This window comes from Fibrivirga algicola (assembly GCF_011742925.1).
Lineage (GTDB): Bacteria > Bacteroidota > Bacteroidia > Cytophagales > Spirosomataceae > Fibrella > Fibrella algicola.
In genome coordinates this window covers 346028-403698 of sequence record NZ_WAEL01000006.1, presented here as the reverse complement: position 1 = coordinate 403698, position 57671 = coordinate 346028, and the positions used below count along the sequence as shown (strand labels likewise).

Below are 57671 nucleotides of genomic sequence, written 5' to 3'. Positions count from 1 at the left end.
TACCTACGTCCACCCGATTTCGATGACGCTTTATGTACCCAGCAAAGACCTGAACAAACCCAATCGGGCTCTGTTCATCAACGCCGGGTACGTTGCCTATGGGGGTACGTTGCAGCGAAACATTTACCAGACCGGCCACAGCGCGCACGTTCGGGTAGGGGTCGAACACACCAATCAATACCTCATTCTAGGCTATAGCGGGCTGCTGTCGGGCTGGTCAGGAGCGGGCTCATTTCTGTTCAACGGACCCACTTTCGGTGATTATCAGGAATCTATCGGTCGGCGGGCGGGGCTGGCAATCGGGGCCGAAGGTCATATCGGCGCCCTGATTCCGCTGAGTAAGCGCCTGTCGCTGCGCCCGGTACTGCGGGGCACCATACTGGCTAAAGCGGGGATGGTCAATAACCTGCGTCCGCCCCACCTGTCGGGTGTCGACTGGCAAACTGAGCGTCAGGCTGGGGTGGCTGCCAGTTTCCAGGTCAACTTCGTGGTTACCCTGTAAGCCAATGCAGAACCGCCTTATCTGCTATTTCTTTTACCTCCTTGCGGGGGGAGCGTGCCTTTGGGCGCTAATAGCCTGCAAAGGGTCGCCCTGCCTGCAAGCCGACCCGGTTATTCAGGTACGTGTTACATCGCCGACCTCACAAACGCTGACCAACCTGACGATCATAGATCTGGTATCGTCTGCCTACACCATCAAGCGCCGCTACACGCTGGAACAGGACAGACAGGCCTTGTTTGTGCTGCCCCTGAATTTAAACGCCCGGCAAACCCGCTACACGTTTACTCTTAATGGTAAGTCAGACACGCTCACCATCAATTATGCCCTGAAACTGACGTATGGCGATCAGGAATGCGGCTATACGGTCGACATTGACCAGCCAAATGGGCGGCCTATAGCCGAGTCGACCATTGGAACGGTGCAGACAGCCCTCCCCACCGAACCAGCGTTTGCCGACACGCTGTACGGCGCCATTGATGCGGGGTATCAGAAAACAGTGGCTAAAATTCGGTTACGCCTGTGAGAAACAGACTAACTACACTCTGCCTGCTGGGTACGTTGCTGAGTAGCGCGCAACAGGGAATGGCTCAGCTCACCGCCGATCCCGGCCCCGAGCGGCGGTTGGTACTGGGTCTCGACCTTAGCAAAACGCTTATTCCCGCACTGAGCGGCAAAGGAGCAAACTTCCCGTTCAAACACAAATCCTTTTTCACAATTGAGCCGTCACTTCGTATCGAAATGGCTAACAAACGCTTTTCATGGGTGCTACAACCCGGCTTCACCCGCTTCACGGACGCTCCGTTCGGGAATGCGTCGCTGTCGATGACGGGCAGTTTCCTGAAAGCCGGCGCTGAATACCGGATTGCGACCGATCATTTTCTGGGGTTACTGCTTACCACGTCGGGCTGGCAAACCGAGGGAACGGTTACTATTCCGAGTCCGGCGTTTAGCCCCTATCAGTCCGCGTTACCAACAAACAGAGGCGTTGCCGGCGGGCTTGAATTCCAGAGTAGTCAGGGTATTCGGTTAGGGCCAACCTCGATGTTCCGCTTTGTGGTCAGAATCAACAGTTTCTGGCGGAGCCGCCTTCGTGACAGTCCCGAAACGCCGTACATTCCGGGTCTGGGTCGCTATGGTGACCTGCGCGGCTCATCGATGAGCGCCACGTTCGGTGCCAGCCTCGAATACCACTACTACGTGCGGGGCCGCTGGTGAAATTGGTCTGCCAGTAACTTTCTCGCTTTTGCCGGCGTTTACGATGGCATGAAAACCATTGCCGCCAACACACTTCCTCAACTCGAATTTTACCGGTACCTGATTGGTGCCGTCGGCCCCCGCCCTATCGCGTTTGCCAGTACCATCAGCAAAGAGGGCCATGTTAACCTAAGCCCCTACAGCTTCTTCAACGTTGTTGGTTCCAACCCACCCATGATCATGCTGTCGCCCAACATCAACCGGCGCGGTGAGAAAAAGCATACCCTGCTGAATATTGAAGAAACGGGCGAGGTCGTGATCAACATCGTGAACTACAGCATGGTTGAGCAAATGTCGCTGGCCAGTGCCGAATATGACCGCCACGTGAACGAGTTTACCAAAGCAGGCTTTACCGAAGTCCCCTCTACGCAGGTACGTCCGCCACGTATAGCCGAAGCTCCTGCTGCGTTTGAGTGCGTGGTGCGCCAGCTTATTCCCACGGGCACCGAGCCGGGCGCAGGTACACTGGTGCTGGCCGAAGTGGTGGTCGGGCATTTCAGCGACGACATTTTTACCGACAATGGCCTGATCGATCCCCGAAAAATCGACCTGATCGGGCGGATGGGGGCCGATTGGTACGTGCGGGCCAATGGCGACGCGCTGTTTGAAGTAGCCCGCCCCAAACAGGGTATTGGCTACGATCAGTTGCCCGCCACGCTCCGAACCAGCCGCATTCTGACGGGAAATGATCTGGGTAAGCTAGCCAGCTTTGAGGCGCTACCTACCGACGACGAGGTACGTAACTACGGCGAAACCGACGCCCTGCGCCAACTGGCCGACGATACCCGGAACGGCTGCCAGTACCTACCCGATGTGCTGCATCACCGGGCCCACCAACTATTGGCACAAAACCAGGTTCGCGAGGCGTGGCTGACGCTGTTGCTGGTCCGGTAGCCTTGCTTAAAGGCCGCGTCAATCGTCTCCCGATCAATAGTCGCCCAAACAACCAGGCTTTTGTGGTGTTCTGACATAGAACAACGTTATGAACAACCATGAAAAATTCAGCAACACGGTCCGGCCTGATTGGCATCAGTACGGTCAGCCTTTTCCTATTGGCGATCAGCCTGTTAGCCTTAATGTCGAGCTGCGCCAAAGACAGTACTGACAAAGTAGACGAGGCCAACAAACAACGCATTGAGAGCCAGTCGGCCGCCATCAGCAAAGACGCCAAGGACGACGCCATTAAGATGGCCGAGAAAATAGCCGATCTGGCGGGCATGAACATTACCGCCCGTAGCCTCAGCGAACTAGCCCTGCAACGGGCTACTAATCCGCAGGTTAAGAATTACGCCCGCAAAGTGCTCGATGGCAATCGGCAGTCAGACAATGAGCTGGTGCAGTTGGCCCGGTCGCTGAGCCTACAGCTTCCCGCTACGCTTACCTCAGAAGGTAAAGACCGCGTGGAAGATTTGAAGAACACGAAAGCAGGCACCGAATTCGACCTGAAATACCTGGACGAACTCGGTAAAGTGTCGAAAAAGTCGGCCAGCGTGGCTGATGACCTCGACGACGACGGCACCACTGAGGCGGTTAAAGCTTATGGCAAAAAGACACGTCAGTCGTTAGATAGCCAGAATGACGCCATTAAGCAGTTGACCAACGTGTTGAACTAGTAGGCTTGCAGCACGGCGATGTGATGCCGGGTGTGAATACCAACGAAATACAACATCTCACGCACGGAGATTAACCCCAGCGCCGGGTGCGGAATCTGGTACCGATCCAGCTCATCCTCTGACCACCCGGTCAATTGACTAGCCAGCCCCAGGTCCGTATCGGTCAGCCGGGCCAGCCTAGTGGCTTTGTCGGCTGGAACATCGTCGGGGCGAGGCGATAGGTTGGCGGGGGCTTTCTGGCCTGCTTCCAGCCGTAGGCGGTACATGGCGGCAACTTCGCTGTATGAGCGCGACTTTTGCACAGCTTCTCCCCATTGCGCAAACACATCGCGCGGGCCGGCTACCAGTCTGAGCACTGGTTTTGATGATAGGTACAAATGTTGGGCGGTGTCAGCCACAGACCAGCGACTACCTGGCCGTTCCGCAAAGGTCGCTTCGCTGAATGGGGTAGCAAACTGGTTAAAAGCAGCGGCCTCAGCGGCCAAAAACGCCTGTACTTCGTCGATCGTCATAGTGCTTACTGGCTGCGCAGGTATGTTGCAAGCAGGTCGGTCACGGTGTCTATTTCGGCGGCTGTGTTGTAATAGTGCGGCGACAGCCGAACCGCCCAGTCGATGCCCTTGCGCTGCCAGTCGATAAGTGCGAAGTTGGTAAAACTCATCGAGAAGTTCACCTGATGCTGCTTCAGGTACGTTTGCAGCCCGTCGGGGGTTTGGCCCGGAACAGTGAACAGCAATAGACTGGCGGTGTGGTCAGGCTTATCGAGCAGGCGCAGACCGGGTACGTTCGCTAGGCCGGTATATAGTTGATTCATTAGGCCCGCATTTCGTTCAGCAATGGCGGGCAACCCGATTTTATTCGCGTAGCGGATTGCCTCGGCCAGACCGAGCGTCAGGGCCGGGGCCGTTTCCCACTGCTCGAAACGCCGCGCCGATGGCTGGGGCAGGTACGTGTCAGGGCCGGTCCAGTCGGCCCCGCGCATATCGATAAATAAGGGCTCAAGTCCGGCATCAAGCACCCGGTCCGACACGTAGAGCATCCCCGTACCGCGTGGGCCCCGCAAGAATTTTCGACCCGTAAAACTCAGAAAATCAGCACTAATTGCTTCAGCGTCGACAACCAGTTGCCCCACCGACTGGCAAGCGTCCACGATGTACCAGGCGCCTATTTCGCGCGCCACCCCGCCAAACGCTTCCACGGGCTGAATCCGGCCCGAATTGGTGGGTACGTGGGTAACGGCAATCACGACCGGACGCAGGCTACGCGCCAGCTCGATCAGGTGGTCGGGGATAACGCCGCCTTCAGGATAGTCGTTGGCCCGAACCACCCGCACGCCCAGTCGCTTTTGCAGCGAGAGAAACGCAAACTGATTCGAGATATAATCGTCGTTCGTCGTCAGAATTACATCAGCTGCCCGAAATGGAATAGCTGACAGGGCCTGGGCATACGCGTTGGTAGCGCTGGACGCCAGGGCAATGTTTCGCGGCTGAGTATGCAGCAGTGTAGCCGCCTCCGGGTAAATGGCCTGCAACGACGCGCTAAACGCCGTGGCCGATTCGTAGCCACCATACTGCGCTTCATGATCGAGATACGATTGAATAGCAGTACTGACCGAGGTGGGCATTAAACCTGCCCCGGCGTTGTTTAGATGAATAAGGTGCCCGGTGGCGGGAGTATCGCGGCGAAGCTGGTCGATGTTCATGCAGTAGGAAGCACGGCGGCGGTGGCTTCCAGTTCGAGTTTCAGGCCATAGTGTAGGGCAGGAACGGGCACTACGGCACGAGCTGGTTTGTGATCGCCAAAAAAGGCGGCATATAGGCGGTTGATGTCGCCCCAGTCGCCGATGTCAGTCACGTAGATACGCACCTGAAGCACCTGGTCGGGGGCGCTGCCTGCGGCCAGCAAAATGGCTCTGAGGTTGTAAAAGACGGTTTCTACCTGCCGGGCAAGGGGGGCTTCTGTTAGTTTTTCGCCGGCGGCTGTTATTGGCAGAATACCCGATACGTACACGAGGCCGTTATGAACAACAGCCGGGGCGTAATGACCAGCAACAGGAGCGGCCTTCGACGAATAAATAAACGTCATCGGAAAGAGGTATGACTAGTTAGGTGGGGGATTTACCCCTAAATATATGAACGTAAATCGATTGTTTTTACTGCTTGCGCTGGGTCTGGCAATTGCCCTTTGGCTATACGGCAGGTACGTTGCCATACCACGGCCACCCCATAAACGCCCGCCGGGTGTGACCTCGCCCGGAAACCGGCGCGTAGAAAAGGCTGACGACGAATGGGAATCGATCCTGACACGGGCGCAGTACGTAGTCATGCGTGGACGGGGTACCGAATGGGCAGGAAGCAGCGACTTATTGCACGAGCACCGCCCAGGTACATTCATTTGTACGGGTTGCCAGAACCCGTTGTTTTCGTCGGCCACTAAGTTTGAGTCGAACACCGGCTGGCCCAGTTTCTACACGCCCATCGTTGCCAACGCCATCTATACCGAACCTGATGGCGGCCGCACTGAGGTATGTTGTGCGGTTTGTGACGCTCATCTGGGGCATGTCTTTTCTGATGGCCCTGCCCCTACCGGACTGCGTTATTGCATGAACGGTGTGGCCATGCAGTTCAGGCAAAATCGATGATCTAAAAATGAGATTAATTTAATAAAACATTAAAGGGAATTAATGCACAAATCCCTTTTCTGAGGTATTTCTAAGCGACTTTTGAGCCTGTTGAGGGGGTTTTTACCCGAAACTTGTACTCATATTTTTGCCTACGCAATGCGCTTAGTACTTATTGCCTTAGTGTTTTTCCTCACGCTGTCGGTTGTCAAAGCACAGGATTCACTCCGACTTACCCGGCGTCAGGCAGATAGTCTGTTCTTACAAAATAATCTGTTGTTACTGGCCGAACGGTTCCGTATCGATGCCAGCCAAGCCCAGCTCATTCAGGCTCGTTTACTGGATAATCCGACGGTATCAGTTGAGTTAAGCTCTTTCAATAACCAGACACGCCGGGTACTCGATGTGGGCCGCGAGGGCGAAAAAATCATCAGCGTTCAGCAGTTGCTTTATACCGCTGGCAAGCGAAACAAACGCATTGCTCTGGCCACCGAAGCTACCCGCCTGACTCAGTACGAATTGCTGGATCTGCTTCGGGGCCTCCGCTTTGAACTACGTAGCCGATTCTATGCCGTTTATTTTCAACAACGAACGTTGGCTCGTTTTGATCAACAGATTACGATTCTGCAGTCGACGGTCGACGCCTACGAGAAAGAGTTTAGTCGCAATAACGTGTCACTCCGGGAACTGGTCCGATTGAAGGCACTGCTCTTTCAGATCGAGAATGACCGGACCGAAATTCTGCTTCAGCTTGCCGATGACCAGCGGACGTTGCGCACTTTGCTGGGGGTTCAGCAACCCGTTCAACCCCGCATTATCGACGAAGCCCTGAGTCGATACAGACTTCCCTCCCTCGCCGATGACACGCTTCGCAGCATGGCGCTCCGTAGCCGGCCCGACCTGCTGGTGGCCCAGTCGCTGAGCAAACAGGCTGAGCTAAACCTGAGCCTGCAACGGGCGCTGGCCCGACCCGACGTACGGGTTGGTGGCACCTACGACCAGGCGGGCAGTTACGTTCCACACTACGTGGGCTTGTCACTAGCGACCGAATTACCGGTGTTCAATCGCAATCAGGGGGCTATTCAGGCGGCCCGTAACCAGGTAGGCTATCAGCAACAACTTCAACGCCAAAAAGCAATTCAGATCAGCAATGAAGTGGCAACAGCTCTCGAGAAAGTACGGGAAGTTGACCGGCGGGTGAAAGCCGTAGAAGGCCGATTTACCGAGCAGTTTGACCAGCTCAACCAGGGTGTGATCGTGAGTTTCCGTAAAGGCAACATCACTCTGCTGGAGTTTGTCGATCTGATCGAGAGTTACAACCAAAGCATTCGGGAGCTTAATCGGCTTAAAGCCGACCGTATAGGCACCTACGAGGAACTCAATTACCTGACAGGTGAAGACCTTTTTAAGTAAATCGATTTATGAAAATTATATACGCGTACAGTGTGCTTGTGGCTGGGTTGGTGCTGGCCGTTTCATGCAAGCCGAAGATCGAGGCAGAAAAGGCGGCGGCTTTTATGCTCTCCGACACCATGATGCACCGCATTCAGATCGATTCGGTGGTGAGCCAACCTATTCGCAGCGAGTTGACCCTGGTGGGCAAAGTGGTAGCTGACGAAAACCGGGTAATCAAGGTATTTCCGCTGGTTGGTGGTAACGTAGAGAATGTCAATGTAGAGTTAGGCGACTTTGTGCGTAAAGGCCAAACGCTCGCCACGATCCGATCGGGCGAAGTAGCTGATTTTGAGCGGCAAAACTCACAAGCACAGGCTGAATTGATGTTGGCGCAGAAGAACCTTCGCCTCGCCCAGGACCTGTTTGAGACCAAACTCAACTCACAGCGCGAAGTGACTATTGCCCAGCAGGAATTAGAAAAAGCGCAGGCCGAAGTGAACCGCATTCGGCAGGTGTACCAGATTTATGGAGTGGGTAAGTCGTCGACGTATACCGTCAAATCCCCCATCGATGGGTACATCATTGAGAAAAACGTAAACCGCGAAATGCAACTCCGCTCCGACAACACCAATAATCTGTTCACTGTGGGGCAGATCAGCCAGGTGTGGGTTTTGGCCAATGTAAATGAGAGCGATATTGGTCGGGTAAAAGAGGGTATGGCGGCAAGCGTACAAACCTTGAGTTACCCCGACGAGCTGTTCAATGGTCACGTAGATAAGCTGTATACGGTGCTTGATCCGGAAACAAAAGCCTTGACTGTTCGCATCCGGCTCGATAACCCTAAGCTGAAACTGAAGCCTGAAATGCACGCTACCGTGACATTGCGCTACGAAGATGGCGGTCAACTGGCTACTGTACCAGCCCAATCGATCATCTTCGACCGGTCGCGGCATTTTGTACTCGTATTCCGGGGGCCCTCCGATATTGAAACACGTGAGGTCAATGTGCTCAAATCACTGGGCGACGTAGCCTACATCCGGTCGGGCCTGAAGCTGGGTGAACGGGTCATTTCGCGCAACCAGCTGTTGGTTTACGACGCGCTCAACGATTAACGAAAGCGAACGCCCCCGCCAACCGGTGGTCTTGGCCCCCTGCTTCTCCCTCTTGCTATGAACCGTTTTATACGAAACGTCGTCGGCTTCTCGCTTCGAAACCGATTCTTCATCTTTTTCCTGACGGCGGCGCTCGTCATTGCCGGGGTGGTCAGCTACCTGAATACCCCGCTCGAAGCGTTTCCAGACGTTACCAACACGCAGATCATTGTCGTTACCGAGTGGAACGGTCGCTCGGCTGAAGAGATCGAGCGGTTTGTGACCATGCCCATTGAAGTGGCTATGAACTCGGTACAGCGCAAAACCAACGTGCGATCGATCACCATGTTCGGGTTATCAATCATCAAGATTATTTTCGAAGATGATGTTGAGGATTTCTTCGCCCGTCAGCAGGTCAACAACCAGTTGCGAACGATCTCGTTACCCGATGGCGTAGAACCCGACGTGCAACCACCCTACGGCCCCACCGGGGAGATTTTCCGATTTACCCTTAAAAGCCCGACCCGCGATAGCCGCGACCTGCTTACGCTGCATAACTGGGTGATTGACCGGCAGCTGCGTTCGGTAGCGGGCGTTGCTGACGTGGTGGCCTTTGGTGGGCGCGAACGGATGGTTGAGATACGGGTAAATCCGACCCAACTGGTCAAATATGATATTACCCCGCTGGAAGTGTACCAGGCCGTTACGCGCAGCAACATTAACGTGGGCGGCGACGTCATTGAGCGAAACGGGCAGGCCTACGTAGTACGGGGCATTGGCCTGCTGACCTCCGTTGCCGACATTGAGAACCTGATCATCGAAGATCTGGACGGCAACCCGGTACTGGTAAAAAACGTGGCCGAGGTAGCCGAATCGCACCTGCCACGGGTCGGTCAGGTTGGGCTGAACGGCGATGACGACGTGGTAGAGGGCATCGTGGTGATGCGCAAGGGTGAGAACCCCAGCGACGTACTGGGCCGCGTGAAAGACAAGATCGACGAGTTGAACACCCGTATTCTACCGTCGGACGTGAAGATGGTTACCTTCTACGACCGCGATAACCTCATCAGTTTTTGTACCCGCACCGTACTGCACAACCTGACCGAAGGTATTATCCTGGTGACGGTGATCGTATTTCTGTTCATGGCCGACTGGCGTACAACTGTCATTGTGTCGATTATTATTCCGCTGGCCCTGCTGTTTGCCTTTATGTGTCTGCGGCTGCGGGGCATGTCGGCCAACCTGCTATCGATGGGGGCTGTCGATTTTGGTATTATCATCGATGGCGCAGTGGTCATGGTGGAAGGTATCTTCGTGTCGCTCGACCACATGGCGCACCGGGTCGGTATGCCTAAATTCAACCGGCTGGCCAAACTGGGCTTAATCAAAAAGACGGGGGGCGATCTGGGCAAAGCCGTTTTCTTCTCGAAACTAATCATCATCACGGCGTTGCTGCCCATTTTCTCGTTCCAGAAAGTAGAAGGCAAGATGTTCTCGCCCCTCGCCTGGACCCTGGGGTTTGCACTTCTTGGAGCGTTACTCTTTACGCTTACCCTGGTGCCGGTGCTCTGCTCGATTCTGCTGAACAAGAACGTCCGGGAAAAGAACAACCCGCTGGTCAATTTCTTCGACCGTATCGTCATGAGCGGATTCGGTTGGTGCTACACCCACCGCAAAATCAGCCTGATCGCCGCCACCGCCTTCATGGTATTGACGTTCGCGTCGGCGTCGATATTGGGGACCGAATTTTTACCCCAGCTCAACGAGGGTGCCCTGTGGGTGGAAGCCAAATTACCCATGAGCAGTTCGCTCAATGAAACGGTGAAAATGGTTCGGATACTTCGGAGTAAGCTGAGCGAGTTTCCGGAGGTAAATGGCGTGCTCTCTCAAACGGGCCGGTCGAACGACGGCACCGACCCGTCGGGCTTTTATTACGTGCAGATGCAGGTGAATCTAAAACCCAAAGACGACTGGCCAGAACGTCGCAGTGGAAAATCGCTGACCACCGACGAGCTTATCGAAGAGATGGACCTTAAACTTAAGCAGTTTCAGGGCATTAACTACAATTATTCACAGCCCATCATCGACAACGTAGCCGAAGCGGTGGCGGGTATGAACGCCAGCAACGCCGTGAAGATATTCGGCGACGATCTGACTACGTTAAACGATCTGGCCAACACCGTAATCGGGGCCATTCACGACGTACCCGGTGTAAAAGACGTGGGTATTCTACGCAACATTGGCCAGCCCGAAATCAGCGTGCTGTTCGACGAACGGCGCATGGCCCTCTACGGGGTAGCGACTGCCGACGCGCAGGCCGTAATTGAAATGGGCATTGGCGGTAAAACGGCCTCGACCCTCTACGAAGGCGAACGCAAGTTTGATATCCGCGTGCGCTACGACGAAGCTCACCGCCGCACCGAAGAAGATATTATGCGGCTGATGGTGCCCACTATGCGCGGCAGTAAAATCCCCCTGCGCGAAATTGCCACGATCCGTAGCCTGACGGGTCCTGCCTTTGTGTACCGCGACAACAACAAACGGTTTATCGGCGTGAAATTCTCGGTACGTGAGCGCGACCTGGGCAGCACCATTGCCGATGCTCAGCAGCGGGTTCAGAAGAAACTGGCCAATCTGCCTAAGGGCTATTCAGTCACCTGGACGGGTGAATTCGAAAATCAGGTACGTGCGACCCAGCGGTTGGGGCAGGTAGTACCGGTATGTCTGGCGGCCATTTTTGTTATCCTGTTCATCTTATTCGGCAATGTCAAGGATGCCGGTCTGGTCCTGATCAACGTACCGTTCGCCCTAATTGGAGGCATCCTGGCGCTGCACATAACGGGTATGAACTTCGGCATCTCGGCGGGCGTAGGGTTCATTGCGCTCTTCGGCATCTGCATTCAGAATGGAGTTATTCTGGTGAGCGTATTTAACCAGAACCGGCGCGACCACATTCCGCTCGACGAGGCCATCCGTGAGGGTGTACGCTCCCGGGTACGTCCCGTGATCATGACGGCACTGATGGCTGCGATTGGGTTGCTACCCGCGGCTATCTCGACCGGTATCGGGTCTGAAACGCAGAAACCGCTGGCTATTGTGGTTATTGGCGGGCTGGTTACTGCTACCGTGCTAACGCTGCTCGTGTTTCCGATTATCTTCCGATTGTTCAATAAACGGGATGCGCATCATACACCCAAAGCGCCCGCTATCGAGCCAGCGTACTGATTTCTAAGGTAATTCTAAGCCCAATTAAGCCGTACTCTATTCTTTATCCAAGAGCTTCGTATGTATATTGGCTTCCTTTCCCGGAAGTAGTGTAACGTACTGTTTGGGTGTCGATAGCTCCTGTCTTGATGAACAGGAGCTATTTTATTGAGTGAGTAGACAAAACCGAGAGGTATTGGCCTGAATAGAACAGCGCTCTGCCAGTGGCTGTGAAGCTTTATGACAGGTAGTTAGTGAAAGAGAGCCCCTATTGCCCTGGCCTCACAATCAACCATGACCTGACCGGCCGGGCCAGGTACGTTTACACAAGGTTACGCGAGGCTTGCCACTATTTTGACCCGTTTGTGGTTTCACAGGCAGACAGGCGCATTAGCAGTTTGTTCCACCTCCTCCATACATCTTATGAAGTTATTATACAGTTACCTGCGGCAATACTGGGGTCTGTTAGCGCTAGCCCTTGTGCTCGCTTCGATCAACCAGATCTTTTCGCTGCTTGATCCTTATATTTTCCGTAAAATCATCGACCAGTTTGTGGTGAAACCCGGCGGAAGTTGGGGTGACATCAATTTCTGGGGTTTCCTGAGTCAGGGGGCGGGCTGGCTTATTTTGCAGGCGCTCGGCGTGGCTATGGTCAGCCGGATTGCCAAGAATTTCCAGGATTACTACGTCAACGTGATCACGCAGCGGCTGGGCGCGCAACTTTATACCGACGGTCTGCGCCATTCCCTCGAACTACCCTACCAGGTATTTGAAGATCAGCGGTCAGGCGAAACGCTGGGCATTTTACAGAAAGTTCGTACCGATGTGGAAAAGCTCATTCAGTCGTTCGTGAACGTACTATTTACTTCGGTCGTGGGCATTGTGTTTGTGATGTGGTACGCCGCCACCGTTTACTGGCCCATTGCCCCCGCCTACTTCCTGACCATTCCGCTGCTGGGTTTCGTAAGTTCACTGCTGAGCAAGAAGATCAAGGTGGTGCAGAAAAATATCGTAGCTGAAACCACCGCCCTCGCCGGATCAACCACCGAAAGCCTCCGCAACATTGAGCTGGTAAAAAGCCTGGGACTGGCCCAACAGGAAACCGAACGGCTGAACGGCACCACCACTAAGATTCTGAAACTAGAACTGAAGAAGGTACGCTACATCCGGTCGCTGTCCTTTATTCAGGGTACATTCGTGAACCTGCTGCGCAACGCCATCATGCTGCTGATGCTGTTTCTGGTAGTGCAGGGCAAAATCACGGTGGGCGAATTCTTCTCGCTGTTCATTTACTCGTTCGCTATTTTCGGGCCGCTGCAAGAACTGGGCAACATCATCAACGTGTACCGCGAAACAGAGGCATCGCTAGCCAATTTCCAGCGCATTCTCGACACACCCCGCGATAAAAAACCGGAACACCCACAGGCCATCCACCGCATCGAAAAACTGGCCTTCGACGAGGTACGCTTCAAACACCTGTCGGCCAGCGTACCGGCGCTGGCAGGCATTTCGTTTGATCTCAAAGTGGGCGAAACTATCGCCTTTGTGGGGCCGTCGGGCTCAGGCAAAACTACACTGGTGAAACTGCTGGTGGGTTTATATCAGCCTATGAGCGGGCAAATTCTGTACAACGGCATTACCGGCGCTAACATCAACCTCGACGAACTACGCGAGCAGATCGGCTTCGTGACGCAGGATACGCAGCTATTTGCCGGCACCATTCGCGAAAACCTGAAATTCGTAGCCCCCAACGCCACCGATGAAGACTGTCTGAAAGCATTGCATCAGGCGGCGGCCGACTCGCTACTGGCCCGCGCTCCGCAGGGCCTCGACACAGTGATCGGCGAAGGTGGTGTGAAGGTATCGGGTGGCGAGAAGCAACGCCTCAGCATTGCCCGCTCATTACTGCGCCAACCCGCGCTGCTCGTATTCGACGAAGCCACCTCGGCCCTCGACTCGCTGACGGAAGAAGAGATTACCAACACCGTTCGTTCGCTCTCGGAATCGAGCCAGCGCATGACAATCCTGATTGCCCACCGCCTCAGTACGATCCTCCACGCCGACCGGATTTTTGTACTCGAAAAAGGCCACATCGTCGAGCAGGGCGGCCACAACGAACTTATCGAACAACGCGGCCTCTATTATGCCATGTGGCGGCAACAAATCGGCGAACGCAAAGAGAACATGGTCACGGCGTAGGTATGTACGTACTGTCTGGCAGCAGGTCGGCACCTGCCGCTAGACAATCGGTGGAGCCGATGGCTCTTTTAAGGAGTTTTCCCCATCAATACGCTACAATCAGGCGGCCCTGCTTTTGTTTCTGGAGAATTTTTTCGGCCTGATTCAGCTCGTAGTCTATTTGCCAGGCATAGACACCGCCGGGGGTAAGGACACCTTTCGTGAAGCCGTCCCACTGAAACGGGGCCGTTTCGGTTCGGAAAATCAGTTCTCCCCAGCGATTGAAGACAGCCAGCGTTTTGATAGTAATATCGCCACAGGCAAAAGGCTGAAAGATATCGTTCATACCATCGGCGTTAGGCGTAAACAAGTCGGGCGTGTAGATCACGCAGCCACATTCGGTATAGTCGATCACGACCGAATCGCGGGCAGTGGCGCAGGCGTTGGTAACCGTGGCGCGGTACACACCCGATCGGCTGACGGTGCGCTTAGACTCAGCGAAGGCATCCTGCCAGGCAAAAGTACCTTCGGCAAACACCGGTTGAATGGTGTACACATCAGCCCCACACAGAGCCTTGTCGGCACCCAGCTCCAGTTGAGGGGGCTTGATAAAGGCCACCCGGATGGTGTCGGCGGCCACACACCCAGCCTGACTGATTTGCAGCGTGTACGTCCCGTTCTGCGTTACCTGAAAGCTGGATCGGCCGGAGCCGTCCTGCCAGCGGTAGTTGGGTGCGTTGGCCGGGCCGTTGAGCAGCAGGGTTTGCGCGTTACAGAGCGTGGTGTCGTTACCGAGGGTAAAATTCAGGGCGTAATCGACCGTAATGGTGTCGCTCAGTACCTTGCAGGGTGTAGTGACCGTAACCCAGTATTTGCCGGGTTTGGTGACCAGGTACGTTGCCGCCGTGCTGCCGTCATGCCAGCGGTAGTCGGTTGCGCCGGGCGTTCCGGCGTTGAGCAGATGCGTGCTCTGTCGGCCACAGAGGGTCGTATCCTTACCAAGGTCAAGATTGATTGGCACAAGTGAAATATCATCGATGAACACGTAGTAGAAGCCCAGCATGGGCGGCAGTGTGTTGAAGCTGCCAATGGTCATGTAACGTTCACCTCCTTTAGCCTCAAAGGTGCCACTGATCTTATCCCACTTAAATGAACCCGAAATCGTTTTCACCTGCGTGTCGAGCACCTGCGGTTTGGCAATCAGCAGACTTTTGATCGTCGAGGTAAGCGGCTGGTTCGCGAAGTGCGCGCCGATGGTGCCCGCTATGTACTGGTTGGGGTTTCGGGAACTGACATACATCTCGAAGTAATAACACGTACCTGCTTCGAGTGGCTTCTCGAGTGGGGTGGCGAGGTACTCCGCCCAACCCTGATCCAGAAATAACCGGGCCAGCCCGCGGCCGGTGCGTGGTGGCACTTCAATTTGGTTGGTTGGGAAGCACTGATTGTAAAAATCAGGCGTGGCCTGATTTGGATTATACCACGGCACCGCCTCCTCGAGTAGGTTATCCTTCCGGGGACAGTTCTGGTATTTTTCAAATCCGCCGTTTGGTATCAACTCCTGCGCGTTGACGCGGCCGTACGCCAGCAAAATCCAGCAACCTACCTGCCAGCAGAGGCGAGCTGATTGCACCATACAATTCAGGTTTCGTAGCAGCATCGGGTTGAAAGAACCAGTATAGCGTTTTATAAATCGGCGCGCTACAAGGCAGCGTAGACTCGTGAAAGTTACAAGAAAACGGGATAAATACGTAGTTATTCCTGCTAGTACTCAGCTGGATACCCTGCTCTTTATTAACACCGTGTAACAAGTCCGATAAGCCTATCTGCAACAGCACGTTTGGCCTCGTTTTCGCGTTTATTCTATAGCGCCGGAGCTCCAGCTTTGGCTGCCATGCTTAGTTCTATCCTACCGAAGCTGGAGCTTCGGCACTGCCGTAACCAATGAACCTATTTTCCCGGCTATTGCTGTTTTGTCTATTTCTGCTTTCGGTGGCAGCTTTTGCCCCAGCTACTGCCCCTGGCGATGCGGTTATTGCCCTTCAGGCAGAGTCGCTGCCGTTTACACCCACGCAGTATTATATTGACAACGTGCAGGATGCCCGGGCGCAACGCGGCGCTTTTGCCAGCCTGCTCCTGCGCACCGATAAGTCTGCCACTGCCGTAGATCTCGACGGAGGCACTGCTCCAGGCATCTATCGATACATCACCCGAAGCCTGAAGCAGAACCGTTCGCTTCGCCCCATCGTGCTGCGCATTACTGTGGGCAGCCTTGTTGAAACCGCTGGTCCCAGGGAACTGATCAATGGGCGATTGAACCTCACTATGGCCTTTGATGTGAAGCGCGAAGATGAACAGCTGCCCCTGATCACTTACCAGGGCAATGCGCGGTATCAGCGGCCACCGGGCCAAACGCAGGTTATTGAAAAGGTGATCCGGCAAAGTGTCAACGAAGGGCTGCGTTATCTGAACAATTACATGAACAAGGAATCAGCCAACGTACCTGCGCTTGCCAGCAAAATCAACGTGCACTTCACTACCATAAACAGCCGTACGCCCGCTAGTAGCGATACCGTTTTTTATGACCCCGCCCGCCCCCTCACCTGGGACGATTTCCGGGCCACGCCACCCGCCTTAACTCGTTACGCCGCACAGATTATGCCCGGCGTGGCGTATGAAGGTCACAGCGACGTTGATAAAGGCAACATCAATGTGCGGCTGAAACTGAAGGTGTTTATGCTCAAGAGTCAGTCGTGGGTGCGGTCTATCGGATACAACGATTACGCGCTCAACCACGAACAACGCCATTTCGACATTGCCCGACTGGCCATTGAAGATTTCAGAAAGCGGGTGCATCCCGACAGCCTGTCGCTCAATGATTACAACAGCAACATTCAATACCAGTATATCGAGATGTACCGGGCATTGGGATTACGACAGCAGCAATACGACGGCGAAACAAATCACGGCATCAACCAGGGTGCGCAAGCCCGCTGGAATAGTCAGATTGATACGGAGTTGCGTACTTTCGGGCTCAAGTAGACACGTCATCACGCATCTCGGTTAGCCAATGACAGCACCACCCAATGTTAGTTAGAGTACTGCACGTTACTACCGCCCACCAGCCACATGACCCCCGGATCGTGTACAAACAATGCCCGGCACTGGTGGCTGATTATGACGTCTGGTGCGCTATTCCCAAGGCCGACGCGCAGGCGGCCCCTGAAGTTCACTTTGTTGACCTTCCTTACTACGAGCAGATTATCTGGCGCATTCTCATTACGTGTCCGCTGATTGTCTGGCGATGCTGGCGACTCCGGCCCAATTTGGTGCATTTTTACGTACCTGAGTTTATCCCGTTTGCGTTTCTCTTCCGCCTGCGTGGTGCCAAGCTGATCTATGAAGTTCAGGAGAATCTGTTCAAGAAACTGCAGCTAAAAACCAGAAATAATGGCTGGCTTCTTAAGAAATCGTTTTTGCTCCTGGATAAATTAGCCCGTCGGTACTGCTACTGCGTATTTACCGAACACGGCTACCTGACTACTTACACCAACTTGCGTAAGCCCGCCGTTGTAGTGTACAATTACGCATCTCTACCGTTCCTGGAGCCATTCAGATGGCCTTACTTACCTCGCCAGCAGCCCGCCACCTTTTTTTATATTGGCTGGCTCAGCATGGAACGGGCCATTGATACGCTACTGGCTGCTTTCGCCAAACTCAATACCAGACAAACCCCGTTTTTTGCACACCTATTCGGACGACAAACGTTTACGCATGCTACACTCGAAGCGAACGCTGATTACAGGCAGGTACGTACTCAGCTTCGTCTCTACGGATATACCGACCAGAAAATAGCTCTTCCTTATGCCAAAGGGGCGGCAGTTGGTCTGGCTCTGTTAAAGCCAGTTGGTGATTATCCCGAGTCTTATACGACCAAGCTGTTTGAGTACATGGCCTTGGGCTTGCCCGTCGTCACCGCCAATTTTCCGTTGTATAAAGAGGTTGTTGAACGCCACCAGTGCGGCTTCTGCGTTGACCCTTATGATGCCGATGCCGTAGCCGATGCCTTAACGTACCTGATCGATCATCCCGCTGAAGCCGCACAGATGGGGAAAAGGGGACGCCAGGCTGTGGAGCATCATTACAACTGGGCAACTGAAGCGGCTAAGCTGCGGACGTATTACGAGTTGGTACTAAAAACCCCATAATCAGTAACAGGTAAGCCCCGTACATGTAGGCGGGAATAGGCGGATAATATAACACGAACGTACCCACAGTAGCCAGCACAGCCAGAACAATTGCGTATTGGCGGGCTATGAGCATCCCTATCAACACCAGCAAACCCAGAAGAGCCAGCCCATAATTGAGCGGCCCGCCGCCCGTTACATAGCCCGTTGAAAAGGCCAATAGTATATTGAGTACCGCGTGACGGGCAAACAGAAGCGGTGATGTAGCCCAAAGGGTTTGCACCTCTCGCTGTAATACATCCGTGAGCCGCTGCTCCTGCGCCGGCTCAGAGTCACCATACTTGTAATCCAAATCAGTTCGGGCTTTGTAAAGAGTATACACCGCCTTGTCTGACAACGTGTTCATGTACGGATTTGGATAGGCTGCTATGCCCACATAGACTGGTCGCCAGGGGGCCGACAGAACAGGACGGTACAAAAACGCAATTACGCAGGTAGCTAGTCCTGCCGTTAGCAGCAACAAGCCAACCTGACGTTGATACCACCATAAGGCACCAAGAACAGCCAATGCCCCCGCCATTGCCGGGCGACAGATAAAAAGCAGGCCAATCAGTGGACCTAGCCAAAAGCCCACCCACCAAGCGGGTCGCCAGCCCAGGTACGTAGCAATAAACAGGAAGCTGGGAATTACCTGCCAGAAGTAATAGAAATCGTAGGTAACATATTTCACTACTACGGGATTGCAAGCGTAGCCGAGCAGAAAAACGAGTCGGCGCCACCCAGCGGGTAACAGCCAGAGCAACCACATACACAGACCGATATGAACTACGGTCTGGAACAAAATGACGGCCTGCGCATCTCCGCCGAAGGGCCATAGCCGCCGGGCTAGCGCACAGATGTAGCCATAGCCAATCTGCATCAGCGTATACTCCGTAGGTTGACTCACTGCACTTCGGCCAAAGCGGTAAGTGGCTTGTTGATCGCCGGGCAATTGATCGAAATAATTTATCTCAGTGGTGTCAACCAGGAAGCGGCCGGTAAGGGGCAGGTTAGCCGCCATCGAGAAATAAGCCCCTCGCCATTGAGCCGCCTGATGAGCCTGCGCGCGAAAAAACCAGCATGCAAAAGCCACCAATACCGTATATAAAATGCATTTCAACACGACATTCGGCCGAACAAACTGCATTATTTTTAGTTAATTTTACATTATATCAATTATAAACACTACGTCTACCAGGAAGATTTTAACTTTCGGGATATTTTCAGTTGTTGTCTTCGAAGCCAAGTTAACCGGCACATGTTTATTCACGCAGTCAGTCACTATTTGCCTGAGCAGATAGTCGGCAATGACCACTTCACTCAACTCAACGGACTTTCCGACGAATGGATCACTACTCGGACCGGTATCAGTGAGCGCCGCAAGGCAAGCACCGGTGAGAATACCAACACGATGTCGATCGAAGTCGTATCCCGACTTCAGGAAAAGACCGACCTGTCAACTGTCGATTTAATCGTAGGGGCGACCTACACGCCACATGATACCATTGTGACGTTGGCCCACGCTATTCAGCATTACCTGGGTATTGCTGATATTCCTACCGTTTCTGTTTCGTCGGCCTGTTCATCATTGCTCAATGCCATTGAAATAGTGGAAGGCTACTTCGCATTGAACAAAGCAAGTCGGGCACTTGTCGTCGTCTCCGAACATAATACAGCCTACTATAATGAAGAAGATACCGTGTCTGGCCACCTCTGGGGCGACGGGGCAGCCGCGCTGCTCATCACCAAAGAACGCCAGGCTGACGGTGACTTCACGATCAAAGGGCTGCTGACCGGTGGCGCTGCCCACGCAGGTAAAGCGGTAGAAGCCGTTGTTCTACAACCCTTGGTTAAGGGTGTCATTATGCCTTATGGCCGCGATGTGTTTCAGAACGCCTGCATTTATATGCCTAAAGCCAGCCTTCAGATTCTGGAACGCCACAACCTGACGGCCGCCGACGTTGATTACGTGCTTCCGCATCAGGCCAACCTTCGGATCAGTCGTAATGTAATGCAAACGTTGGGGCTTCCAGAAGAAAAACTGCTTTCCAACATTCAGTATCTGGGCAACACCGGTTGTGCCGGTTGCGCCATCGCCCTTTCCGAACACTGGGAATCCTTTAAAAAAGGAGAACGAATTGTCGTAACCGTTTTCGGAGGCGGCTACTCTTATGGTGCCATGCTGGTTGAGGTGTAGGTACGTTGCTTGGCGCTTGTCGTTCTGAGCCTGTCGGAGATCGCCCGATTACCGGTATGCAGCGCGATAGCCCCCAACACGAAAGGACTTACACGGCTAATAATGCCTGCACTGGCAGGCACTCAGCCAGAAATACCAGCCTAAACCAGTATCACTTTTCTCGTGGTTTCAGGAAAAAGAACTATTGCTAACTGTTCAAAAAACTCAACAATAAATTATATTTAGATCAGCACTAAGCCCGCCCGGTTCACTAGATGATCAGTTTTTTCGACAGGATTGCACGCTATCGCATAACGTACCTGCGTGGATCGGTTTTTGAAACGGGATACTTTTTACTCGCTTTATCATGGTATCTGGCAACAACATTGACTGGTTGCCAGTCTACCATTCCCGAAAAAACATATCGTATCGGATTTTCGCAGCGTACTGAAGCCGATACCTGGCGCAGAACGATGCGTGCCAGTATGAATCGGGAGTTATCGTTCTCGCCCGAAGTCGATTTTATCGTTAAAGATGCTGGCGGACAAAGCGAACAGCAGATTCGGCAAATTCAGGAATTAATTGAGCAGCGGGTCGACTTGCTGATTGTTTCGCCCAACGCGGCGCTGCCCATTACACCTGTTGTAGAGCAAGCTTACCAGCAGGGTATTCCGGTTATTATTCTCGACCGCCGAACCGCTTCGGACCAATACACTGCCTATGTGGGTGCCGATAATGTAGACGTAGGCCGTACGGCCGGTATGTACGCCAACCAACTGTTGCAGGGAAACGGCAACGTAATCGAGATTGGCGAGTCGCCCGGTTCGTCGGCTGATATTGACCGGCATCGGGGGTTCATGGAAGCGATTGAAGCTCATCCGGGTATTCGGCTGATTACCAAGCTGGAAGGTGATTGGGACAAACGCTCTTTCGCTGATAAACTGATCGTACTGCTGAACAGCAAACCTGCCATTCAACTCATTTTTGCCCAAAATGACCGCACGGCTCTGAAAGCCTATACTGTGTGCCGGCAATTGGGGCTCGACAAGCAGGTAAAAATCATTGGTGTTGATGGGCTACCCGGCCTCAACGAAGGCATCGATCTGGTAGACCGCGGCATCCTGAGTGCTACGGTACTCTACCCAACCGGTGGTAAAGAGGCGATTCGTACCGCTATGGCTATTCTAAAAAAACAGCCATTCAAGCGCGAAAACAGGTTGCCCATTACTCTTATCGATTCATCGAACGTACGTATTATGAAGCTGCAAAACGAGAAAGTCGTTGAACAGCAAGTCGATATTGAGAAGCAGCAACAGCGAATCAACGACCTGAATGGGATCTACACGTCGCAGAAGTACGCCCTGTACGTCACGTTAGTCAGTCTATTGATTTTCATGCTGTTGGGCGGCTGGGCACTATATTTATACCGGTCTAAACAGGCTGCTTACCAGACACTAGAACGGCAAAATCAGGAAATTCTGGACCAGAAGGACCAGATCGAAACGGTGTCGGCGCAGGCCCGGCTGGCAACGGAGGAGAAACTTCGGTTCTACTCATACATCTCCCACGAATTCAACACCCCGTTAAGTCTGATTCTAACACCGACAGAGGACTTGCTGAGCAAAAAAAACGTCAGCGCCTACGACCTGAAGAGCAACCTGCTGCTGGTGCAAAAAAACGCTTACCGGCTGCTTCGGCTGGTTGACCAGATGTTGGACTTACGCAAAACAGACGCTGGCAAACAACGCCTCCGCGCTGCTGAACAAGATCTGATAGCCTTCATTCGGGACATTGTACAGGACTTCATTCCCAACGCCAAAAAGCAACGGATAGACCTACAGTTCATTACAACCTACACTCGTTTGCCTGTCTGGTTTGATGGCGAGAAGTTAGACAAGGTCATTGTTAATCTCCTCTCAAATGCCTTCAAGTACACGTCTCCCGGTGGCCTGATTCACGTAGAGTTGACTGTATTAACGAATGAGGTGCAGGTGCAGGTGCGAGACAACGGTGAAGGCATGACACCCGACGAGCAGACCCACGCCTTTGACCTGTTCTTCAGCGGCACCAAACCGTTCAGCCTATCGAAAGGCCTTGGACTGGCCCTGTCGATGGAGTTTATTCAGCTCCATCAGGGTGAGATTATGGTGGAGTCGCACCCAGGGCAGGGCACCACCTTCACCGTCCGCCTACCGCTTGGGAACGCCCACCTGTTGGTCGACGAAATGACAGGTTTACCAACGCGGCAACAATTGCCGGTTTATCTGGACGATAATGATGTTGTAGATGCCATCGCACAGCCGGACCGGCAATTAGGTACGTTGCTGGTGATCGAAGACAACGACGACCTGCGTGCCTTTCTGAGCACCCGCCTAAGTAATGAATTTGCGATCATTGCCGAGGCAACCGGCGAAAAAGGCTGGGAACGCACGCTGGAGCTTATTCCCGATCTGATCATCAGCGACATTACCCTACCGGGTATGAGCGGCCTGCAACTTACCCAGCGGGTAAAAGCAGACCTTCGCACTTCGCACATTCCGGTCATTCTACTGACCGCTCAGGGCCAGATGGAGCAACGAATCGAAGGCACCCGAGTTGGGGCCGACGCGTACATAACCAAGCCGTTTAATACTCAGTATCTACTTGAAACGCTGCGTACTACGCTGGTAAACCGGGAGAAATGGCAGCGGCGCTATGCCTCCGATTTTCTGTCGCAATCGACCAACGGCAACCGGCAGGACAAAAAATTTCTGAACGAACTCACCGCCCTAATCGAGCAAAACCTGGGCGATTCATCGTTCAGCGTTGAGAAGCTAAGCCGCGAGATGGGGCTTTCGCGGGTGCAGCTCTATCGAAAAGTACAGGCGCTGCTCAACATGAACGCGATGGATTACCTGAGCGAAGTCCGGCTGAAACGCGCCAAGCATCTGCTCCGCGAAACCAGCAAACCGATGGCTGAGATCGCCGACGAAACCGGTTTCAGTTCGCCTGCCTATTTCACCACCTTCTTCAAACAGCATACGCAGAAAACGCCCTCTGAGTACAGGAAATCGCCTTCTGGCGCATAGCTTCGTTTACAAAACTTACCTATGAAAGCTACACTCTCTATCCTGCTGACCCTTGCCCTATGCTGGCAAAGCATCCAAACCGCCGCACAAACCACCAATATCACGATTACATCGCCCGATAAGTCAATCATTCTGGCGGTAAGTCATGGAACCAGTGGAAGCGTTACTTACCGGGTTACCTACAAAGGCAAACGCGTTATCGAGCCGTCGTCGCTTGGTTTTACCCTCAGCAAGCCCGCCGTGTCGTTGACCCGGTTCACCGTTGTCGGCGTTGATTCAGTCACCATCGACGATACCTGGAAACCAGTTTGGGGCGAGGTCAGTCAGATCAGGAACCATTGTAAAGAGCTGCGGGTAACGTTAGCTGACCAATCGGGTTCGGGCATTCAAATACAGGTACGTTTCCGGGTATTCAACGACGGCATAGGCTTTCGGTATGAGTTTCCGACGCAACCTAACCTCACGCACTTTGTGGTGGCCGATGAGCTAACCCAGTTCGCACTGAGCGCCGACCACCAGACGTTCTGGATGCCAGGTGATTATGACTCGAATGAATACCTGTACAACACCACTAAATTGAGCCAGGTCGCCGCTCTGGCGGCAATTAAGCAGGAGAAAGACATTGCGCTGCAGTCGGCAATTGGCGGTAATGCCATTCAAACACCACTGCTTTTCAAAACCGCCGATGGGCTATATATTAGTCTGTATGAGGCAGCCGTACTGAATTATCCGATCATGCACTTGCTGCTTGACAAGAAAACCCTGACGCTGCAGTCGCAACTAACTCCCGACGCGGTTGGCAATAAAGCCTATCTGCAAACGCCCTCGAAAACGCCTTGGCGCACGATCATCGTCAGCGATAAAGCCACTGATATTGTAGGGTCGAAACTAATTCTGAACCTGAACGAACCGTCGGTTATTGCCGATCCGTCGTGGATCAAGCCGCAGAAATTCATGGGTGTGTGGTGGGAAATGCATATCGGCAAAGGCAACTGGGCCAAAGCGCTTGGCAAGCATGCCGCTAACACACAGAACGTAAAAAAGTACATTGACTACGCCGCGAAAAACGGTTTCGATGGGGTACTGGTCGAAGGCTGGAACCAGGGCTGGGAAGACTGGTTCGGCAACTGGAAAGAGGAGGTGTTTGATTTTGTAACGCCCTACCCTGATTACAACATCGACTCGCTGACGGCCTATGCTCAACAGAAGGGGCTAAAGCTGATTATGCACCACGAAACGTCGGGCTCGGTTACGAACTACGAGCGCCGGATGGACGCTGCTTATCAGTACATGGTTGCCAAGGGAATCAACACTGTGAAGACTGGGTACGTTGGCCGAATCATTCCACGCGGCGAACACCACGACAGTCAATGGATGGTGAATCATTACCAGCGGGTAGCCGAGAAGGCCGCTCAATACAAGCTTATGGTCGATTCGCACGAGTCGGCGCACCCAACCGGTCTGCACCGAACGTACCCAAACTGGATGGCCAGTGAAGCCGCACGTGGTAGCGAGTTCAACAACGCCCCCACCCTGGGAATTACACCCGAGCACACCACCATTCTCCCCTTCACCCGGATGCTCGGCGGCCCAATGGACTTCACGCCAGGCCTTTTCCGTTTTCAGCTCAACCAGTTTGAGCCATCCCGTACACAGCGGGTTAGAACCACCTTGTCTAAGCAACTGGCCCTATATATTACGCTCTACAGCCCACTGCAAATGGTGGCAGACCTGCCCGAAAACTACGACAAGCACCTCGACGCGTTCCAGTTTATCCGCGACGTACCTGTGGATTGGGACGCTAGTGAAGTACTGGCCGCCGAACCCGGGGACTACCTGATGATTGCCCGCAAAACCAAAGGAAAAGACAGCTGGTTTGTAGGCGCCATCACCGACGAAAACAGCCGGACACTTCCGCTGGCTTTGGATTTTTTGGAAGCTGGTAAAACTTACGAAGCCACCATCTACCGCGACGCCGACAATGCCGATTGGCAAACGAACCCGGAAGCATACACGATTGAGAAGAAGCGCGTCACCAGCAAAACCAAACTCAACCTACGCATGGCCAACGGCGGCGGCTTCGCTATGCAGTTGACGAAGCTGTAAATGTGCTGACGTACTGTACTGCTAATGGACTACGGTATTGCTTCTCGTTCCAGGCCCTTCGACAGGCACGCGAAGCCAAGCCTCAGCGTGCAACAAAATCAGAAAAAGGCGTTTCAAAATCGAAAAAGTCGCTCGCAGTTAATATATACAACTGCCTTATAATCAACTGTTTAATAATTTAGTTGAACATCGAAACAAATTGAACGATTACTGAAAGCGTGCCAGAAGCAACCCAGCTAGCTTTGGTTCATAAACAGAGTCCAGCCCGGACGATTCCGAACCAGTCATGAGCCAGCAACAACGCATATTCTTTTGGTCGATCACCGCTGCTTTGGGAGGCTTCCTCTTCGGCTTCGATACGGCCGTCATATCCGGCGTCGAGCAGTCGCTGCAATCGCTTTGGCAGTTGAGCGTGTGGGAACATGGCCTAACAGTTTCCATTGCCCTCGTTGGTACAGTAATTGGTTCTATGACCGGCGGCATACCGGCTGAGGCGTTGGGACGCAAGAAAACGCTGTTTTGGATTGCCGTACTCTACCTGCTGGCATCGCTGGGTACGGCACTCGCCCCCAACTGGTCAATTTTCCTGATTTTCCGTTTCCTGGGCGGGCTGGGTGTTGGTGCATCATCGGTAGCTGCGCCTATGTACATTACCGAGATATCGCCCGCCAAATCGCGCGGCAGGTTGGTGGGTATGTTTCAGTTCAATATTGTCCTGGGTATTCTGGTTGCTTATCTCTCCAATTTTCTGCTAGCCGATGTTGGCGCCGAGCCCTGGCGGTGGATGCTGGGCGTACAGGCACTTCCCTCAATTATCTTCCTGATAACGGTACTCAACATTCCAGAGAGCCCACGCTGGCTGCTGCTTAAGCAGGGCAACGTGGAAGAGGCCCGGCAAATTCTGGATATGATTGATCCCGACACAGCAAAAGATACGTTATTGGCCATTCAAAAGAGCCATACGGAGTCATCTGCATCGGCCCGGCTTTTTTCTGGCAATTACAAAACACCAGTTATGCTGGCGGTACTCTTTGCAGTATTCAATCAGGTATCGGGTATCAACGCCATCATTTACTATGCACCCCGTATTTTTGAGATGACTGGCCTCGGCAAAAGCTCATCACTGCTATCCTCGGCGGGTATCGGCCTGATCAATCTCATATTCACCCTACTCTCGATGAACCTGATCGACCGCTACGGTCGGCGAACGCTCATGAAGATTGGATCGGTAGGGCTCATTATTACTTTGGGGTTGGTAGCGCGCGCTTTCTATACCGAAGACTTCAGCGGCATGACGGTTCCTTTTTTGCTGTTTGGTTATATCGCCTTTTTCGGTTTCTCGCAGGGGGCCGTTATCTGGGTGTTCATCTCCGAAATTTTCCCCAACGAAGTACGTGCCAGCGGCCAGGCACTTGGTAGCTTCACCCATTGGATCATGGCGGCTATCATCACGTTTACCTTTCCTTATCTATCTGAGAAAGTCGGCGGCGGCAACACGTTTCTGTTCTTCACAGTTATGATGGTACTGCAACTGGTCTTTGTCCTGCGTATCATGCCCGAAACAAAAGGGACCAGCCTCGAAAAAATTGAACGTACCGTCTTTGCTCATTGATTATGAAAAAGATAACCTGTTTTGGCGAGATTCTCTGGGATGTGCTGCCCACTAGCAAGGAACCTGGTGGGGCTCCCATGAACGTAGCGGCCGACTTACGCAACTTCGGTCTGGACGCTCAGCTTATCAGCAGCGTAGGCAGCGATGATCTAGGTCACGAATTGCTTGGTTTTCTCAATCAGAAGCGCATACCGACCAACCTGATTCAGGTCAATGGAACGTACCCAACCGGGGTGGCCCAAGCTAACGTCACGAATAGTCAGGACGTGGTGTATACAATTGTGCAACCCGTTTCCTGGGATTATATCCAGCTTAGCTCCAGTATGATTGAGGCCGTTCAACAAAGCGACCTGTTTGTGTATGGCAGTTTGGCTGCCCGCAGTACACGTACCTACGAAACACTAAGGGAACTTCTGGCTGTAGCCCCCCGAAAGATTTTCGACGTCAACCTCCGCGCCCCACATTATGACCGGGGTACGATAGACGAATTGATGCATCAGGCTGATATTGCCAAACTGAACGAACATGAAACCCTGGAACTGTCGGATTGGTATGGCTATGATGTTGATCTGGAACGGGCCATGACGCAGCTACGCGACCACTTTAGCCTGGAAGCTCTCTGCGTAACCTTGGGCGACGAAGGAGCCATTCTGCTCGATGCATCTGGATTTACCCGGCAGGAAAGCTTCCCCATCGAAGTGGAAGATACGATTGGCTGCGGCGACGCCTTTCTGGCGGCTTATCTCTTCAAGACCCTACAGGGAGAAACACCGGCCAAGACCCTGGCTTTCGCCTGCGCGGCGGGGGCGTATGTAGGCACACAGCGCGGTGCAACGCCTTCATTTACCGAGCAAACGATTATCAGTCAATACAGTATGGCTATTACCGCCTGAGCCGAAGCCCTTCAGTTGTTTTTTTAGTAATAACCTATGATGAAGTAGAGAGGAGTGAGAACGTGGGCTGATATAGTCCACGTTTCTTTTTAGCGGAGACTTTACCCCTATTCGCTGAAAGAGGCTATTGCGCTTCTTTTTGTCAACGCGAGGCCTTAGCCCCTTTTAGGGTGATCCGCCGTTACGGGTGGGAGTAAAGCTACGTAGGCCATTCCATCCAACACCCAAACGAACCATGAAAAATACATTCATTGTCAGCGCCTTACTTACCCTAATCAGCCTCAGCGCAATGGCACAAGGCAACGAGCCGCACCGGCCACAGTTCCATTTCTCGCCAAAGGCTCACTGGATGAACGACCCGAATGGGATGGTATATCACAACGGAACGTATCACCTCTTTTTTCAATATTACCCCGATTCGACCGTGTGGGGGCCCATGCACTGGGGCCACGCCACCAGCAAAGACATGATTCGCTGGCAGGAGCAGCCCATTGCCCTGTATCCCGATAGCCTCGGTTGGATTTTCTCGGGCAGCGCCGTTGTCGACGTGAACAACACCAGCGGATTTGGCAAAAACGGACAAGTACCCCTGGTGGCCATCTTTACGCATCACAACGACAAACTAGAGAAGGCCAAGTCTGACAGGTTTCAATACCAAAGCCTCGCCTACAGCCTCGACGAAGGTAAAACGTGGACCAAATATGCCGGCAACCCGGTGTTGCCTAATCCCGGCATCACTGATTTCCGAGACCCAAAAGTGCGTTGGTTCGAACCAGCCAAAAAGTGGATTCTGACGCTGGCTACCAAAGACCGAATTACGTTTTACTCGTCGCCAAACCTAAAGAACTGGACCCGCGAAAGCGAATTTGGCCGTGAGTTGGGCGCACATGGCGGCGTTTGGGAATGTCCCGACCTGTTTCCGCTGATGCATAATGGCAAGCAGGCCTGGGTACTGCTCGTTAGCATCAACCCTGGCGGACCAAACGGCGGATCGGCTACACAATACTTCGTCGGCGACTTCGATGGGAAAACCTTCACGCCTTATTCGACCAAAACGAAGTGGATGGATTTCGGCACCGATAACTACGCTGGTGTAACCTTCGCCAACACCGGCAACCGAACTATTCTGATGGGCTGGATGAGCAACTGGCAATACGCCAACGTAGTACCCACGTCGCCCTGGCGTAGTGCCAACACCGTTCCACGCGAACTGGGGCTAAGGGAGGTGGGCAAGGAGTTGTACTTAACCTCGACGCCAATTAGCGAACTGGATAAGTTGACCAGTAAAACAACCAAACTGAATAATGTGCCGGTGAAAGGCACCGTTGACCTCACCAGCAAGACTGGTAAGGCCGAATTGATTAAGCTGGTGCTGTCTACGCCATCACCTAATGATTTCAGTATCGTACTCGCCAACGAGCAGGGCAACGAGTTGGTAATCGGCTACGAAAAGAGCAGCAACTCGTACTACATCGACCGTTCGAGAGCCGGTAAGACAGGTTTCGAAAAAGGGTTTGGCAAGCGCCACATCGCCCCGCGCATTGCAACGGACCACAACCTGTCGCTTACCCTGCTGGTCGACGTCGCCTCTGTTGAGCTCTTCGCCGATGGCGGGCTTACCGTGATGACCGACATTTTCTTCCCTAATCAGCCATTGGCCAATCTCTATGTGAAGTCCGCTACGGGTGTATCCATGTCTGCCCTTTACACACCCTTACGGAAGGCCGCGAAGTAGCAGGCTGCCCGAGCATTAGATTCATAACATGCGGTTGCTTTCAGGTACGTACCTAACCTTATCCTCTATGAATCGCGCTACTGCTACCCTGCTCGTTGTATTTGCAGCTGTTACCCCCCTGTTGGCCCAGCCAATTGTTTCTACTGTACATGCCTGGAAAGCCGCCCCCGTGGTAAAGAAGCCAGGCACCGAACAGCGTAAGTTGCTCGAAGGCAGCGCCACCGACTTTACGCATATCGAAGTGCACACGACCACGCTGGCAGCGCATCAGGCCCCACACCCGGCTCACAAACACACTGATGAAGAGCTGATTATCATTAAAGAAGGGGAGCTGACAGTGACCATCGCGGGAAAGACCGCAACGCTGGGCCCGAACAGTATTGCCCTGATGATGCCGGGCGATGAACACGGGTTCGAAAACAAAGGCGACGTACCTGCTACCTACTACGTGATGCGCTACGAATCGAAGGCCCCTGTCGATCTGGAACGGGGGCGGAAAGCGGGTGGGTCATTTTGGATCGACTGGAAGGAGGTGCCTTTTCAGCCTCACGACAAAGGGGGCGTCCGGCGCATGTTCGACCGGGCTACGGCCATGACCAAGCGGTTCGAGATGCACGTGACAACCCTAAAAAATGGGCTGGCGAGCCACCCGCCCCATACGCACCGGGCCGCCGAAATACTGATCATGGTCAACAATGAGGCGGAATCAAGCGTAAATGGTAAACTGATCCCTAACACGACCGGCGACCTGACGTACCTGGAATCGAATGTACCGCACAACATTACCAATAACAGCAAGCAACCCTGCACTTACTTTGCTTTTCAGTTCGAGTGACTCCGTTCTTCCCTTATGGCATTACGTACGAATCAACATCCGCCAAATACCGACGTTCAACTCTGGAACCAGCTTAAAAGCGGAAACGAATTAGCCTTTGGTAAACTGCTAGCGAAATACTTTAATCCGCTGCAAAACTACGGGTACAAATTCGTGCAGAATGAGGATTTCGTAAAGGATTGCGTGCAGGAGGTATTCATCGAAATCTGGAACCGCCGCGACCGCATCAGCACACCAGATAGTGTGCGGGCGTATTTGCTTAGCTGCGTCAGAAAACGGGTAGTTCGAGAGGGGTACCGGCAGCGGGTGCTAAAAGACGATGAACCGGCCAATCTGGAAAATGAAGGTAGTTTTGTCGAGTTCTCGCCCGAATGGTCGATGATTGAACAAGAAAGCCTGGCCGAAACAACACACCGGATTGCCAACGCCCTGAACAAGCTTCCCAAACGGCAGCGCGAAGTCATCTACCTGCGTTTTTACCAAAACCTGGAACGTGATGAAATTGCGGTTATTATGGACGTTAACCCGCAGTCGGTGTCTAATTTGATGCAGGTAGCTTTCAAAACGTTTCGGGAACACTGGGCGGGTGTACTGATCCTGATAGGCCTGATTGGTCGGCTTTTTTCGAATTTATGACGAAAAACAAGTATGCAGCCCCCTAATTGGCTATCTATTACCAACCTGATATATTAACGTGCCATGAATCCCGATTACCAGAAGTTTAGTGTTGAAGACTTTGCCCGCGACGAACAGTTTCGGCAATGGGTACTTCATCGGGATCCGCAAAGCGAAGCATTCTGGCAACTCTTTCTGGATGCTCATCCGGAAACAGCCGGAAAAGTGCAGTTAGCCCGGTCGTTTCTCTATGCACTGGAAGAAAAAAATACGGCATTACCCGTCGACGAACTGGCTTACCTCTCCTCGACCATCGTACAGCAGGCTCCAACACCGGTACGTTCGCACTGGACTGGTCGTTTACTGGCTCTGGCGGCATCGGTTGCCCTGGTTCTAGGGCTTGGCTATTTGTGGCTGACCTACCAGGCAGCTACTGACGCACAGGAACGGCTGGCCGAAATCAGTCCAGTGCTGACAGCCAATTATACTGAAGTAGACAATACCCAGCATGTACCCCGGAAAATTACCCTTCAGGATGGCAGCGTAGTGACGCTGTATCCGACCAGTAAACTGCGGTATCCCAATCAGTTTGAAGCTAGTCAGCGCGAGGTATATCTCAGCGGCAAAGCTTTTTTTAGCATTACTAAAAATCCCAAACGTCCATTTTGGGTACATGCTGACCGTATTTCAACGCAAGTGCTGGGTACGTCATTTCTGGTTACTACCCAAGGGAAAAACGCCACCGTCGAAGTCCATTCAGGACGCGTATCGGTCTATACCCGCAAAGACATGCGGCAGGCGCGGAAACTGCAAAAGAACGAGTCAGTTGGCGTAGTACTGACGGCCAATCAACAGGTAGCTTTCATCGAAAAAGAAGATCGGTTAGTAAAATCGGTGGTTCAGCAGCCAATCGTTCTGCAACCGGTTCAGGCCACTGAGTATGTCTTCGACGAAGCGCCTATCAATCAGGTATTCAATCAAATTGAAAAAACGTACGGTTTGTCGGTCATGTACGACCCCGTAACCGTAAAGAGTTGCTACATAACAGCAAATCTGTCTGGCGAGTCACTCTTCGAGAAGCTAAATCTGGTTTGCCGGATCTCCCGATCGACATACGAAATTGTGGATGGACAAATTATTATCCATAGTATGGGATGTGATAATGAGTAGGTATATTTGATTAACCCGGGGTACTGTATTTCATAATTTATTAAAATAATTACAAAAAATACAGTATCCGCCTCAGGCACCCGCTATCCATGGGTAACTACTAACTTACCTCATGGATAAACGCTATACACTACCTCCGTCCTTGATTCGACTCATGAGACTATCGGTTTATCAACTCCTGATCGCTAGTTTATTTGTGAGTACCACCTGGGCTCACCGGGCCAACGGGCAGGAAGTTCTCGATCAGCAGGTGCTGGTTAAGGCGAGCAGCACCAACTTGAAAAGTGCGCTTTTGCAGCTGGAGCGCAACACCAGCGTTCGGTTTATTTACAACCCAAAAGAAATTCAGGCCGATCAGCGGGTAACGCTAAGCAGCCGGTCGGGTAAACTCAAAGATTTTCTGAGCGAACTGCTGACTCCCCTGCGCATTGGCTACGAGGTATCGGGTAAGCAGATCGCTCTGTTTAAAAATCCGGCCACCAGCGGCCATACCGAAACTCCTGGTTCCGCTACTCAATCCGAGACAAAGGCTATTTCTGACCGCTCCATTAACGGTCGGGTAACTGACGGCACTAATGGAAGCGGATTACCGGGCGTTAGCGTCGTGTTGAAAGGGACTCGCCTTGGTACCATCACTGATGGAGAAGGCAGCTACCGGCTCACCATTCCTACCCAGTATGACAACGCCTCGGCAACACTGGTGCTGTCGTTTATTGGCTATACCACGCAGGAAATTGTGGTGGGCAGCCGCACAACAGTCGATGTGGCGCTGGGTGTTGATAATAAGCAGTTAAATGAAGTGGTGGTAGTAGGTTACGGCACGCAGTCGCGGAAGAATCTGACCAGTGCCGTTAACACAATTAAGCCCGAAGAGTTGAACCGGGGCGCTATCAGCGATGTGGGTCAGTTGCTCCAGGGCAAAGTACCGGGCCTCAACATTTCGGCTAATGGTGACCCTAACGCCCCCGCCGCCGTAATCCTTCGCGGGGCGTCTACCATCAACAGTTCGCAGGGTCCGTTTTACGTAATCGATGGGGTGCCCGGAGCCGATATTTCAATCATTGCCCCCGACGATATCGCCTCGATCGATGTGTTGAAAGATGCCGCCGCTACCGCCATTTATGGTAACCGGGCAGCCAACGGCGTGATTATGGTCACCACCAAGCGTGGCAAAAAAGGCCTGGCGCAGATTACCTACAGTGGGTACGTTGGCATGGAGAAGGTTTCCAGCAAGCTGAACATGATGGATGCCACGCAGCTACGAGCTTTCCTTACGGCGAACGGCCAGTCCTTCTCACCTAATGATGACAAAGGCACCAATACCGACTGGCAGGCAGCCGTTCAGCGTAACACGGCTATCTCGCAGAACCACAACATCTCGATCAGCGGCGGTACCGACCATAGCACCTACAGCGCGAGTATCAACTACCTGGATAAGCAGGGCATTTTGCAGGGTAGCTCATTGAATCGGGTCATTGCCCGGCTCGCCGTTGAGCAGATGGCCTTTAATGACAAAGTAAAATTTGGCCTCAACATCACCAACTCGAATAGCAACGCCAACAACACGCCGCTCCGCAACAACGTGTTGCTGCAAATGGTGAACCACCTGCCTGTGTCGCCGGTAACCAACGCCGATGGCACCTATTTCGAGAACTTTCAGAATACGGGCTACTTCAACCCGGTGGCGATGATCAACTACGCCAAAGACAACACGAAGTACAATAACCTCGTTGGCTCGCTATTTACGCAGGTTCAGCTGCCGTTTGGCCTCTCGTATGACCTCAACCTGTCGTACCAGAACAACACGTCGCTGCATGGCGAATCGTATGCTGGCTACTACACGCAATACAACAGTGCCAACTTCTATAATAACCCCGACCCACCACTTGTACACAGCCTACTGAACTTTGGCACCAATGGGTCTGCCCTGCGCAACACCTACCAGACCACGCGCAAGGTGCTGGAGACCTTCTTTACGTGGAACAAAGAATTCGGCGACCATTCGCTCAACGCGGTGCTTGGCTATTCGTGGCAGGGCAACGTATCGGGCGACGGCTTTCAGACATCCAGCACAAACTTCCCCGTCGACAACATCGGGTATAACAACTTTGCGCTGAGCAATCCGTACGCCATCTCAGGATACCGGATCAACTTTGGCCCCGATGGCATCTACCAGGAGACCCGCCTGATTTCTGACTTTGCCCGGTTGAACTATAACTACAAGAACAAGTACCTGGTGCAGGGTTCGATCCGGCACGATGGCAGCTCAGTATTCGGAGAGAACAACCAGTGGGGTTATTTCCCCGCAGTGGGTCTGGCCTGGCGCATCGATCAGGAGAAGTTCATGCAGAACCAGAACCTGTTCAACGACCTGAAATTCCGGGCCAGCTACGGCGTAACGGGTAACTCGTCGGGCTTCAATGCCTACACGGCACAGTTCATTTCAGGGAGCCTGGGTACGTATTACTACAACGGCGTTCAGACAGCGGCGTACGGTCCTACACAAGCGGCCAACCCCAACCTGCAATGGGAGAAAACAGCTACCACCAACTTGGGTCTCGACTTCACCGTGCTGAAAGGAAAACTGAGCGGTACCCTGGAGTGGTATAGCAAGGAAACCACTGGTATGATCTATTCGTACCGGGTGAATCCGGTGCTGGTGCCAGCTGGTAGCATCATTGCCAATGGGGGCAGCATGAGCAACAAAGGTGTCGAGATCAGCCTGAACGCCACACCTGTCCAGGCTGGTAAATTTAGCTGGACCACCGGCCTCAATCTGGCGCACAACAGCAACCGGATCAATAGCCTGACCAACCCCCTATTTGTGGGTGGCGACTCAGTTCGGATCACCCAGCCTGAAGGCGGCGGACAAACCGGCAGTACCCTGCAAATTCTGAAAGCGGGCATGCCGCTGGGCCAGTTCTTTACGCTCGAATACGCCGGCAAGAATGACAAAGGCGTGTCGCAGTACCTGAACCGCAGCGGCGCATTGACCACAACTCCCGTTATTGGTGCCGATTACAAATACCTGGGCAGCCCACAACCTAAGTTGCTGGTTGGCTGGACAAACACCCTGCGCTATGGCAACCTCGATCTGAACGTATTTTTCCGGGGTGTATTTGGCAACAAAATCTTCAATGCCACCCGCGCCGATCTGTTCCGGCCAAGCACCGCCCAGTTCACTAACATTCTGGTCGATGTAGCCGATGAAAAAGCAACCGACGTAAACTCGTTCAAATATTCGAGCCGATTCATCGAAGACGGTAGCTACGTTCGATTGGATAATGCCACGCTGGGCTATACCCTCAGGAATCTGAATCAATACCTCAGAACGGTTCGGGTATATACCTCTGTGAATAATGCGTTTGTGATCACCAACTACAAAGGAATTGACCCTGAGGTAAATCAAGGCGGCCTGGCACCGGGCGTCGACTCAAACAACTTCTATCCCAAAACTCGTACGTTCCTTCTGGGTGTAAACGTGTCATTTTAATCATTAGCCAGGAAAATCAATGAAAAAGCATCTCTCCTTCGGCACGTTACTGGTACTGTTAACTTACCTGTTTTCAGCTTGCCACGACGTCAACGTACCGGTCACCACCTCGCTGACACCCGATATTTTCCCCCAAAACACGTCGCAATTCATTCAGGCATCGGGGCCGCCCTACGCTGCGTTGCGGGGTAACTTCTCACTCGATTACTGGTTCATGCAATCGCTGAGCACCGACGAGGCTATTTTGCCTGCCCGGGGTGGTAACTGGTACGATAACCAGGGCTACCGCATGCTGCACTATCACGACTGGACCAAAGACCACGGCACCACCAACAGCACCTGGAACTGGCTGTCGCTCGTAATCGGCACCACTAATCAGGCCATGTCGATCTTAAATTCAACCATACCGGCCACTACGCCCGGTAAACCAATGAATTTGGCCGAGTTGCGCATGGTGCGTGCTCTAGCTTACTTCATGATGATGGACTTGTACGGCAACGTACCCATCGATACTACCTATGGCGACTTTACCCCCCGCTCTAACGTACCCAGAGCGCAGGTATTTTCGTTTATCGAGCGGGAAGTGAAGGCATCGCTCCCCAACCTAAGCCGGGCATCGGGGCAAGCCATTTATGGCCGCGCCAATAAATTCACGGGGTTTGCGCTGCTGGCTAAAATGTACCTGAACGCCGAGTATTACACCGGCACCCAACGGTATAACGACGCTGTTGTTGCCTGTGACAGCATCATCAACTCCGGGCTGTACTCGATTGAATCCCGGTCTACGTACCTGCAGATGTTCTATCCGAACAATGGCCCACAGATGAAGGAATTCATCTTCGCCATTCCGTACGACCCGGCCGCGGGTGCCCTACCCGGTACTAACAGCAACATGTACCACGCCCGCTACGACGTACCCCGTTCGCATACGAAGCGGTTCGGCCTGCCCTTTACGCCTAGTGCCCCCAGAAGTACGCTACCAGAATTCTACGCCTACTTTAAAGATCCGAACGACATTCGGAACAATCAATGGCTTACCGGTCCCCAATTCCTGGCCGATGGTGTAACGCCGCTAACGGTAACAACGACCAAAAAAGGGTATGATCAGACCTACACAGGTAGCGATGGAGCCGCGCCGTATACCTACCAGGTGAATCTCACGCCCGAAGTGATTCTCCGCCAGGATGTGGCCACGTACGACCTTGGTAATGACGAAATTGCCTGGAATATGGGCTACCGGAACATCAAGTTCTATCCCGATGCGTCGTCGACCTCGCGTAACCAGAACAACGACGTGCCCCTGTTCCGGTATTCAGATATTATTCTGATGAAAGCGGAGGCCATTCTACGCGGTGGCACGGCTACGTTAGGGCAAACGGCATTGTCGCTGGTGAACCAGTTGCGGGTTAATCGTACGACGTCGCCTGCATTGACGAGCGTGAACCTGGAGGATCTATACGCTGAGCGCTGCCGCGAGTTCACCTGGGAAACATGGCACCGCAATGACATGATCCGCTTTGGTAAGTTTGAGGGCAAATGGGGCTTCAAAACCGATGCCAGCGCCTACAGACGCATTTTCCCGATTCCGACAGGTGCCTTCACGGTAAACCCCGCCTTGGTTCAGAATCCGGGCTATTGATTTAATTACCTTGTTGTTACAACGTACCCCCCCCCCTGAAAGAGGCTACTGCGCCGCCGATTACTCTAGCAGCGCAGTAGCCTCTTTCAGGGGGGTGGGGGTACGTTGCAACAACGGTAACTCGGCAAAACCGACAAACAACTCCACTCAACACCCCATGTCTCCACTTTCGAGAGCGCTCTTTCTCAAGCAATGCATCGCCTACGGTACCCTTATCGGCCTTGCCCCTTATGCAACCTTTGCCGCCCCGATTTCCGCAGCCGACGATTTTTACAAGCGAATAGTGGATGCGAACGGTAAAGAGGTCGATAAGCTGATTGATGCCCTTACACCGGAAATCACCAATGTGCGGCGGAGGCTGGGGTTCGACATGGCAAATCTGGCCGCTGCTTACTGCGAACCAACGTCGGGCTATTACCAGAAAAACACGTTGGTACCCTACATGGAGAAGATCGTTCGGGCGTTGATACAGGCACAGCATGAAGACGGCACACTTGATCTGGGCAATCTGGCCTCACCGCCGGATACGGCGTTTATTCTGGAGCCACTCTGCGCCGGTGCAACCATCCTGAGCTCAAACAGTAGCCCCGCACTGTCAAATGTCAAGGCCTCCCTTCGTCAATTCATTACAAAAGCCGGCGAAGCCATGCGCACAGGCGGTATTCATACGCCCAATCACCGCTGGGTCGTGTCGGGCGCGCTGGCGAAAATCAACGCGCTCTACCCAAATCCCGGCTATGTGAAGCGAATTGACGAATGGCTGTCGGAGGGCGTTTACTGCGACAGCGAAGGCAACTACCTGGAGCGAAGCATGATCTACTCAGAAGTAATTGACCGATCGCTGATTACAATGGCCAGCCTACTGAAGCGCCCCAAGTTGCTGGAACCCGTTCGGAGGAACCTAAACCTTGTTTATTACCACACCGAGCCAAACGGCGATCTGGTTTCGTTTGATTCACGGCGGCAGGATCAGTATCAGACCATCAACCTGCTGAATCACCACTATTTCCAGGATTATATGTACATGGCCATTCAGGATAAAAACCCTGAATTTGCCGCCATGGCGGCGTTCATCGCGTCGATGCCCCACTTTGATGAACTCGTTCTGAAAGACCTGCTCCCCTATTACCTCGAAGAGCCTCTGTTTAAGCAGGCAGCCCCCAGTCCGAAGAGCCTGCCGGTAACGTATGAGAAGTTCTTTAAAGCAACAAATCTGGTTCGGATTCGGCGAAACGAGACAACGACAACCCTTTTCGGCGGCACTGACTTCCCCTTGCTCATTGCTTCGGGACGAGCCAACAGCCCAAACATTTTCGCCTTCCGCAAGGGCAAGGCCATTCTGAATTACCTGCGCCTGTCGACGGATTTTTTCAGCACCGGCTACTTCCACAGCGAAGGCATTACAAAGGTGGGCAATAAGTATGTGCTACAACGCACCATCGAAGCCCCTTATTACCAGCCACTACCAGCTCAGTACAAGAAGCCAGACGGTAATTACAAGCACAGCCCAAGCACTGATGGTCGATTCTGGAACAAGATGGATTTCGAGCATCGGCCCAAGAGCAACATCAATAAACTGGCCGTTACAGTTAGCGTTGAGGAGAAAAACGGAACAAACACGTTGGCTTTCAGCGTGACGGGTATTACAGGCGTACGAGTAGTAATTGAGTTGTGCTTCAACGAAGGCGGTCGCTTGACGGGCGTAAAAAAACTCGACGATGGCACCGACAACTACGCGCTGGAAAGCGGTACTGGTGAGTACAAAGCAGGGGGCGATTCGATTAATTTTGGTCCGGGTACGTTCCAACACACCAAGCTTACCGGCCTTGAAGGTGAACTGTATGCCACGCATTTCGGCACTTTACGCACGCCCGGCCTTCACGTCTATATGACCGGCCTTACTCCCTTCACCCACACGATAACGATTGGGTAAGGCGGATTACGGCTATTTCTTCCGTGTATGGCTTCGTGCTCTATTCGATAGGCTCAAGGTGGCAAGCACGAAGCCATACGTACGCGAAGCGCCGGCGATGTCAATCGTATTCAAAATTTGCGTTAGTTCGGGGTATGCGCCTTCCCGTCAACTCATTCGTCTGCCTCCTGTTTATCTTGTTCGCCTGGCCCATTTATGGTCAGCCCCGCACAGATACGTACCTGACCAACCTGCTTAAAACAAACAAAAACTCCGTTTTTCGGCAGGTGATGCAGCAGCCCGATGAGTACCGGGTGCAGATCATTTACACGCAGATCAACCGCGACAAAGCCAATCGTCCTTCGTTTACCAACTACTATTTCCGCGTCGACAGCACCGAGTATGTCAACCCCGCCTCGACGGTAAAGCTGCCGCTGGCGTTGCTGTCGCTGGAAAAGCTAAACGACCTGAAAAACCCTAAGCTGACTAAGTATACGGCCATGCAGTTCGACAGTGCCTTTAGTGGGCAGACGAAAGAATGGCACGACAAAACCGCCGAAACGGGCTATCCGTCGGTGGCGCACCTCATCCGAAAAGCATTTCTGGTCAGCGAAAACGATCCCTACAGTCGCATGTACGAGTTCGTGGGACAGCAACAGATCAACCGATCGCTGCACGCCAAGGGCTATCCTGACACCCGTATTACGCACCGCTTTGTGCGGATGAGCCCCGAGGAAAACCGCCATACCAACCCCGTTCGGTTCATCGACAAAGCCGGTTCGCTGCTCTACGCCCAACCCGCCGCTTACAACACCGATCCGTTTGCTTCTCGCCGCAAAGACTACCTGGGTAAAGGCTATTACATCCGCGACAGCCTGGTCAACCAGCCGTTTGATTTCACCATGCGCAACAAACTACCACTCGAGTCGCTGCAACAGATCCTGCAATCGACGCTGTTTCCCGAGTCGGTACCGGCCAAACAGCGGTTCAACCTCACGGCCGATGATTACTCCTTCTTGTATCAGTACCTGTCGCAGGCCCCTGGGGAGACGAACTACCCGAAGTATGATGGGCAGACGTTCTACGATAGCTACGCCAAGTTCTTCTTCCGCGACAGCCTGCGCCGCCTCCCCGACGGTGTGCGTGTATTTAATAAAGTGGGGTGGGCTTACGGCTTCCTGACCGATGCATCGTACGTCGCCGACTTTAGAAACAAGGTCGAGTACATGCTTACCGCCGTGATTTACGTCAACAGCGACGGAATCCTGAACGACGACAAATACGAGTACAAAAGCGTTGGCTGGCCCTTCCTGTACCAGTTGGGACAAACCATTCACCAGCACGAACTTAGCCGTAAGCGTACCTACAAACCAGACTTAAGCCGTTTCAACGTTCGCTACGAAAAGCGTGTCAATGATAGGCGGCCAACAGTGAAGGAGGTGGATAACTAGGGCATTTGAGCTTTACCCGCAACGGCATCACTCTACTTCCTGACCCGAAACGTCTGCACCCGTCCTCCGTTTCTTCCGACCAGCACGAATGGCGTTGTGCGGCTCTGCGCCAGTGCAATGGAACGAATTTCGCCGTTTAGGACAAAACCGGTATCGTAGGGCGACGGCGCCGTGAATTGGCCGCGGTTGTTGTACAGAATAAAGCCACTACTGGCATCGTAGCGCCCTTGATACGTACCTACTCCATAGAAATTACCTCCACCTAGCACATCCAGATCACCGTCGCCGTCAACGTCGAAAGGAGTTAAGGCAAACACCTTTGAGAACTGCGCTAACAGGGGCAGAAGGCGTACCTCGAAGGTAGGCGTCTCTCCCGATTTCCCCGTATTTTCGAGGTATACGGACGCGAACTGATCAATCGTGCGTTCATCGGCGTCGGCTAGTTCGGCGGGCGTAAACAGGTCAGCAATCGGTTTCCCGGCCATACTGCCATAGGTTACATACCGCTTGTTGATGATACCCGGCATTTGCTTTCCCAGTTCATCTTTTGTGGCGGTCGGAAACCAATCGTCGGTATTGCCGGGGCGTTTGTAGGCCAGTACCTGATCGGTGGTTTGATTGCCGTCGATGTCTTTTACCCACATACGTACCTGGCCGTCCTGCCCTTTCCGAAATTTGGTGTTTAGGCCCATGTTACCAACCATCAGATCCGTATCTCCGTCTTTATCAAAATCGGAGGCGGTCAAACACTGCCAGAACCCGCGCATTGGTACGTCGCCAAACAGCCCATCGGTCTCCGTTAGGGCTCCTTTCTGGTTCAGAAATACGCGCGGAGCCATCCAATCACCCACCACAACCAGATCGGGCTGACGGTCGTTGTTCAGATCGGCCCATACCGCGTCGGTGATCATGCCCGCCTGACGCAGACCGGGCGCGCGTTGATCAGTTTCGATGGAGAAACGGCCCCGCCCATTGTTAATCAGCAGGTATGAATCGGGCGTCTGGCCATAATGATTGGCCAACACACGCCCGCCTACGAACAAATCCAGATCACCGTCGGCATCCAGGTCGGCCGCACGAACACAGCTTTTATTGCCTGACAACTGAGGCAACCCTACCGCCCGGCTGAATTTTCCGCCCTCGTTAAGGTATAACCGGTCTGCTAAAGGTGGGTCGTTCTTTGAAAATTCATTACCGCCCGACACCACGTATAGATCCAGGTCACGGTCACCATCGGCATCAAAGAAAAGCGCATCCACATCTTCCGCTACCGAGTCGGCCGCAATGGCGGGTTGGAGACTGGCCCCAAACAGACCTGACGGCATTTGTAGCAACAACGTACCTGGCTGGTCGCGCGCGCCACCAGCATACACGTCGTCGAGTCCATCGCCATTTACGTCACCGACCGCTAAACGTGGCCCTTCTGTCGACATTTTAACCGGCATCAGCGACTCACGCGCAAAGTCAAGGTAGCGGACATTCTCCCGATGACGATACGGAACCAGCGCAGAGTCAGCCTCGGTGAACTGTCGGCTAGCCGATGACCGGGCAATGACATAGTGGCGGCCGTCGAGTTTGCCGTCGGCCTGTTTCAACACCAACTGCTGATTGGCAGCTATGTTGGTGCGCACTTCCATTTGTCCGGTAGGCCAGATAACAACCAGCGAATCGATCTTCTTCCGAACGCCTAAGCCAAAATTTAGCCGCGGCTCAACCGACGACTGAAACCCCCGCGTAGGCATGAGTTGCTGCACCTGTAGGCTGTCGCCACCCTGACCATAGCGCAGAATCACCTTTGCGCCCACACCGGCGGTATTGGCTCCGTCTCCCTGCAATTGCACATTCAGGTACGTATGACCGGGGAAAATCGTATTGGTTAGATTCAGGTAAACTCCTGCCGGTTCGTTTAAATTATTGGTCACCAGGTCTAAATCACCATCATTATCGAGGTCAGCATAGGCAGCCCCACTAGCGCAGTTTGGTGTCTCGAAACCCCAGGCCAACGACTTGTCCTGAAATTGTAACGCAGCTGTGCCCCGGTAGAGGTAGTTGTGGACCTTACCCTCCGGCATAATCTGTATCGTTTTCTGCAACGCCTCGGCCGACGTGCCTATTGCCGCCTGTACCGAATCGTTCGACACATATTTGACATAATCCAGGTCGTTGGGGCGTCGAACAATGCCGTTGGCGATGAACAGGTCGGTCTGGCCGTCAAGATCATAATCGGCCAGTAAGGGCGACCAGCTCCAGTCAGTGGCAGCCACTCCCGCCAGGGCAGCTACCTCGGCAAAGCGCTGCCCGCTCTGGTTTAATTGCAGGCAATTCCGGCTATACTGGTTCATATAGCCATACGCCAGTTTGTACGTGTAAATATCGAGCGGATCTTCTCCCGCCGACGATTTTTCCACGGTTTCAGCGTCTGGGTACATGTCGAGCGTCACCAGATCGGTAAACCCATCGTGATTCACGTCGGCAGCATCATTGCCCATCGAAAAACGGCTTGTGTGCGCCAGCTGTTGCGGAGCTACGTTGTCGAAACCGCCACGGTGGTTGTTCAGATACAAGTAATCGTCTTCGTGGAAATCGTTGGAGACGTAAATATCCTCCCAACCGTCGTTGTTCATATCGGCCACGGCTACCCCCAATCCATAGCCCATTGGCGCCTGGAAGATACCCGCCTTCGCCGAGACATCGATGAACGGTTTTCCGCCCCCCTGATTCTCAAAAAGAAAATCCCCTGCCAGCGAGTCGGCCTGGTCGCGGGCGGTGACTTTATCGAACGAGCGAACGGAATGCACCGCATGATTGAGCAGGAAACAATCGAGGTCGCCGTCGTGGTCGTAATCAAAGAATGCAGCCTGGGTAGAGAAACCGGCGAAAGCCAGCCCGTAGGCCTCGGCCGCTTCGGTAAAGGTGATTCCTTCAGGACCAGCTCCGTTGTTGATGTATAGTTCGTTACGGCCCTTCGTGGGTACGTTGCTGCCTCCTTTGAAGCCGCTGACCGCACACACATAAATATCGAGGAGCCCATCGCCATTCACATCAACCATCGTGGTTCCGGTTTGCCAATCGGCCTTACCCGTCACGCGCGCAGTGCTGGATATCTCCTGAAAACGCACCGGACTTCCCGGTTTCGTCTGGTTCAGGTAGAGTTTGTTCGGTCCCTGATTCGAGACAAAATACAGATCGGTCAGGCCGTCGTTGTTGATATCACCCGCCGACACGCCTGCTCCGTTGTAGAAATAGAGGTAATCGATGATGTTGAGCTGCGGCGTATCGGTGAGGCGATTGACGAAGTTGATACCCGTTTTTGTTGAATCAAGCGTTTCGAACAGCCGTGGTTCGTCCGGCGTGTTTTTACAACTCCAGCAGACGGAGAGGAGAAGCAGGCAAAAAATATATGGTATACGTTTCAAGGAATTGACAGATAGTCCGTCAGCAAACGCAGACGGCAAGCGTGAAAAATCCCGCGGGGGGTGCTGTTAATTACCGGTTGCTTTGGCTGACGACTTGCCAGCAAATGATTCCATTCTAAATGCCCGCAGTGGGCCATCGCACTGGCCAATCAGCACGAACGTACCTACACGTTTAATGTCGCGAATGTCGCCGTTAACGAAGAGGCCGGTTTTGGTCATGGGCACCGTTTCGAACTGGAACGCGCCTTTGTTCCGCAAAACCAGTCCATGGTTGGCATCCACTTTACCCAATCGCAAGCGAAGCTTCGAGTTGTTGCCCATCAAGACCAGATCTTTTTTACCGTCATGGTCCAGGTCATCGGCCAGAATGGCACAAACGGGTGCATATTGGGCCGAGGCAGGCAGGCTATGCGGCACCAACTCCCCATTCCGGTTCTCCAGCACGAGGGTACGTGTCTCGTTGATCTCGCGTTTCTGAGCCCGTTCCAGCACCGATGGGTCAAAGAACTGGTCGAGTGTAGCCGTGGAGTACGACGCGTAGGTTTGAAATGTCCGCCGCAGGCTCGTCACCTGATCACCAATCTCATCGCGGGTATGGGCTGGGTACGGCTTTCCCTGAATGTAGTACGTCATGAAGCAATCGAGTACGCCGTTCTGGTCAAAATCTTCGTAGACCAGCGACGCGGGCTCGGCAGAGGTGGCCCGAAACTGCGTATTCTGACCGATGTTGCCCACAATCAGGTCGTCATCGCCGTCGCCGTCAAGATCAGCCTTCTCAATCCGGTTCCACCAGCCTGACAACGACTGGATGGGTGAAGTGGTAAAGGAACGATCATGCTTATTAACAAGTACGGTTACCGGCATCCATTCACCTACGACAACCAAATCGGGCCAGCCATCGTGGTCTACGTCAGTCGCGGTGGCATCCGTCACCAGTCCCAGTTGACCCAGTGATTTAGGCGTAAAGTGGGCGCGTCCATCGTTGATCAGTAGCCTGCTCTCCTCCAGCAGCGGGAACCGGTTTGGCCGTACGTACCCACCCACAAACAAGTCGAGGTCACCGTCACGGTCAACATCGATGACTGTCACACATGAGCCGTTGATCTTGTCGTCGGGCAAGGCGGCTGGCACCAGCTTACCGGCTTCGTTGAGCCATAACTGATCGGGCAATACAGTTAGATCAGACAGGTTATAACCACCATTTACCACAAACAAATCAGGCCGTTTATCACCGTTGAAATCAGCCAGCACGGCATCAGCGTTTTTGCGGGGTGCAGTGCCGGAAGGCTGTAGCAGGGTGCCCGGCGTAAACGGGTTGTTCGCTTCCTGCCCTACCTCAGCCGACCCGTTGGACCGCCCAAGCAACAATGTACCTGGCTTTTCAGGTGTGCCGCACACGTACGCGTCGGGTAATCCATCACCGTTTACATCGCCCACTGCCAGGCGCGGACCTGAATACGAGTATTGCATCGGTAACATCAACTGCCGCTCAAAATCGTTGACCGGCGCGATGGCGTGGGTGTATCCAGCAGGAGTCGATACCGCTTGCAGCAGCGTAGCTTCGGGATACCGGACTTGTTGGCCGTCACCCATCGAGCGTTGCCCTGGTCGATGGGTGACAATCAACGTCTGGTCAGGACCGGGGCCGGGTACGTTGTCAATCTGTCCGTCGGGCCAACGTACCTGAACGGTTACGGTTTTTCCGCCATCAGGAAGGCCAAATAGGAGTGCGTCATGGCTGGCCGACAGGTAGCCGCGCGTAGGGTAGTTCTCCTGAGTCTGTAGTTGATTGCCACCCTGCGATACCGTTACCGTTGCGCCAACACCAAATGGATTACTGGCAGAACCTTTCAGTTTTATTTTCAGGAAATGACCTTCCTGCTGATCGCGTTGCGTGTTCCGGTACATACGAGCCGGTTCATTCAGGTTATTCGTAACCAGATCCAGATCGCCGTCATTATCCAGATCGGCGTAGGCACAGCCATTTGAGCGGGTGTTTTCGTCGAAGCCCCATTCTTTCTGCCGATTCTGAAACGCAATACTGTCGGGCTGGAGGCCGCTAACGTTCCGAAAGATGTAGTTTTTGGTCGGCGTCGACGGCATTTGCTTTAGCTGATCGAGCATCGACGTACCCCGCTGCATCTGCTCCTGATCGCTGAGGTATTTAGTAAAGTCGGCGTTGGTGAGGTCGCGCCCCAGGCCATTGCTGACGAACAGGTCTTTACGGCCATCCAGATCGAAATCGGCCAACAGCGCGCCCCAACTCCAGTCGGTAGCAGCCACACCCGCCAGTTGGCCTACCTCAGCGAAGTGACCCGAACCAGACGACGTTTGCTGATTGATCTGTAGCATGTTACGCATATTCTGGTGCCAGAATCCGTTGTTCAGCTGCGCCTGATACACCTGCCAGTTGTCGGGCCAGATCAGCAACTTCTGCCGGGCGTTGTCTTCCGGCAGCATATCGAGCGTGAAAATGTCGGGCAGCGCATCGTTGTTTACGTCGGCAATATCGACGCCCATCGCCGAGTACGATGTATGGCCAATCCGCTCGCGAAGCTCATCACGGAAGGCAGCGCCGGCCGCGTTTTTACCACGCTGATTAATGTACAGGTAGTCGTCTTCCACGAAGTCGTTGGCCACATACACGTCGGGCCAACCATCGCCATTGGCATCGGTTACTGACACACCCAGGCCAAACCCCAGCGGATTTCCCTTGATACCTTCCTGTTCGCTTACGTCGACAAAGAGTGACGCCCCCCAGGCAGAGTTTAACCTTGTCGAATCGCCCGCCTGCTCGCTGCTTCTTTCACTCGTTAAATTTTTAAACAGCTTATCGCCCGCGTTGTTATCGCGTTCGGCGCGCATGACGGCGGCTTCTTTACGCTGGTAATTTTTTAGATTATGGTTGATCAGGAAACAGTCGAGGTCGCCGTCGAGATCGTAGTCGAAGAAGTTGGCCTGTACCGAATAACCCGAATCGGCCAGGCCGTATTCGGCGGCGCGTTCGGTAAACGTGGGTACGTTGTTCGGGCCGTTATGGTTGTTAATAAACAGTTGGTTGCGTCGTAGCGAGTCGGGGCGCATGCCCGAGTAGCAGACGTAAATATCGAGCCAGCCATCAGCATTTACATCAGCCAGGGTCACACCCGTTTTCCAACCACCCACTCGCCCGGCTACGCCTGCTTTCTCGGTAATGTCAGTAAATTTCAGTGGGGCAGCCGTTGCCGATGTTGTGGTGTCTCCTTGGTTCAGAAAGAGTTTGTTCGGCACCTGATTCCCGGTAAAATAGAGGTCAACGCGGCCGTCATTATTGAGGTCACCTGCGGCAACACCAGCACCGTTGTAGAAGTACTCGAACGCCAGGATATTCTCTTGTTCGGTTTCCTGCAACATGTTGGCAAACGACAGTCCAGTCTGTGCCGGATCGGTTTTTTCGAACAGCGTAGACTCGTTTTGGCAACTGAGGCAAGTACAAATGATTAGTAGTAATACGGCAGGTTTCATAGGTACGTAAAGATAATGGGCGAACGGCAGATCTGTAGGGGCCGCTTCCCGCCAAATCGGTCACGTCACCCCTACAACAGTTCTACCCGTCACAATCAGGCTTTTACGCAAAGAAGACCGCTACTGGCTTGTAACGGTCTTCTTTGCGTAAATTGCCAACGTATAGCTGGTTATCCTAAAAGCCAACAGCAGGCGGGCCCTGTGGCCCGCCCCCACGTTTTACCATTAGTACCCAATATTTTGTTTCAGGTTCGGGTTGGTGTCCAGAGCCTGTTGCGGAATTGGGTATACAGCGCGGTAATCAGGTGTAACAGCTGGTTTCTGGTCGAACGGACGGGTAAATGTGCCAAAACGGATCATATCGTTCCGGCGCCAGCCTTCCCAGTACAATTCACGACCACGCTCGGCCAGGAGGTTATCGAGCGTAACCGATCCCAGCGATGGCACGCCTCGCGTAGCCCGCAGTTGGTTAACCAATGTGGCCGCCGTAGCACCGCTGGTAGCCGTTCCTCCCCGCAAAATAGCCTCTGCCTTCATCAAGAGCACATCGGCATACCGGAAGAACACATAGTCATTGCCCGGGTTGTCGGGACGAACGGGGTCAATCGGGTATTTGATAACCCGAATACCGTTCGACTCACCCGCATACAGCAGGTTCAGATCGGGCGTAAAGTTGAGTGGGTTACCGGCCCGATCGGTCAACTGACGACCGTTCTTATCGGTTTGCACACCAGTCAGAAAACCAGCCCGAATGCCCGTCGAATCGGTCATGCCCGGAATGGACGCTCCCCGGCGCTGATCGGCCGCTTCAAAGCTGTTGTAAAAATCAGACAGCGTTGTGAAACCGTTCCAGCCACCACCAAATCCCTGGTTGTAGTGCATCGTCATCCGATACCGGTTCTGTACACTTCCCGTGGCAGCCCCCCGCTCGTTTTGAATCACGAAAATCAATTCGTTCGAGAGGGTCGTATTGTTCCAGTGGAAGTTATCGAAATACTGACCAGCAGGCTCCAGCGAGTAATTGCCTCCCGCAATAATGGCATCGCAGTTGGCGATCACCTGGTTCATATCGGCAGGCGCGAACGTAAACGGACCAGCGGGCGTCTGCGGATTGTTGGCAAACACCGCCCGGTTCAGGTACACCTTCGCCATCAGGAAACGAGCGGCATCGCGCGTAGCCCGGCCCGGCGACTTGGTAGCCGGCAGGTTGGTAATAGCGTAAGTCAGATCGTCGATAATAAACTGTGTGGCTTCAGTACGGCTCAATACGCGTGGGTTTGTATCAAAGCTATCGGTAGCCTCCCGGAAGGGAACCTGACCGTAGAGGTCCACGATATTGAACATGAAGAACGCACGCAGGAAACGGGCCTGTGCCTGCACCGACGTGTTGTTGGCCGTTGCGGCAGCAGCAGCAACCTCTGTGGTACGGAACAAACCGGTATTTAGTTGGTTCCAGGCACCAATGATCTGGTTGTGCGTCGCATCCCAGGTGTGCTGGTGCAACCGGCGCCAGGTACCAAAGTCGTCCCAGTCAGTACCCCGTGTTGGCCCCATCATCTCATCCGATGAGTGTTCTTCCATAGCGTACGTATTGGCCTGGTCCGTCAGGGGATTTAATTGCTGGTAAGCGCCATTGAGCAGTTGCTCTAAATTGGCCGATGCGCCCCCGGTTTCAATCGTAGTAGGCCGGTCCAGCACACGGTCCTGTAGGTTCGTGCAGCCAGCCGAAGCAACCAGTAGAGCACTGGCCGCAAGGAGGGGAAATTTAAGTCTTGTGTTCATTGAATTGAATAACGTTAAACGACAACCGATTCCGGGTAAGCAGATCGGGTCTTTGAGTAGCTTAGAAACTGGCGCTTAGCCCCAGCGTTACGGTACGGGCCGATGGGAACGACGTGTAGTCGATACCCAGCGAAGGCACACCGTCGAGCGTTTTGTTAGTGTTCACCTCCGGATCGATACCCGTGTAGCCAGTCAGCAGCAACAGGTTTTGCCCCGTAAGCGATACACGCAGGTTACGCACACCCGCTGTAGCTGGCAGGTTGATTCCGCGGCTCAGCACAACGTTTGACAGGCGAACAAAATCCCCTTTCTCAAGAAAGCGCGTCGATACGACGGGTGGGTTCAGGCGGTTTTCACCGTTGGTCACCACGTCGCGCGTCACGTTACGGCCAATACCCAGGTTGCCCTTCACGAAAATGGCGTTCTTGGTGTTGTTGTAGAGGTAGTTACCGCCCGCACCCGTAATAAACAGATTCAAGCCCCAGCCCTTGTACGCCAGGTTGTTGGTCAGACCGAAGTTATAGGTCGGAATAGCCGAGCCAACATAAGCCAGTTGCAGCGTCGGGTCGGTGTACGTACCAAAACCCTGCGCATCGAACCCGGTGAAGGTTGGCATAAAGAACGAGAACAGCGGACGGCCACCCACGATACGTTGCGCATAAGCACCCGACAGACCTTGTCCGTTGATAGCGCCCGCATTGTATAGACCTGTGAAGTCAGATACCTGATTTTTGATGAAGGTGGCATTGGCCGATACATCCCAGGTAAAATCACCACCACGCACTACGTCATAGTTCACGGCCAGCTCTACCCCCCGGTTACTTACATTGGCGGGCAGGTTGATCCAGCGGGCACGGGCAGGTGCAGGGGCAGCATACAAAGCTTCGAACAGCAGATCGGTCGTGTTCTTATCAAAATAATCGATCGTTGCTGTCAAACGGCCGTCCAGGAATCCCAGGTCGAAACCGGCGCCAAACTGACGGGTCTGCTCCCAGCGCAGGTTCGGGTTGTCGACCAGATCGCGGCTGGTAGCGTTGTTGTTGGCATCGTAGGCATAACGCACATTGGTGATATTGGCCGGAAACTCCTGGTTGCCGGTGATACCGTAGTTAGCCCGGAACTTGATGTCGACGCCTTTGCCTTTCAGGAATTCCTCTTCTGATATTTTCCAGCCAGCGGCAAACGAAGGGAACGTACCGTACTTATTCTGTGGGCCAAACTTCGACGAGCCGTCAACCCGAACGGTTGCCGTCAGCAGGTACTTGTCATTGATGTTGTAGTTTACCCGACCGAAGTACGACTGCAGTTCGCTCTCGAGCAAATCAGAACCCGCCTCAAACGCTTTGTTCTGGCCTGAGTTGTTTACCCCCGTGATGTTATTGGCATAAGGGAATACAGCCGTTGGCTGAAACAGCTGTGCCTGAACGTAGCTGCCTTTGCTCTGGAACTTCTGATAGGCAAAACCCAGTAATGCGTCGAACGCACCGGGACCTAATTTCCGATTATATGACAGGGTGTGCTCGAGCAATTGGCTATTCCGTGACCGGTTTTGAATAACGGCACGACCCGCATTCTGAGCGATTGATTCGCCAAAGCCAGGCAGGTTGCGCTGGATCGACGTGCGACGCTCCGAAACAGAGTTATCCAGGCCTACGTTGAGTTTGTACGACAGCCCTTCGATGATCCGCCATGTGGCACTAACATTACCCAGCGTGCGGCTCGTGTTGCCCACATCATCGATTCCGTTAAGCAGCGAAACCGGGTTACGGAAGGCAACCCCATTGGGCACGCCCGCTTCTGAGTAGCCATCTGGGTTGTAATACCGTCCCTGTGTGTCGTACACGGGGTACGTTGGGTTAGCCTGAATAGCGGCTCCGATCAAATTACCCTGATAGCCTGCATTGTCGCCGTTCGGGATGTAGATATCGCGAACACCCGCTGTCGTCAACTGCATATCGATCGTTACTTTGTCGTTGAACAGTTCGTGCGACGCGTTGATACGACCGGTCAGGCGGCGAAGACCCGCCTTTTTGATGATACCTTGCTGATCTGAATAGCCCAGAGAGAAGTTGTAGCGAGTGTCGTCATTTCCACCGCCATAGCTAAGGTTGTAGTTCTGCGATACGCCCGTCTGGAAAATCTGATCCTGCCAGTTGGTATTGGCTCCTGCGTTGTTAATGGGTGTTACCGCCACACCAGCGCCCTGCAATGCCGCCGGATACTCTGACGCCGACAACAAATCGTACCGTTTCAGGGGTGAGCTGATGCTCGTATTGGCCGAAATATTCAGCGTCCGTTGCCCTGCTTTGCCTTTACGGGTTGTGATCAGTACAACACCGTTGGCACCCCGTGCGCCGTAGATAGCTGCCGAGGAAGCATCTTTCAGCACTGAAATATTCTCGATGTCGTCTGGATTCAAAAACGTGAGCGGGTTACGGGCCGATTGTGTACCCGTACCGAAATCACGTCCACCGTCTGATACGTCACCTCCGTCGAGTGGTACACCATCGACTACGTAGAGCGGGTTGTTATTTGATCGGATCGACGTTGTACCCCGGATACGGATGTTGACTCCCGCACCAGGTTCGCCACTCGCCGGCGTGATCTGAATACCAGCCGCCCGGCCCTGAAGCAGTTGTTCGGGCGTAGCAATCACCCCCTTGTTGAAATCCTTCGTACCTACCGAAACGACGGAGCCCGTCGCGTCTTTTACCCGTTGGGTGCCGTAACCTACCACCACTACTTCGCTCAGCGTTTTGTTGTCTTCAGCAAGCGTTATGTCTATCGTTTGGCGGTTGCCTACTGTCACCTCCTGCGTTACGTACCCAATTGAGCTGAACACGAGTACTGATGTTGGTCCAACACCGGTCACTCTGAACTTACCGTCGGCGTCGGTGGTAGCGCCCCGTGTCTGGCCTTTGACCTGAACAGTTACACCGGGTAACCCGATACTACCGCCAGATTCTGTTACCTTTCCGGTAACAGCTACCTCCTGCGCATAGGATAGAGAGATCGTTAATAGCAGCGTCAGCGTGAGAACTGCTTTCCATAGGTTCGCGAACCTATTGCCCACCAGCAAATGGCTGGTAACAACGGCCCGACCTACTGTTGAGTAGGGTTTGTCGTTCATAAATGATTGACTTGTTAAAAATGGTTACTGACCACTTTTCATCGTCTCGCCCTATAGGCAAACAAACGAAATCAACCGAACAACAATGACGTTGAAATTGAGGCACTTGACTAAAGGTCACGTTGAGTATTGACTCCTTCTGCTTTGTAACAGGACAAAACAAGGTTGGTCTATAGAACAAATTACAATAACAAACATGAATAGTTCAACTAAATACATGCCATGATTTACCAAATGTTATTTAATGACAGTTTATATAGTACATCAAAGCGTTAAGATGCGCCATAAAAAAGGCCTACTCTTACAGAGTAGACCCTTTACTATGAGCGCGTTTCGCTGACCGAATCTGCACAGATTCAGTTAGCGTATCTTAACTAAACCAGGTACCGAATTATTGATTAATGTCAGCAAATAGCGCTGTTTGTTGATCGTCAACGGACTAATTTGCTTTACCTCACCGCTGGTCAGGTAGCCGCTTTCTTTACTCGACAGCACCCGAAAGGTACCACCAGGCTGATTCAGCAAGACGAGCCCCTGGCAGGCATCGATCATCCCGAGCTGGGGGGTGAAGTGCGTAAAGTTGCCCCCCAATACCAAGTCTTTCCGGCCGTCGCGGTTCAGGTCTTCGGTAGCAATTGCATTAACACAAGTCATCTGTACGGCGTTGGGCAGATCGCGCACCGTGAAGCTGCCTTTACCATCATTGAGCGCTATAATTGACCGGCGATAGGTTAGTGTCTTAACCCGGCTGGCTTCAAGCACATTCGCGGGAAAAAGCTCCTGTAAGGTTTTGGTAGCGTAATCGCTATGCTTCAGAATCTTGGTTTTCAGGAATGGAAACTGTTCGGCCATTTCCCGCTTTAGAAATACAGGCACGTCACGACCGTCGATCGTCTTGGTCATGATCTTATCCAGAATACCATTTTTATCGAAGTCATTGACCCACAGTTTCAACGGATGCTCGGCATCGGCGTTGAGGGCGAAGTTCTCACCAATGTTCCCGATGATCAGGTCGCTATCTTTATCACCATCGATATCAGCGACCGCCACGCTGCCCCACATACCGGAAAGGTCGCCGAGGCCAGTGGTCAGCTGGGTAAATCGGCCACTGGTGTAACTAAACACTTGCGGGCTCATCCAGTCGCCAACGACAACAAGCTCAGCGCGGCCATCGCCGGTCAGGTCGGCCCAAACGGCGTCGCGGATCATGCCTATCTCGGCCAGATCAGGTGCTACAGTCCGGGTTACGTTGGTAAACGTACCTGTGCCATTGTTTTGCAGCAGATAACTCGCCGGGCTCATGCCGTATTCTTTCGGGTAACTCCGGCTCCCCACAAATAGGTCGAGGTCGCCATCTGCGTCGTAATCGTAGGGCACCGCTACCGACGTATTCATCGATGCTGGTGGCAGGGCCCGGCTGTCGAGACTGAAGGCTCCCTTTCCGTCATTTAGAAACAGGCGGTTCATCAACTCGCGCGAACCTGCAGGTGCTTCATTGCCGCCACTGCCTACGAATAAGTCCAGATCTCCGTCTCTATCGGCGTCGAACAGTTGGGCGGCGGTATCTTCAAAATCACTCAGTTCCTGAAAAGCAGGCTGGTTCGATTTGGTAAATCCTACGCCGGATTGTAGGTATAACTGCCCCGCCTGGCCCTTGGCACCACCAATATACACATCTTGCCAACCATCGCCGTTTACATCGCCTATAGCCGCCTTTGGCCCTTCTGACGACAATTTCATGGGAATATTCCGCTCGTCGAAAAAGTCTTCGTAACGATTTTCCCGATGCGCCTCGAAGGGGGCGGGTACGTTCGTAACCAACGTCTGCCGTACCGGGCCGGGCGTTGTCGGGGGCGTACCCGGCATAAGCTTGCCTGGCCCTGGTTTGGCCGTATTGTGGGCCAGTTGCAGTGTTGATCCGGCTTTGGGGGCCTTCACACTACTCACCTGATCGTCGAACCAGGTCACACGCACTGAATCAGGCTGTTTTGTGGTCCCCAAGCCAATTGTCTGGATGTATTCGGTACTTGACTGGAACCCACGCGAGGGGGCAATGTACCGGCTAATGATCTGCTTGCCGACAAACACCTCGATCTTAGATCCGATAGCATAGGTATTCCGGCCATCGCCCCGGAGTTTTACCCGCAGGAACTGATTCGTAGCTGCTTGCCTCTCGGCGTGGTTCTGGTACACAAAACACGGCTGGTTCACGTTGTTGACCACCAGATCGAGGTCGCCATCATTATCCAGGTCGGCATACGCCGCTCCGTTCGAAAATGACGGATCGGCCAGGCCCATAGCTTCGCCTGTTTCGGTGAAGCGCAGGTTCTTGTTATTGCTGAAGAAGTAGTTGGGGATCGGCCGGGAAGGCATGTTCTTCACAATCTCATCAAACTGCTTTTTCTCGCCAGAAAGTACCATCTTTTGCGCCAGTTCATTGGCAAAAAAGTCGATAAAGTCCTGATCGACCACGTCATTGTAAATCCCATTACAAACGTAGATATCGTTGTAGCCATCATTGTCAGCGTCGAACAGCAGAGCTCCCCAGCTCCAGTCACTGGCAGCAACGCCGGCGTAGTTGGCAATTTCGCTGAAGGTGCCGTTCTGATTATTCAGTTGCAGGCAGTTTTGCTGTAGCTGCCTGTAGTATCCCTTTTCCTGCTTTAGATTGGCCAGGTAATGGTTCTCAAATGACGTCGTCGTTTTTAGCCGTTTCTCGTCACGAGGCAGCATTTCGGTGGTGAAGATTTCGGCGTAACCATCATTATTGATATCAGCCATATCGGCCCCCATCGACGCGATACTTAGGTGATTCATCCGCTGCTCAATTTCCTCTTTGAATCCGGTGTGCCGACCAGCAGCGTCATGCTGGTTGATGTAGAGGTAATCCTTCTCGAAGAAATCATTCGAGACATAGATGTCGGGCCAGTTATCGCCGTTTACATCACCGATCGTTACGCCCAGCCCAAAGCCGATCAAACTACTGTAGATGTTTTCTTCCTTGGAAACGTCGTGAAACAAGCCGTTGTCGTTGCGCATCAGCCGGTCGCCACCACCTTTCAGAAAGTCCTTCACTGGCCAGTCCTCGGCTCGGACGTCCCGATTATTTTCGTAGTTAAGCGTGTTTACCGGAATAAAACTATTATTCAGGATATAGCAGTCGAGGTCGCCATCTTTATCATAATCGAAAAAAGCAGCGTGGGTGGTATATCCGTTATCGTCGAGCCCATATTTCGCGGCTTCTTCGGTAAACGTAGGTACGTTGTCGGGGCCGTTGCCCTGGTTGATGTATAATTCCTTGCGCTGGTCAACACCTTTCTGATACCCAGCGTAGCAAACGTAGATATCGAGCCGCCCGTCGTTGTTGATGTCGACCATCACCACGCCTGTGCCCCATTTCCCTTTACTACCAACACTGGCTTTATCGGTAATATCGTCGAACTGCCAGTTGCCTTTGTTCAGGTATAACTTATTCGACCCCATATTGGAGGTAAAAAAGATATCGGACAGGCCATCATTATTGATATCACCCACGCCTACACCACCCCCGTTATAGAAGTTACGGTAGTTAAAAATGTTGAAATCGGCGCGGTTTTCGACCTTATTCTGAAACGTGACCCCAATGGCCTCGTTGTCCATCTTTTCAAACAACGTGTCGCTTTTCTTAGACGAACAGGCGACTAGAAACAAGACAAAAAGGAAGCTGATGGTTGACCTCAGGTACGTTGTTACTGTGATGCTCATAGGTTAGTTACGGTACGCTAATCCAAAGTTATTCACTAAAGCCCATACGATTATGGAAACCTGATCGGTTTAGTAGACTCTAGTAAAATAGCGTCTGCCTGTCGCCCGTGGGCACGGTAATCGTTGGCTTTCGGTAGACGAGCAACGCCTCAAGTTTTTTCCAGGTATCACGATTGTTCATCGTGTTAAAGTTTCCGGTTTTACCAGCAAAGCGAATGACTATTTTTTCATCTGACAAATGATCGATCGTGACCGTGCCTTCGGTCAGAATGAACCCATCGCCTGTCCGTTCTTTTTTATCACGCACCCTACCAATCATAACGCTATTCAAACTCTGGTCATTAAGCGTAATCAACTGATCTACAGGACGCTTCTCCAGCAGTCTGTTTCCCCCCAGGGTGATAATAGTGTTGCTTTCGTACTGATCGAACAGGTTGAGCCGAATTGAGCTGGGTCTTACAGTGACTTCGCCCTTGAAACGGCTGTCTTCTTTATAAAAATCGTCCCCATCCATACGAACGACAAACTGGGCTTCGCCCGGTTTCAGCGCCTTATATAGCACGTCAGCATCAGGTTTACCAATGCATGAAACTGCAATGATGCCCACTACAAACAGGCTAATCGTGGACGGTAAAAAGCGTATAAGTGATTGGATTAACATCGCTATAAACCCACATAAGTATGGGCGTAATTAAAAGCCAAAAAGGCTCGACAGAGCCGAGCCTTTTTGGTACTCAAAAATACGAATTCGGATTAATATCCCACGTTCTGCTTCAAATTCGGGTTCGACGTAATTGCGTCTGATGGAATTGGGAACAGTACCGTACCTGGGTCTTTGCGATCAACACCCGTACCAGTCAGGAATTTTTCGAAACGGATCTCAACCGTCCGCTTGCTTCCCTCCCAATACGTTTCCCGGCCGATCTCATCGAACATGACGTCGTTGGTCAGTGCAGTCAGCGCGGAGGCTTTACGAATTGTACGTAACGCGTTCACCTGAGTCAGCGCTGAAGGTGCATTGCCACTCCGGAGCAGAGCTTCTGCTTTCATCAGATAGGCATCTGCGTAACGCATCAGGATGTACTTACCTGCATCAGCTGGGTGATACTTGATAACCCGAATCCCTTTCTCGGTTGGTGTGCCAGCCAAGGCTACATCACGTGAGAATTGTAGTGGCTTTTTAGAACGGCTATCAGTAATGGCAACACCCTTATCGTCGAACTGCTGACCGATCAGGAAGCCTTTACCAATACCAGCATAGGCACTACCATCTTTCTTGGCAGCCTGTCCTTTACGAACGTCGTTTG

At 53.1% G+C, this 57671-nt stretch carries 37 protein-coding genes (2 of these 37 running past the window's edge); 25 read left to right on the top strand and 12 right to left on the bottom strand.

Features of this window, described 5'->3' with window-relative positions; genetic code table 11:
- The 5 genes from F7231_RS17875 to F7231_RS17855 all read left to right on the top strand — a co-directional run.
- Nucleotides 1-502, top strand: the 3' portion of a protein-coding gene (locus F7231_RS17875) for a hypothetical protein (protein ID WP_166692910.1). The gene continues 185 nt to the left of window position 1, outside the view; 502 of the gene's 687 nt are visible here — the last part of the coding sequence; its start codon lies off the left edge, out of view; the stop codon is at nucleotides 500-502.
- Between the two features lie 4 nt (nucleotides 503-506).
- Nucleotides 507-1025 (top strand): hypothetical protein, encoded by a 519-nt coding sequence (locus F7231_RS17870; protein ID WP_166692909.1) that lies wholly within the window; start codon nucleotides 507-509, stop codon nucleotides 1023-1025.
- Nucleotides 1022-1717 (top strand): hypothetical protein, encoded by a 696-nt coding sequence (locus tag F7231_RS17865; RefSeq protein ID WP_166692908.1) that lies wholly within the window; start codon nucleotides 1022-1024, stop codon nucleotides 1715-1717. Before F7231_RS17870 ends, F7231_RS17865 begins: the two co-directional genes overlap by 4 nt.
- Before the next feature lie 48 nt (nucleotides 1718-1765).
- Nucleotides 1766-2650, top strand: a complete 885-nt coding sequence (locus F7231_RS17860) for a flavin reductase family protein (RefSeq protein ID WP_166692907.1) — start codon at nucleotides 1766-1768, stop codon at nucleotides 2648-2650.
- A gap of 98 nt (nucleotides 2651-2748) precedes the next feature.
- Nucleotides 2749-3369 carry a DUF4142 domain-containing protein gene (locus F7231_RS17855; RefSeq protein ID WP_166692906.1) on the top strand — a complete coding sequence of 207 codons (621 nt, stop codon included), beginning with the start codon at nucleotides 2749-2751 and terminating at the stop codon, nucleotides 3367-3369.
- On the opposite strand, the gene F7231_RS17850 is transcribed toward F7231_RS17855, so the two are convergent.
- The 3 genes from F7231_RS17850 to F7231_RS17840 are packed head-to-tail and all read right to left on the bottom strand — an operon-like array spanning nucleotide 3366 to nucleotide 5454.
- Nucleotides 3366-3881: a DinB family protein gene (locus F7231_RS17850; protein ID WP_166692905.1), complete on the bottom strand. Its 516-nt coding sequence runs from the start codon at nucleotides 3879-3881 to the stop codon at nucleotides 3366-3368. The two genes, F7231_RS17855 and F7231_RS17850, sit on opposite strands and share 4 nt — an antisense overlap.
- 5 nt (nucleotides 3882-3886) lie before the next feature.
- Complete coding sequence (locus F7231_RS17845) at nucleotides 3887-5071, bottom strand: aminotransferase class V-fold PLP-dependent enzyme (protein ID WP_166692904.1); 1185 nt, start codon at nucleotides 5069-5071, stop codon at nucleotides 3887-3889.
- Nucleotides 5068-5454, bottom strand: a complete 387-nt coding sequence (locus F7231_RS17840; RefSeq protein ID WP_166692903.1) for a RidA family protein — start codon at nucleotides 5452-5454, stop codon at nucleotides 5068-5070. The genes F7231_RS17845 and F7231_RS17840 overlap by 4 nt, the downstream gene beginning before the upstream one ends.
- Before the next feature lie 46 nt (nucleotides 5455-5500).
- On the opposite strand from F7231_RS17840, the gene msrB reads away from it, so the two are divergent.
- The 5 genes from msrB to F7231_RS17815 all read left to right on the top strand — a co-directional run bounded on the left by msrB (nucleotide 5501) and on the right by F7231_RS17815 (nucleotide 13878).
- Nucleotides 5501-6010, top strand: coding sequence for a peptide-methionine (R)-S-oxide reductase MsrB (gene msrB, locus F7231_RS17835; protein ID WP_166692902.1), 510 nt, complete (start codon nucleotides 5501-5503; stop codon nucleotides 6008-6010).
- A 138-nt stretch (nucleotides 6011-6148) separates the two neighbouring features.
- The gene (locus F7231_RS17830; RefSeq protein WP_166692901.1) at nucleotides 6149-7402 is read left to right on the top strand and encodes a TolC family protein; all 1254 of its coding nucleotides are present in this window, start codon (nucleotides 6149-6151) and stop codon (nucleotides 7400-7402) included.
- An 8-nt stretch (nucleotides 7403-7410) separates the two neighbouring features.
- The gene (locus F7231_RS17825; protein ID WP_085411876.1) at nucleotides 7411-8496 is read left to right on the top strand and encodes an efflux RND transporter periplasmic adaptor subunit; all 1086 of its coding nucleotides are present in this window, start codon (nucleotides 7411-7413) and stop codon (nucleotides 8494-8496) included.
- Between the two features lie 57 nt (nucleotides 8497-8553).
- Nucleotides 8554-11700 carry an efflux RND transporter permease subunit gene (locus F7231_RS17820; protein ID WP_085411875.1) on the top strand — a complete coding sequence of 1049 codons (3147 nt, stop codon included), beginning with the start codon at nucleotides 8554-8556 and terminating at the stop codon, nucleotides 11698-11700.
- Between the two features lie 402 nt (nucleotides 11701-12102).
- A complete protein-coding gene (locus F7231_RS17815; protein WP_085411874.1) occupies nucleotides 12103-13878 on the top strand; it encodes an ABC transporter ATP-binding protein in 1776 nt (591 codons plus the stop codon).
- A gap of 85 nt (nucleotides 13879-13963) precedes the next feature.
- Here the strand turns inward: F7231_RS17815 and F7231_RS17810 are convergent, their stop codons facing one another.
- Nucleotides 13964-15493 carry a T9SS type B sorting domain-containing protein gene (locus F7231_RS17810; protein ID WP_166692900.1) on the bottom strand — a complete coding sequence of 510 codons (1530 nt, stop codon included), beginning with the start codon at nucleotides 15491-15493 and terminating at the stop codon, nucleotides 13964-13966.
- 308 nt (nucleotides 15494-15801) lie between these two features.
- On the opposite strand from F7231_RS17810, the gene F7231_RS17805 reads away from it, so the two are divergent.
- The gene (locus tag F7231_RS17805; RefSeq protein ID WP_166692899.1) at nucleotides 15802-16899 is read left to right on the top strand and encodes a DUF922 domain-containing Zn-dependent protease; all 1098 of its coding nucleotides are present in this window, start codon (nucleotides 15802-15804) and stop codon (nucleotides 16897-16899) included.
- 44 nt (nucleotides 16900-16943) lie between these two features.
- Nucleotides 16944-18065 (top strand): glycosyltransferase, encoded by a 1122-nt coding sequence (locus F7231_RS17800; RefSeq protein ID WP_166692898.1) that lies wholly within the window; start codon nucleotides 16944-16946, stop codon nucleotides 18063-18065.
- On the opposite strand, the gene F7231_RS17795 is transcribed toward F7231_RS17800, so the two are convergent.
- Nucleotides 18022-19176, bottom strand: a complete 1155-nt coding sequence (locus F7231_RS17795; RefSeq protein WP_166692897.1) for an LTA synthase family protein — start codon at nucleotides 19174-19176, stop codon at nucleotides 18022-18024. The genes F7231_RS17800 and F7231_RS17795 overlap by 44 nt on opposite strands.
- Nucleotides 19177-19341: 165 nt before the next feature.
- On the opposite strand from F7231_RS17795, the gene F7231_RS17790 reads away from it, so the two are divergent.
- From F7231_RS17790 to F7231_RS17730, 13 genes are all read left to right on the top strand, one after another.
- The gene (locus F7231_RS17790) at nucleotides 19342-20280 is read left to right on the top strand and encodes a 3-oxoacyl-ACP synthase III family protein (RefSeq protein WP_166692896.1); all 939 of its coding nucleotides are present in this window, start codon (nucleotides 19342-19344) and stop codon (nucleotides 20278-20280) included.
- A 254-nt stretch (nucleotides 20281-20534) separates the two neighbouring features.
- A complete protein-coding gene (locus F7231_RS17785; protein ID WP_166692895.1) occupies nucleotides 20535-23327 on the top strand; it encodes a substrate-binding domain-containing protein in 2793 nt (930 codons plus the stop codon).
- Nucleotides 23328-23348: 21 nt separating this feature from the next.
- Entirely contained in the window at nucleotides 23349-25433 is a 2085-nt protein-coding gene (locus tag F7231_RS17780) for a glycoside hydrolase family 97 protein (RefSeq protein ID WP_166692894.1), read from the top strand.
- 286 nt (nucleotides 25434-25719) lie between these two features.
- On the top strand, nucleotides 25720-27045 hold the full coding sequence (locus F7231_RS17775) for a sugar porter family MFS transporter (RefSeq protein ID WP_085411867.1): 1326 nt from the start codon (nucleotides 25720-25722) through the stop codon (nucleotides 27043-27045).
- A gap of 2 nt (nucleotides 27046-27047) precedes the next feature.
- Nucleotides 27048-27938, top strand: a complete 891-nt coding sequence (locus F7231_RS17770) for a carbohydrate kinase family protein (RefSeq protein ID WP_208295635.1) — start codon at nucleotides 27048-27050, stop codon at nucleotides 27936-27938.
- Between the two features lie 235 nt (nucleotides 27939-28173).
- Complete coding sequence (locus F7231_RS17765; protein WP_166692893.1) at nucleotides 28174-29673, top strand: glycoside hydrolase family 32 protein; 1500 nt, start codon at nucleotides 28174-28176, stop codon at nucleotides 29671-29673.
- A gap of 67 nt (nucleotides 29674-29740) precedes the next feature.
- Nucleotides 29741-30508, top strand: a complete 768-nt coding sequence (locus F7231_RS17760; RefSeq protein ID WP_166692892.1) for a cupin domain-containing protein — start codon at nucleotides 29741-29743, stop codon at nucleotides 30506-30508.
- A 15-nt stretch (nucleotides 30509-30523) separates the two neighbouring features.
- Nucleotides 30524-31144: an RNA polymerase sigma factor gene (locus tag F7231_RS17755; protein ID WP_166692891.1), complete on the top strand. Its 621-nt coding sequence runs from the start codon at nucleotides 30524-30526 to the stop codon at nucleotides 31142-31144.
- 63 nt (nucleotides 31145-31207) lie between these two features.
- Complete coding sequence (locus tag F7231_RS17750) at nucleotides 31208-32293, top strand: FecR family protein (protein WP_166692890.1); 1086 nt, start codon at nucleotides 31208-31210, stop codon at nucleotides 32291-32293.
- Nucleotides 32294-32447: 154 nt separating this feature from the next.
- On the top strand, nucleotides 32448-35786 hold the full coding sequence (locus tag F7231_RS17745) for a TonB-dependent receptor (protein ID WP_208295634.1): 3339 nt from the start codon (nucleotides 32448-32450) through the stop codon (nucleotides 35784-35786).
- 19 nt (nucleotides 35787-35805) lie between these two features.
- Nucleotides 35806-37425, top strand: coding sequence for a RagB/SusD family nutrient uptake outer membrane protein (locus F7231_RS17740; RefSeq protein WP_085411861.1), 1620 nt, complete (start codon nucleotides 35806-35808; stop codon nucleotides 37423-37425).
- A 157-nt stretch (nucleotides 37426-37582) separates the two neighbouring features.
- On the top strand, nucleotides 37583-39358 hold the full coding sequence (locus tag F7231_RS17735; RefSeq protein ID WP_166692889.1) for a hypothetical protein: 1776 nt from the start codon (nucleotides 37583-37585) through the stop codon (nucleotides 39356-39358).
- 134 nt (nucleotides 39359-39492) lie between these two features.
- Nucleotides 39493-40788, top strand: a complete 1296-nt coding sequence (locus F7231_RS17730; protein ID WP_229370058.1) for a serine hydrolase — start codon at nucleotides 39493-39495, stop codon at nucleotides 40786-40788.
- A gap of 32 nt (nucleotides 40789-40820) precedes the next feature.
- Here the strand turns inward: F7231_RS17730 and F7231_RS17725 are convergent, their stop codons facing one another.
- The 7 genes from F7231_RS17725 to F7231_RS17695 form a co-directional block, all read right to left on the bottom strand.
- Nucleotides 40821-44204 carry a VCBS repeat-containing protein gene (locus F7231_RS17725; protein ID WP_166692888.1) on the bottom strand — a complete coding sequence of 1128 codons (3384 nt, stop codon included), beginning with the start codon at nucleotides 44202-44204 and terminating at the stop codon, nucleotides 40821-40823.
- A 66-nt stretch (nucleotides 44205-44270) separates the two neighbouring features.
- Nucleotides 44271-47708: a VCBS repeat-containing protein gene (locus tag F7231_RS17720; protein ID WP_166692887.1), complete on the bottom strand. Its 3438-nt coding sequence runs from the start codon at nucleotides 47706-47708 to the stop codon at nucleotides 44271-44273.
- A gap of 225 nt (nucleotides 47709-47933) precedes the next feature.
- Nucleotides 47934-49490: a RagB/SusD family nutrient uptake outer membrane protein gene (locus tag F7231_RS17715; RefSeq protein ID WP_166692886.1), complete on the bottom strand. Its 1557-nt coding sequence runs from the start codon at nucleotides 49488-49490 to the stop codon at nucleotides 47934-47936.
- Between the two features lie 61 nt (nucleotides 49491-49551).
- The gene (locus tag F7231_RS17710; RefSeq protein ID WP_085411855.1) at nucleotides 49552-52620 is read right to left on the bottom strand and encodes a SusC/RagA family TonB-linked outer membrane protein; all 3069 of its coding nucleotides are present in this window, start codon (nucleotides 52618-52620) and stop codon (nucleotides 49552-49554) included.
- Nucleotides 52621-52980: 360 nt separating this feature from the next.
- Nucleotides 52981-56364, bottom strand: coding sequence for a VCBS repeat-containing protein (locus F7231_RS17705; RefSeq protein ID WP_166692885.1), 3384 nt, complete (start codon nucleotides 56362-56364; stop codon nucleotides 52981-52983).
- 79 nt (nucleotides 56365-56443) lie between these two features.
- Nucleotides 56444-57025: a hypothetical protein gene (locus F7231_RS17700; protein ID WP_166692884.1), complete on the bottom strand. Its 582-nt coding sequence runs from the start codon at nucleotides 57023-57025 to the stop codon at nucleotides 56444-56446.
- Nucleotides 57026-57117: 92 nt separating this feature from the next.
- Nucleotides 57118-57671: the 3' portion of a RagB/SusD family nutrient uptake outer membrane protein gene (locus F7231_RS17695; protein WP_229365059.1), read on the bottom strand. The gene runs 916 nt beyond the window's last position; the window shows 554 of its 1470 coding nt (coding positions 917-1470); its start codon lies beyond the right edge, outside the window; it ends in the stop codon at nucleotides 57118-57120.

Coding starts and splice junctions, on each gene's coding strand:
- F7231_RS17870 (WP_166692909.1), top strand. CDS start 507: ATGCAGAACCGCCTTATCTGCTATTTCTTTTACCTCCTTGCGGGGGGA.
- F7231_RS17860 (WP_166692907.1), top strand. CDS start 1,766: ATGAAAACCATTGCCGCCAACACACTTCCTCAACTCGAATTTTACCGG.
- F7231_RS17855 (WP_166692906.1), top strand. CDS start 2,749: ATGAAAAATTCAGCAACACGGTCCGGCCTGATTGGCATCAGTACGGTC.
- F7231_RS17850 (WP_166692905.1), bottom strand. CDS start 3,881: ATGACGATCGACGAAGTACAGGCGTTTTTGGCCGCTGAGGCCGCTGCT.
- F7231_RS17845 (WP_166692904.1), bottom strand. CDS start 5,071: ATGAACATCGACCAGCTTCGCCGCGATACTCCCGCCACCGGGCACCTT.
- F7231_RS17840 (WP_166692903.1), bottom strand. CDS start 5,454: ATGACGTTTATTTATTCGTCGAAGGCCGCTCCTGTTGCTGGTCATTAC.
- msrB (WP_166692902.1), top strand. CDS start 5,501: ATGAACGTAAATCGATTGTTTTTACTGCTTGCGCTGGGTCTGGCAATT.
- F7231_RS17830 (WP_166692901.1), top strand. CDS start 6,149: ATGCGCTTAGTACTTATTGCCTTAGTGTTTTTCCTCACGCTGTCGGTT.
- F7231_RS17825 (WP_085411876.1), top strand. CDS start 7,411: ATGAAAATTATATACGCGTACAGTGTGCTTGTGGCTGGGTTGGTGCTG.
- F7231_RS17820 (WP_085411875.1), top strand. CDS start 8,554: ATGAACCGTTTTATACGAAACGTCGTCGGCTTCTCGCTTCGAAACCGA.
- F7231_RS17815 (WP_085411874.1), top strand. CDS start 12,103: ATGAAGTTATTATACAGTTACCTGCGGCAATACTGGGGTCTGTTAGCG.
- F7231_RS17810 (WP_166692900.1), bottom strand. CDS start 15,493: ATGGTGCAATCAGCTCGCCTCTGCTGGCAGGTAGGTTGCTGGATTTTG.
- F7231_RS17805 (WP_166692899.1), top strand. CDS start 15,802: ATGAACCTATTTTCCCGGCTATTGCTGTTTTGTCTATTTCTGCTTTCG.
- F7231_RS17800 (WP_166692898.1), top strand. CDS start 16,944: ATGTTAGTTAGAGTACTGCACGTTACTACCGCCCACCAGCCACATGAC.
- F7231_RS17790 (WP_166692896.1), top strand. CDS start 19,342: ATGTTTATTCACGCAGTCAGTCACTATTTGCCTGAGCAGATAGTCGGC.
- F7231_RS17785 (WP_166692895.1), top strand. CDS start 20,535: ATGATCAGTTTTTTCGACAGGATTGCACGCTATCGCATAACGTACCTG.
- F7231_RS17780 (WP_166692894.1), top strand. CDS start 23,349: ATGAAAGCTACACTCTCTATCCTGCTGACCCTTGCCCTATGCTGGCAA.
- F7231_RS17775 (WP_085411867.1), top strand. CDS start 25,720: ATGAGCCAGCAACAACGCATATTCTTTTGGTCGATCACCGCTGCTTTG.
- F7231_RS17770 (WP_208295635.1), top strand. CDS start 27,048: ATGAAAAAGATAACCTGTTTTGGCGAGATTCTCTGGGATGTGCTGCCC.
- F7231_RS17765 (WP_166692893.1), top strand. CDS start 28,174: ATGAAAAATACATTCATTGTCAGCGCCTTACTTACCCTAATCAGCCTC.
- F7231_RS17760 (WP_166692892.1), top strand. CDS start 29,741: ATGAATCGCGCTACTGCTACCCTGCTCGTTGTATTTGCAGCTGTTACC.
- F7231_RS17755 (WP_166692891.1), top strand. CDS start 30,524: ATGGCATTACGTACGAATCAACATCCGCCAAATACCGACGTTCAACTC.
- F7231_RS17750 (WP_166692890.1), top strand. CDS start 31,208: ATGAATCCCGATTACCAGAAGTTTAGTGTTGAAGACTTTGCCCGCGAC.
- F7231_RS17745 (WP_208295634.1), top strand. CDS start 32,448: ATGAGACTATCGGTTTATCAACTCCTGATCGCTAGTTTATTTGTGAGT.
- F7231_RS17740 (WP_085411861.1), top strand. CDS start 35,806: ATGAAAAAGCATCTCTCCTTCGGCACGTTACTGGTACTGTTAACTTAC.
- F7231_RS17735 (WP_166692889.1), top strand. CDS start 37,583: ATGTCTCCACTTTCGAGAGCGCTCTTTCTCAAGCAATGCATCGCCTAC.
- F7231_RS17730 (WP_229370058.1), top strand. CDS start 39,493: ATGCGCCTTCCCGTCAACTCATTCGTCTGCCTCCTGTTTATCTTGTTC.
- F7231_RS17720 (WP_166692887.1), bottom strand. CDS start 47,708: ATGAAACCTGCCGTATTACTACTAATCATTTGTACTTGCCTCAGTTGC.
- F7231_RS17715 (WP_166692886.1), bottom strand. CDS start 49,490: ATGAACACAAGACTTAAATTTCCCCTCCTTGCGGCCAGTGCTCTACTG.
- F7231_RS17710 (WP_085411855.1), bottom strand. CDS start 52,620: ATGAACGACAAACCCTACTCAACAGTAGGTCGGGCCGTTGTTACCAGC.
- F7231_RS17705 (WP_166692885.1), bottom strand. CDS start 56,364: ATGAGCATCACAGTAACAACGTACCTGAGGTCAACCATCAGCTTCCTT.
- F7231_RS17700 (WP_166692884.1), bottom strand. CDS start 57,025: ATGTTAATCCAATCACTTATACGCTTTTTACCGTCCACGATTAGCCTG.